We start from the raw sequence: 43,762 nt of genomic DNA on the forward strand, positions 1-43,762 counted from the left end.
TAACCCCCGCCCCCGCCCCCCCCACTCTCACTGGCACCGCTCGTGGTGGGCGCCCACTCTCATCCCCCATTCTTGCCCGCCGCTTTGGGCCGGGGGTGGGGAGGGGTGCTTTTGAGCTCTTACGCTCTTAGCCCAAGCACCAGCCTCTCACCCAACCGCCACAACCGCCAAGGTCAGCCGCGAAATACACACCGGCTTGCCCGCCTCATCCTCGATGCGGATCTCCCACACCTGGGTGGTGCGGCCCACATGCAGCGCGCGTGCGGTACCGGTAACCAGCCCGCTACGCGCCGCCCGCAGATGGTTGGCATTGATCTCCAGGCCGACACATACCTGCTGGCTCGGATCCACGCAGAGATTGCCGGCGCTGCTGCCCAAGGTCTCGGCCAGCACTACCGAGGCGCCGCCATGCAGCAGACCGTAAGGCTGCTTGGTACGCGCATCCACCGGCATCGTCGCCTGCAGCCAATCATCGCCGACAGCGGTGAAGACAATTCCGAGATGGTCGATCAGCGTGTTGCGGCTCAGTTCGTTGACCAACTGCAGGTCAACCGGCGCGCGGAATACTTGGCTCATTGCAGCTACCTGTTTGGGGAAACAAAAACAGTCAGAGGATGGGGACCAGCCCCGCACCGAACGCGGTCAACATGCGCACAAGCACCCACTTGGGGCCGACGTCGACTTCCGGGAAGTCACCAACCGCGGTGTAGCAGTTGTGGAAGTTCGGGTCCTGTCGACGCAGCGGCTGCGGGCAGTCCGGTCCCGGCTTGAAGGCGTAGTCGGTGGCGTAGCGCCAGGGCCAGAAATCCAGGATCGGCAGTGCCTCGGAGGCCTTGCCGAGACTGTAGTTCAGGCCGGACAGCACCGGCGGTTTTTCGCGCGGTGCCACCACCCAGGAGTTGTCCGGGTGCACGTCACGCAGGATGCTCTGCGCCAACTGCTCGGCAAAGGCCGGGTCATCGATGATCACCGCGCCTTCGGTGTTGTAGTTCTCGCTGCGCGGATCGAAATTGTGGGTACCGATCACGCCAATACGGCGATCCACCACCAGCGACTTGGCATGCAGGCCCATGCGCGCGCCGCGACGGGTAACCGGCAAGGGCCGGTTGACCGCACGCGTACCCAGGAACGAGGGCCGGGTTTCGGTACGCAGCACCTCGCGCTCGACCTCGCTGCCATCGACGCTGAGCCGGCGCCCGGAACCGCTGCCGCGCGCATTGCTGCCAGCCGCACTACCGCCAATCACCCGGTTGCGGGTGGGGGCCGCGGCCGGTTCACCGCCCAACGGCGCCGGCAACAACTGCGCATAGTCGATCGGTGCGTCCAGCGGGAACGGCTTGTATTCGTAGATATTGAAGCCCAGTTCGCGCAGATTGCGGCGTTTGTACTTGTACGACAGCGCATAGACGATGGGGTTGTCGGTGGCTGCCAGACTATTGGTCGATACGACTACCCGCGGCGGCGTTTCGCGCTTGCGCAGGTTCTTGAACAGCTCCTGCGCGGGCTTGGACAGCACCAGATAGGGCGTCTGCAGCAGCACCTCGGTCTTCGCCTGCGAGATCAGCGCATCCAACTTCGGCTCGGTCACATGCTGGCCGTTGAGCGGCTGCGCCTCGCGTTCACGGCGATGCTTGCGCGGCAGGTCGGCGACATAGCTGACCGCACTTACCGGCAAGGCGGTGTCGACAAATGCCTGCTCGATGAAGTCCGGGTCGGAGGCTTCAGCATCCACCCGCGCGATGCGGTCTGGACGCCGGAATGCCGCCTCTGGCAGAGCCGGCACGCCCTCGTTCAACAAGGTCTTGCCGACATCATTGAGCCGCTCGGCCGGCACGCTGCGGCGTGCTTCCCAGAAGGCCTGGAAGTTGGCCGCCATCTCGCGCGCCTCCGGCCCGGCCACCACCACGTCACGGTCGCGGAAGTTGTACTCGCTGTCCCAGTCGTAATAGTCGTCCTGGTAGTTGCGGCCACCGACCATGCCGATCACATCGTCGATCACCAGCAGTTTGTTGTGCATGCGCTGATTGAAACGGCGGAAGCAGCACAGCACGCTGCCGGCATAGTCGAAGTAGTTGAGTTTGGCCTTGCCGAACGCCGGGTTGTAGACACGCAGCTCGAAATTGGCATGCGCGCCGGACAAGGCACCCAGCATCTGCAGATCGGAGATCGCCGAGAGCTGATCGATCAGCACCCGTACCTTGACTCCGCGCCGGGCCGCGGCCAGCAGTTCGTCGATCACCATCCGCGCACTGTCGTCGGTGTCGAAGATATAGGTCTGCAGGTCCACGCTGCGGGTGGCGCTGCGGATCAGGTTCAGCCGCGCGATCAGCGACAGTTCACCCTCGTCGACGATGGTGGCGTAATGCCGCGGTGCCTGCGCGGTGGATTCGGCGATGGCCTTGCCACCGAGCGCGCGCAGCGGAGAATCCAGCGCACAGCGGTCGGGCTGGTCACAATCCACCACGGTGGAACGCGCAGCCACGGCAATGCCAACGGCACGCTCGCGCTGCTGATTGGACAGCGAGGCACAACCGCTGGCCAGCAGCAGCGCCAGCACCGGCAAAAGACGGATCACAGCTTTCACGTTTTGGGGGCGCCCACCAGGCGTGTACGCAGTACGAATATCACTCGATCACTCAGGGCCATCTGCCAGCTATCCATGCCATATCGGCCGCGCAGGATGGTGCCGCGGCTGACGAGGTCGCAATCATAGCCGGGCCGCGCGCATTCAGGTTTTGCCAGACGCATCACTTCGGGCCGGCTGATGCCACGGATCGACAAGCGCCCCTGCACATCGCCGCCGGTTTCGGTCAATCGCGGGTCATAGGGATCGGAGTCGAACTCCACCACCGGGTAGCGTGCCGCGTCAAAAAAGTCCTCGCCGCGGATCCAGCCGGTGTAGCGCGGCCGCTCCGGGATCTCCACATACTCGGTGAACATGCGCAGCCGCACCTGGTGACGGCCATCGGGCAGCACCGTGATCCAACCTTCGAAACGCGGAAAGACACCCTCCACCTTCTGCCCGAAGCGGGTACGTATTTCAAAACCAAACCGGGAGTGTGCCGTGTCGAAATGCAATGGCTCGGCCGCAAGGGCCGAGCCAGCGAGCATCAACAGAATCAGCAGCAGCCCATACCGCGCCACCGCCATGGGCTCAGGGCCACCAGAATTCAGTCAGCCGGGCAATGCCCGGTTCTATTGCCGCCTCCATCGGCAGTGACAGCACCGCCACCGAGGCCGGCGGCATGCCGCGGTAGTCGCCGGATTGGCCGCTGTGCATCAGCGCAACCAACTGCTCCAGTCCGGGGTTGTGGCCAACCACCAGCAGGCGCTCGACTTCCTTATGCTCGTCCAGCAGGGCCGCCAGGGTGCCGGGCACGGCATCGTAGATCCGCTCTTCCAGACGCTGTTCGACGTAGCCGGTGCGCTCCAGCACCGCTTCCAGGGTCTCGCGGGTACGTCGCGCGGGCGAGCACAGCACGCGGTCCGGTACCAATTTGTGTTCCTGTAACCAACGGCCGGCCGCCTCGGCCTCGGCCAAGCCATGCGGTGAGAGGGGCCGGTCGAGATCGGCTTGGCCATTGGCCGCCGGTTCGGCATGGGCATGTCGCAGCAGGATCAATTCACGCATGGTCGGTTAGTACTCCTGATCAGACCTTGTTCAACCACTTGAGCAGCGGCTCCCAGTCTTGCTGGTGCTCGCGTACCTGTGCAGAGTGATAATCGAACAGGCTGCGCCCAAGCCCGACCATCACCACATAACTCTGACTGTCGCGCAGTTGCGTGACAACCTCATACGGCCAATCGGCCAGCATCTGCCTGGCCTGTTGCGAGGTCTGCGTCCACGGCTTGGTACGGTTGAGCACCAGCCCTACAGGCACCGCCCGCGAATGGATGCGCTTGATCTTGGACAGGCTGTTGAGGAAGCCAACGATGGCCTCGATATCCAGCGCCGAGGGCAGCACCGGCACCACCACCGCATCGGCGATGTCGATGAAGCGTTCCAGGTCCTCGCCATAGGCACCGGCCGGGGCATCGATGATGACCTGCTCGGCGCCGTCGGGGATGAGCTTTTCCCAGTTCTTCTTGCGGTGCACATCCACCGGCAGCACCGCGCTGTCCAGGATGGAACGGCGTTGCGCCCAACGGGTGCTGGAGCCCTGCGGGTCGGCATCGGCAATCACCGTTGCCTGGCCGGACAAGGCCGAGTGTGCGGCCAGATGGGTAGCGATGGTGGTCTTGCCGACACCGCCTTTGGAGCCGGCTACCAGAATCGTCTTCATGCACGCCTCGTTTTCGCGGGACTTGCCAGCAGCGTACACCGGCCCGCGTTGGCAAAGGTAGTCATCCGGTGAGGACGCCCCCCGACAAGGCCTGCGGCTTTGCTATCGTGTCGCCCCCGGCATTGGAACCACCATGAGCGAGCTGCAGGACCTGACCGCACTGATCCGCGCCAATACGCCGCTGATCGTCATCGAAACGCAGGATGAGACCCGTATCGTGGGTCTGTTCCGCGAGGCCTTGATGCATGTGTGGCGCTCGCTGTACCGCTGGTCGATCACCGAGGGCCTGCGCCGCATCGACATGGACCGCGAGGACGAGGCGGTCGGCCCACCCGATGCCAGCGCCGCCCTGCGCATGATCCAGGAGGCCGACCAGCGCGGCATCTACCTGCTGCTCGATTTTCATCCCTACCTTGGCTATGCCAGCCACCAGCGTCTGCTGCGCGACATCATCCAGCGCCGCCACAGCCAGCCGCACGTGGTGGTGCTGGTCGGCGCCAAGGTCGAGCTGCCGGCCGAGCTGGAAGCGCTGGCGACACGCTTCAACCCGCGCCTGCCCGATGCCAATGCGCTGCTGAAGATGCTGCGCGAGGAAGCGGCCAGCTATGCCCAGGAGAATGGTGGGCGCCGGGTCGAGGTGGACCAGGAGGCAGTGCAGCAGATCCTGCGCAACCTGCGCGGGCTGAGCATGACCGACGCACGCCGCATCGCCCGCCAGCTTATTTTCGCCGATGGGGCGCTGCAGGCCGATGACCTGCCACAGCTGGCCAAGCTCAAGTTCGAACTGCTCAACCGCAGCGGCCACCTGCATTACGAATACGACTCGGCTCGTTTCAGCGACGTGGCCGGCGCGCGCCGGCTCAAGCGTTGGATCGAGCAGCGCCGCGCGGTGTTTGTCTCCGGCAATGCCCCGCCCGGGCTGGACCCGCCCAAGGGCATGCTGCTGCTCGGCGTGCAGGGCTGCGGCAAGTCGATGCTGGCCAAGGCCACCGCCGCCGGCTTCGGCGTGCCACTGCTGAGGCTGGACTTCGGCACCCTGTACAACAAGTACCACGGCGAGACCGAGAAGAACCTGCGCGACGCGCTGGCCTCGGCCGAGCAGCTGGCACCCTGCGTGCTGTGGATAGACGAGGTGGAGAAGGGCCTGGCCAGCGGTGGTGAGGACGGCGGCGTATCGCGCCGCGTGCTCGGCTACCTGCTGACCTGGATGGCCGAACGCAAGGCGCCGGTGTTCATCGTCGCCACCGCCAACCAGGTGCAGGAGCTGCCGGCCGAACTGTTGCGCAAGGGCCGCTTCGACGAAATCTTCTTCGTCGACCTGCCCTCACCCGACACCCGCGTCGAACTGCTGCATCTGCATCTGCAGCGCCGCCAGCTGCTGCCGGACCTGTTCGCCCTGCCCGCCTTGGCGGCAGCCAGCGATGGCTTCTCCGGCGCCGAGATCGAGCAGGCAGTGGTCGCCGGCCTGTACGCCGCCCATGCCGAGCAGAAACCGCTGGACACCGAGCTGTTGATGGCCGAAATCCGCAACACACGACCACTGTCAGTACTGATGGCCGAGCAGGTGCAGTCGCTGCGCGACTGGGCGCGCGAACGCACCGTGCCGGCGGATTGAAGTAGCTTGAAAGCTCAGCTGCTGATGTAGCTTGGGTAAGCGCCAGCGCACCCGGGGATCTATCGCCGGTACCCGATGGCGCGAAGCCCTGACCAGCGAACTACTTTCTGAGGTGCTGCAGTGAAGATTGGACATGCAACGCTGGTTTGTCTGGCTTTGGCCCAAGCCGCAGGATGTGGTGGGCCGCCAGATTTTGATGCATGCAAATATCGCGGAAACTCCCGGACTGAGCAGACATGTGCGATTTCTTACATTTACCTGGTGGCACATCCCGAAAAATTTGACGGGCGAGATGTCGAGTTCTTTGCGTGGGCTCGCACCACAAATGGCGCCACCCTTGTTTTCCCGACAAAGGAAGCGATGGAGGATGGTGAATCCGTCTCATCCATGGTCATCTACGGGGACGAGACAGCATCCAGCCTCCGGCAGAGGAATCTTGATGCAAGGGTTGTTATCAAAGGTAGATTTATTTTGAACAGGGGAAAGACAGACCCTCTGGATATCGAACGCATTGGAGTCATTCGAAATGCCAAAGTCATCCCTTAGGTTTGCAACACTAATCACTCCAATGTTTTCACTACTGGGCTGCGCAGGCCCTTGTTCCATCCCACCGCAAGATGCTTGCCAGAACAAGATCACTGCCATCAATGGGGCCTGCCGGATTTCCCCCTTGCAACTTTTTGCGCAGTCGGACCTTTTCCTAGGCAAAAACATTGATGTTGTTCTGTATTCCCCCGCAAAGGGTTCGACGTTTCTATATGCCAACAAAGAAGCTGCTGACGTAGCGGACCTGGTCTCAGCGATCATGGTCGGAAATTCTCCCGACATTGCACGCAGCTTTTCGATCCCGGGCTATTATCGGGTGGAAGGCTTTTTCGAGACCTCCGCTCCTGTCACATTCGGCGAAGGCGTGACTGTCCCGGAGCTGATAGGTGGAAAATTTTCTTCGATTGAATCTGTTCGAAGGATTACATCCAAGGACGAGATGACGGAAGAGTGCGTAGCGACTGGATGTGACGTCATCTACGCCGATGGTGCATTTTTGATGAGAGCACTTCCGGATAGATAGAAATTTCAGGTCGACACTGGAGGATTTGTTCATGCAGCTGTCGCCGACTCCTGCTGCGTCGCCAGCTGCAGCCGGATCTGTTCGCCCTGCCCGCCCTTGCTGCTGCCAGCGATGGCTTCTCCGGTGCCGAGATCGAACAGGCGGTGGTCGCCGGCCTATATGCCGCCCACGCCGAACAGAAGCCGCTGGACACCGAGCTGTTGATGGCCGAGATCCGCAACACACGACCACTGTCAGTACTGATGGCCGAGCAGGTGCAATCGCTGCGCGACTAGGCGCGCGAGCGCACCGTGCCAGCGGATTAAAATCGCCCGGAGGCTCTAACGCTGCTGTAGCACGGATAGCGCCAGCGCACCCTTTGGTTCAATGTTCCTTTCGGCAAGGTGAGCTTGTTGTTGATATCTGAAATCGAGAGGCGGGCACGTTCACATCTCATGAGGAAGGCACAGCCATCCAATGCCCATGACTGACGGCAATGTCCTTGAAAATTTGTTGACCTTAGCTGCGTCAGTTAGTCCATAGCTGATTGCTTACTTTTTTTGCGGCAATGGAGCACCTGCTATTGGGACGGGCGTTGGTGACCAGAATTCCTTGCCCATCCCTGATTTCCATGACCTCCAGTGAGCAAGGAGAACCGTCTATTTTGTAGGATGCGCGATATTCCTTTCCAGCCTCTGGCCGGAAGGTTACGAACGCTTCACAGTATCTGTTCTCAGAGGCAACCCGCTCACCCCCTTTAAAGAACATGCTGAGAAATGAATCATCGCGCGGCACGCTAGCCAATACCGAAACTGTGATGCTTGAATCAGCAGGGATATTTGTAGTTGTTGAAGTGCCGGTGCTGATGCCTATGCGTTTCGACTGAAGAATATCAATCAACTTCCCTGGGTAGCCGGCACAATCGGGCTGGCTATGTAGCCGGACCTGTTGATTCCATGTTTCCAGGGTATTTGTAGCAACCGTCAGCTTTGCGACGGAGCCAGAGGGTGCAGCGTAGTTTGGGGTAACGCATCCAGATAGCGATACCGCTAGCGCGGCACCCATGACATAGATCTTCATGACTCCCCTATGGTGGCCGCAAGACCAACCAGACAATAGCCGGAACCTTGATTCCGCATCTCCCTTTTCGCAGCGCACCGCATGGCGGGCTACCCCCTTGGTACGGGCTGATCTTAGATCCACCGCGCTCGCCCAACAAGCCGACAAATGACTTCGCGGGACAAGCCGGAGCGGAAGGCCTACAAACGGATATTGAACGCCCGCATAAGGTCGGATGGTGTGCTGCGGCAGTGAGCAGGGACCATCTATGCCGACGTCAGTTCCCGCCAACCCAACCCGACTCAACTTCGTTGATTGCCTTCTGCAACTGTTCCGCAAAGGCGCGCGCCTGCGTCAGGTCAAACTCGACCGGATATCCCTGAGGCATTCCAACGACTTTGATGAAGATGACGCCCTCCTCGACGGAGCCCACACAGCTCACCGTTTCGGTGTGACCTGATTCGGAGCCATGTGACATACATGCCCTGCCTGTGGTTGATACCAATGCCCGATCCGGGTCCCTATGGTCACGCCGCCGGAACAACTGGCTGCCAATCAGCAGGCGGCGTCACCGGCACACCACAGGCTGCAAGCAAGCGTCGCATGGCTGGCAGCTCGCCCTGCTCTGCAAGCCAGCGCGTGTATTCGGCAGGGCTTACCTTGGTGACCTTGCTGGTTTCGTCAGCCAAGATGGCTGTGGCTTCCGTGATGATCCATTGCAGCTCGCGCTTGCGTGCCAACCACGGTACCTGCGCAGGCCCTTGCTCCAGCTCCGCCATGCGCGAAGCCCCATAGCCGGCGAGCAAAAGCGAGCTGCTGTTCGCCACTACATTGAACAAATGTCGGCATTGTTCCCGCTTTGCCGCGTCAGGCACGGTCTTTGGGCAAGTCTCCATCATCTGCTTCAAATCAGCTGGAGAATGCACCGCAGCGATGCTGAACAAGGTGACGGTGCGCTCCTGTTCAAGATAGCTGCCGCTGTTGTGGCGCTGCCACTCAGCTGCCTGCGCGGCATCGGTCAGCGGCCAGGGATAGTCGCGCGTGGCCACATCCATGACGCCGATCAAAGTTGCTGCGGGGTCGCGGTAGCGCGATGCTTTTGCCACACGCCGCCAGGCGCGCTCCGCCTCGATCGGATCCTTGCGGTGCTCGGCCAAGCGCATCAACAGCAGCTGGCTTCCAGCATCTTCCGCATCTGCGGTCGCGAGCGTGACGCGGGCCTGTTCCACATCGCACTCGTCCACCCGGATGCAGCGGGTAACCGCAGCCGCCGCGATCACCGGATCCTCGCTGCCGGTACGTATCGCGCGCATCAACCAGGTATCGGCTTCCGGCGAGTAGCTGGTTTTCCCACGCGCCAGATCCAGGCTCATCGGCGCCAGCAGCCACGCCGCATACAGCTTGCGTGGCTGACCGCTTGCGGCGAGCTCTCGCCCAAGCTGCAACCGTGCGGTGTTGCTCGCTTCGATCTGCGCGAGCATCTGCTCCGGCGTGGTTTCAGCTTTCGCCGGTTGCGCAATCGCGCCAGCCGTTGCCGCCATCAAGGCCAAGCCAGTAAACATCAACCAGGGTTTACGCATCCTGCTTTCCTCGTTGTGGAGCATCCAAGCTTACATACTGACTCAAACCAGCCGCTCAAGCACCCAGACCCAGGCCGGCAAGGTGATCAACGACAGCACAATGCCATAACCCACCATCGCGGCTGCCAAGCGTGGCGCCAGCCGGTGGGAAATGGCCAGGGCGGCGGCAGTGATCATGGTCGGCATTGCGCTCTCCAGTACATTGACCCGCAGCATCTCGCCCAGCAAGCCAAACGCCCAGGACAGCGGCAAAGCTGCGGCCGGTAGCACCAACAGCTTGAGCAGCAGGCCCACGCCCAACGGCGCCAGTTCAGCGCGCGACAGCCGCAGTTGGATCGTAAGACCCACCGCCAGCATCACCAGTGGCAGCATCGCGTCGGCCACATTCTTCAGCGCCCCCGCAATCCACGTCGGTGGTGATGCCGGCATCACCAGCAGGGCGAAGATCAGCGCCCACAGCGGTGGGAACCGGGCAATGCGCAGCAGGATCTGGCCGGTGCTGGGCGGGGTATCGCCGCTGTAGCGCGCCAGCACGTACAGCCCGAAGGTGGACAGCATCACGAAGGTGCCGAACTGGTCGTAGACCACCGCATACGGCAGAGCATGGTCACCCAACAGCGCGCGCACCATCGGGTAGCCGATGAAGCTGGAGTTGCACAGCGCCACGCATAGCAGCAGCACCGCATGCACCTGCCGCTCGAAACCGAACAGGCGTGTGGCCAGGCTTACCAAGGCCAGGGTCAGCAGCATCAACAGCCACGGCGTGAGCATGATGCCAATCAACGAGGCATCCAGCTGCAGGCGCGGTACATAGGTAAGCACCGCTGCCGGCAGGCAGATGTACAGCACCACCTTGTTGAGCACGTCAGCGGCGTTGTCCGGGAATACCCGGAAGCGTGCGAAGACCATGCCCAACGCGAGCATGGTCAGGATCAGTGCGAAAGCGTCGAATGCCATGATGCGAGCATGCGCCGGGCTGCCCCGCAGGGGGAATCAGCGCCGACTCAAAACCTCCTGTTGCAGCATCAGCACGGATGCGGATGCCGCTTACGGGTGCCGCGTTACGACTTCAGCCTTATGGCCATGCCGGCGGATTGGCCACCCACGCCTGCTGTACCTGGGCCAGCTGCGTACGCTCGGCATCACTCCATGCCGGCAACAGCTGTGGATAGGCCGTGGTTTCGGTCCATTGCCCCGGCTCGGTGCGCACCGCTGCCGCGTACCAGGCCACGGCTTCGTCCTTACGGTCCAGGCTCCACAACACCAGCGCCAGCGTTTGCGGCAGCCACGACGGATTGCCGCGGGTACCCTCGGCCGCCTTGGTCCAGTAGTCCAGCGCTTCCTGCGCAGCGCCCCGACGGTACAGATCCCAGCCGTGGTTCCAACGCAGGCTGCGGGCCTGCACGGAGGTGTCCGCAACGGAGGCCATGGCCTCCTCGTACAGCTTGCCGCCCAGCTCGGTACGTCCATCGCGGTAGGCGATGCTGGCCAGCTGCGCGGTTGCTTCCACGCCCTTGCGGCCGCGCTCGCGCAGCTTCATCAGCTGATCCACTGCATCTGCCTGTTCAGGCGGCACGGCATGGATCGGCTTGGCCGCGACATCGTCGTCGAAATAGAACTCGTTGATCTTCGGCAGGCTCTGCGCCTGCACGTTTGCAACAAACAGGCCGGCCAGCAGCAGTGCGCCAGCGACCATGCGCTTTGTAACCCCCATGACTGCAATCCCCATCAAACAGTTATCCCCCACCCGGCTCCGATCCTAACCGCTCCGGGCGCTACGCGCGACATGGTTACAGGGTGATGAAAGCCCCGCTGCTACAATCCGCGGCTGCCGCCGGTCCGCCGGTCGACACCTGCCAGCCGTTTCCGCAATGGGCCAGCCATGACCAGTACCGCCGAACTTACCTCGCCTGCCTCCGCCAACGATCCGCTGATCGGCGTGCGTGATTCCGATTACACCCTGGAACACAAATACACACGCACCGATGGCCGCATCTACCTGAGTGGCGTGCAAGCCTTGGTACGCCTGCCCTTGATGCAGCAGCAGCGCGACGCCGCGGCCGGGTTGAATACCGGCGGCTTCGTCAGCGGCTACCGCGGCTCGCCGTTGGGCGGCTTCGACCTGGAGCTGTGGCGCGCGCGCAAGCACCTGGAAGCGGCCAAGGTGAAGTTCGTGCCCGGCCTCAACGAGGACCTGGGCGCGACCATGGTCTGGGGCACGCAGCAGACCAACCTGTTCCCCGGCGCCAATGTCGATGGTGTGTATGGCATGTGGTACGGCAAGGGCCCGGGCGTGGACCGCTGCGGTGACGTGTTCAAGCACGCCAATGCCGCCGGTGCCTCCAAGCATGGCGGCGTGCTGGCGCTGGCCGCCGACGACCATGCCTGCCGCAGCTCCACCCTTCCCCACGGCAGCGAGGAAGAATTCGTCAGCGCGATGATGCCGGTGCTGAACCCGGCCGGCGTGCAGGACATCCTCGACATGGGCCTGGTCGGCTGGGCGATGAGCCGCTACACCGGCCGCTGGATCGGCTTCAAGACGATTGCAGAAACGGTGGAGTCCTCGGCCTCGGTGGACGTCAACCCGTTCGCCCGCCAGATCATCCTGCCAGAAGATTTCGAGATGCCGGCCGCCGGCCTCAACATCCGTTGGCCGGACCCGCCGATGGAGCAGGAAATGCGCCTGCACCGTTATGCGGTGAAGGCGGCGCAGGCCTTTGCCCGCGCCAACGGCATCGACAAGGTGGTGATGGATTCGCCGCAGGCGCGGCTGGGCATCGTCACCACCGGCAAGAGCTACCTGGACGTGCTACAGGCGCTGGAATACCTGGGCCTGGACGAAAAGGCCTGCGCCGACATCGGCATCCGTGTGTACAAGGTCGGCATGACCTGGCCGCTGGAGCCGCAGGGCATCGGTGAATTTTCCCGCGGCCTGCAAGACATCGTCGTGGTGGAGGAGAAAAAGGCCTTCATCGAGCGGCAGATGAAGGAATACTTCTACAACTGGCCGGCCAACTGGGGCGCGCGTCCCTCCATCGTCGGCAAGTACGACGAGCAGGGCGAGTGGATCCTGCCGTCCACCGGCGAACTGACCCCGGCGACGATTGCCGGCGTGATCGGCCGCCGCATCCAGCGCTTCTTCAACACCGAGTCGATTGAAGAACGCCTGCGCTGGATGGACGTCAAGGAAGCTGAGATGGCCTTGCCACGCGCGCAGTTCCCGCGCGTGCCGCATTACTGCTCCGGCTGCCCGCACAACACTTCCACCAAGGTGCCGGAAGGCTCGCGTGCGCTGGCCGGCATCGGCTGCCACTACATGGTAACGTGGATGGACCGCGACACCGACACCTTCACCCACATGGGTGGCGAAGGTGTCACCTGGGCCGGCCAAGCCGCGTTCACCGACACCGAGCACGTGTTCCAGAACCTCGGCGACGGCACCTATTTCCACAGCGGCTCGCTGGCGATCCGCCAGGCCATCGCCGCTGGCGTCAACATAACCTACAAGATCCTCTACAACGATGCGGTGGCGATGACCGGCGGCCAGCCGGTGGACGGCACCCTGACCGTGCCGCAGATCGCCCACCAGATGCGTTCGGAAGGCGTGCACACCATCGTGCTGCTGTCCGACGACATCCAGAAGTGGAAGTCGCGCCGTCACGAGTTCCCCAGCGATGTGGAGTTCCACGACCGCGCCGAGCTCGACGCCGTGCAGCAGCAGCTGCGCACGGTGAAGGGCACCAGCATCCTGATCTACGAACAGACCTGCGCCACCGAGAAGCGCCGTCGCCGCAAGCGCGGCAAGATTGTCGACCCGGCCAAGCGCACCATGATCAACTCGCTGGTCTGCGAAGGCTGCGGTGACTGCGGCGAGAAGAGCTTCTGCGTGTCGGTGCTGCCGAAGGAAACCGAGTTCGGGCGCAAGCGCGACATCGACCAGTCCAACTGCAACAAGGATTTCACCTGCACCACCGGCTTCTGCCCGAGCTTCGTCACCGTGCACGGCGGCCAGCTGCGCAAGGGCAGCAAGAGTGGTTCGGCCAGCCTGCTCGACAACCTGCCGGCACCAACCTTCCGCACCAATTTCTCGCAGCCCTGGAACATCCTGATCACCGGCGTCGGCGGCACCGGCGTGGTGACCATCGGCGCACTGCTCGGCATGGCCGGTCATCTCGAAGGCAAGGGTGCCAGCGTGCTCGACCAGACCGGTCTGGCGCAGAAGGGCGGCGCAGTCACCACCCATATCCGCATCGCCAATACACCGGCCGACATCCACGCCGTGCGCATCGCCGCCGGTGAAGCCGACCTGGTGCTGGGCTGCGACATGGTGGTGGTCAACGACTACTGGGCGCTGTCCAAGGTGCGCGGCGAGCGCTCGCAGGTGGTGTTGAACACCTACGAAGCGATGCCCGGCACCTTCACCACCCACCCGGACATGCAGTTCCCGGCCGCCGACATCATTGCCGGGGTGAAGCTGGCACTGGGCGGTCGCGACCCGATCCTGCTCGACGCCACCCAGCTGGCCACCGCCCTGCTCGGCGATGCGATTGCCTCCAACCTGTTCATCCTCGGCTTCGCCTGGCAGCAGGGCCTGGTGCCGCTGTCGCTGGAATCGCTGATGCGCGCGGTGGAGCTCAACGGCGCCGCCGTGACCATGAATCAGACCGCCTTCGCCTGGGGCCGTCTGGCCGCAATCGATCCGCAGGCCGTGCAGCAGGCCGCCGGTCTGGTGCGCAACGCGCCGACCGATGCCGAGCGCAAGCCGGCCGCCCTGCGCGAACTGCCGCCGGGCGAATGGGAAGGCAACGAGGCCGGCGCACCGTCGGCACCGCGCAACCCGGGCAACGAGCCGGATATCCGCGGCCTGCCCGCCGCCAGCCAGACCAGTGGCGAAGCCGCGTTCGCATCGCTGGACGACGTACACCTGTCGCGCTCGCTGGACGAGTTGATCGCCCGCCGCAGCAGCTTCCTCACCGATTACCAGGACGCCGCTTACGCCAACCGCTACCGCACGCTGATCGATGCCGTGCGCAAGGCCGAGCAACAAGCGATCCCGGGCAGCACCGCATTGAGCGAAGCCGCCGCACGCTACTTCTTCAAGCTGATGGCCTACAAGGACGAATACGAAGTCGCCCGCCTCTACACCAGCGGTGACTTCGCCAAGCGTGTCGCAGAGAAGTTCGAAGGCGACTACCAGGTACGTTTCCACCTGGCACCGCCGCTGTTCGCCAAGCGCGACGAACAGGGCCAGCTGCAGAAGAAGGAATACGGCCCGTGGATGTTCAAGGCCTTCGGCCTGCTGGCCAAGTTCAAGGGCCTGCGCGGCGGCCGCTTCGACGTGTTCGGTTACACCGAGGAACGCCGTGGCGAGCGTCAGTTGATCAGTGACTACGAGAAGACCTTGCAGGAACTGATCAGCGGCCTGGATGCGCGTCGACTGGCATTGGCGGTGGACATCGCCAGCATCCCCGAGCACATCCGCGGCTATGGCCACGTCAAGGAAGCGCACCTGCACGAAGCCAAGGCCCGCGAAGCCGCGCTGCTTGCGACGTGGCGCAACCCGAAAGCGCTGCATATCGTGCAGGCGGCCTGAGAAGGCAACTGATAGGTTGCTTATGCGCAATGCAACCTATGGGTTGCATTGCGCGGTCAGAGCTTCAACGTCCACGTTGAAGCTGCAGGTCGCTGTCGACTGAGCTCGCGTCAGCGGACCTCGAAGTCCATGGACAACTGCGAGGGCCGCGCTTGCCCGCCAAGCTGTGCCGGCGTCCATTGAACGGCAAGAATCATCTCCTTCTCCTGGTCGGTCAGGGCCAATCAGGACGGATAGGAAACGATGGCGTCCTGCGGCTTGCCGGTTTCGTCCAGGACAACCACGACGCAGGTCAGGCTGCTGCCGGAGCGCATCCAGATACCGCGCGGAAACTGGGGGAGCTTCTCCACCGGTTGCGGCTCCACATCCGCGGTTTCACCGATCACGTGGTCGGGAAGCAGCTTCTGGATTTCTGCCAGAAGGGGCGCTTTTTTTGCATAAGCAGACTGGGTGGTCTCGCGCCAGAACATTGTTTGCCGTCAACAGTAGTACTGCAACAGCCATATGATTGAGCAATTTAACTCTAACCATCCGATGGTTTGGATCCGAAGGATCCGCTATACGACTAATGTGCCATGCACCGCTTGTTGGGCTGCCCCTTGGTACCACCAAATCCTAGGATCGCTTGATCACACTAACAAACTGAAATATGACAGACACCAGCGGGCGTACTGAGCTGATCCAACTGGACTTCGGATGCACGTTTTGCGGGAGGCAACCTGCCGACCAGAGCGGCTAGTGCGCAGAACAGCTCTTGCCGATCCACATACAATTTACTGCTGGAGGAAAACGGGATGCAGAGTCATATTAAAGGCAGTCAGATAGAAACTGAGCGAAGTTGGCCCCGGTCACCCGAGCCAATTTCCCCTATTGAGCACCCCGCTTTTCCCCGACTTCCCAATTGAGCAGCCCATCCGCTCCGGCAATACGACCAAGCCGGTTGTGGCTGGCATGAACAGAAATCAATTTAAGCTTGGGCGGAGATCAGCTCAAAAATTGAGCTTCTCTCGACGTGAAATCCCCCCCTAACTACAGTTAGCCCATTGCGTGCAGTTCAAAAGGCCTCAGCGAACAGATGACTACACAGACCTTCAAAGAAACCACGCACCGCCTCTATCACATTCCAAATGAGGACGACGAATTTGATCCTCATTTGATCCTAGTCGTAATGGAGTCGGAGACTTGGCGCGATGGTAGCCTCGGTGGCGGCAAGCTCCGTGCCCCTGTATACGCGATTTCGGGACCGCTGCGGCGCTATCGTTCTTCGGGTGCTTTTCTTGGATCATTTGGTGGCAACTACGACATCACCGGAAACTCCGAATACAACCGTTTCAAGGTAACAGGAGGATCGATGATCCTCGACGAACCCGCACGTGGTTTAAGGATCGGCGGCATCGTTCAGAACCTCGTTATCGAATGGTGTAAAGCGGCCGGACAGGATGGTCGAGTTGAACCAATCCGCGTCGCCCAAAGCGACGCCCTTACAGTGAAGGAGCGTGACCGGAGGAATCATTTTTATCGCCGGTTTGGGATCTTGTTCCGCTGGCATGCTCCCTCTGCAGGAGCTCTACCACGGGCTGTCGGGCGATCTTTCGAGGCACTGAGATTGAACCAGCTCAAACTTGTTCCGCTTTCTTCCACAATCTATCAACACGACATGGCAGGGAGCTTCAGCCATCTGGCAGATCTTCTTTCCGCTGCCAGACATCAGTGCAACGAAGCCAAAAAGGCCAAGGTACACATGGAGAAAATGAAAGATCGGGAGATTGCCGGCGCCATGGCGATATCTACTGTCGCGTGGAAGATTGCTGCCATCCTTGGTTCTTTGACCCTAGTTCTGGCTTTTTTCTTGGGGCATGAATTGCGCCAATAAATTCTTGGCTGATCCTGTCGATGCCTTCCCTACCCTCACTTTTGATACAACCATAGTTTGGAAATGTTTGCGAAAGCGGGAGAAGCAGAGACTGACTGAGATAGAGCGGTGCGGGATGACTGCGCAACGAAGTTCGTCCCAGTTGGTCGAGACCAAGCCTTCCTGTCTCAACCCCTGATTCCGAAGGTCAGTTCGGGAATCTGCTCTCGGCCGCACCAGCGTGCCCATGATTCTCACAACTCTTTCTCAAGGTCGATCCGAATAGAAGGTCTTCAATGATCATAGCCTCGACAGTCAACTACAGGCCGTCATAGCTTAAGCGTCTATCGAATCGTTGCGCCACACCGCCAATCTTGTCCTCGATCTTCGACACGAAATCGTTCGTTCTTCCACCGGGAGCGCAACTTGGCAAACGGCACGTCGGCGCGTACCTTTGATGAATCCAGCTAATCCTACCGTTGAGGTCGTCCGCTCTCAGGTAGCGTTAGATGCAGCAACGGATTTACCATGCCTCCATCCCGGCAGATCCCGGGCGCCAGACGTACTTTCCGTGAAAGCTCTTATCACCGGTAGTTCAGGCCGGATTGGCCGCGCAATCTACAACGCGATTGCCGCAAACCATGAGGCCGTTGGCCTCGACCGCTCCCCTTTCTCCTGCTCCTCGCTTATTGGCGACTTCACCGATAGCCGATTGCTGCACTCGGCATTGCAGGGCGTGGATGTGGTATTCCACACCGCCTCGTACCATGCGCCGCACGTCGGCCTGGTATCTGATCGTGAGTTCGAGCGGGTCAATGTGGCGGGTGTGCAGCAGTTGCTGGAAGCTGCGCAGCAGGCAGGTGTGAGGCAGGTGGTCTACACCAGTACCACCGCACTGTATGGCGATGCTGTCGCCGAGCAGGGTTGTACCTGGATCGATGAATCCGTGACGCCGCAGCCCAAGACTGTGTATCACCGCACCAAGCTGGAAGCCGAGCAGATTCTGGCCGAGTGGTCCGGCGCTGGGCTGACACGTAGCGTCATCCGCATGTCGCGTTGCTTCCCGCAGCCTGCAGATCAGATGTCGGTGCTGCGCCTGCATCGCGGCATTGATGTCCGCGATGTTGCTGATGCGCATGTGGCGGCGTTGGCTCTGCCGGCTGGTTCGTTCAGCAGGTTTGTCGTCAGCGGATCTACGCCATTTCAGCGCGAAGACCTTGAGCAGTTGGGGCGCGATGCTGTTGACGTGCTGCGTCTGCGTTGCCCGGAGTTGGTTGCCGAGCATGAGCGGCGTGGTTGGCCGCTGCCTTCGGTCATTGACCGGGTTTACGACAATTCCGCTATCCGGCAGGCATTGGGTTGGGAGCCTGCGTTTGGTTACGGTGAAGTGTTGGCGCAGGTGGATCGGCGTAGTTTGGAGGTGTTGCCATATACGCGCGGTTTTGTTGATAGGACTGTGGATTGATTCGGTTGCATTGGTAGGTCGGTTGGTGTCGCTTGCTTCGCGGCTTACGCAGCTCCTACAAAAGAAGGAGCCTCTCGCTGCTGATGCGGATGCGCAGGCAGGGCACCTTCTTCAGCGCCCGGCGTGTTTGCCTTCGCTGCCTTTGTCGGCGGCGCGACTCTTCGCGAACTCCGGGAAGGTCGCTTCCAGGCTGTCCTTGTCCGGCAGGATGTAGAACAGGCCACCGCGCTCAAATGTCGGGCTGACGATCTGCTCGTAGAAGTCCGGTGCGATGTTGATGCAGCCATGGGTGACGCGGTTGTCGTCCGGCGTTGGTGATGCGAGGCGCTCTGCGCGTCGCTCGGCTGGCACGCCGGTAGCGGTGGGATGGATCGAGACTGCGGAATCGTAGTCCACCCACAGCACACGGCCCGCATCGAGCGAGGGGCCGAAGCCGCCGATGAAACGACCAGCAGGTGTGGTGCGGTCGCGGCCCGGAATCTCGCGCAGCGCGAGGCCGGCAACGCCTGGAGCGACGTGATCGCCGGTTGCCGAGCCAAACAGTCCCGGTGTGGCGCCGCGCAGTCGGCCGTCGCCACTGAACACAAGGATCTGTGCAGCGGCCTTGTCCATGATCGCGAATGGATAGCCTTGGTTGTCCTTGCTTGCGACAACCCAGCCGGCAAGTTCAATCACCGTGTCCGACACCTTTTGATCTGGCGGGAGCTGATCGACGGCACTTGCCGTTTGTTGCACGGCGGCGTCTTGGGCGCTGGCTACGCCGACGCTTGCGAACGCCAGCATGCCAAAGGCGGCGAGGATTGCAGGGTAGGTGTGCGTACGGATGGGACGGTTCCTTGCAATGAAGACTGACTGAGGGAGAGGAAGCCAGTGGCCGGTAAAGGCCACCGGATCCTGAATTCAGATATTCATCGTGAATCGAACGGAGCGATCAGCCGCGTGGTGTGCGACGTGGTGCCCTTTCGAGTTGCTGGACGCGACCTTCAATTTGATCCAGCCGTTGGTTGGCCTGCTGTGCGGACTGATTGGCGGACTCGGCGCTCTGTGCTGCGCCCTGCACCCTCGTGTCGAGTTGGTCGAGGCGTGAGTTGATCCCTGCGAACTCTTCTTTATAGGTTGCACAGGACGCCAGGCTCATGACGACGACTGCCACGCCGAGCGTACGCGCCATCACCATTTTCTGCTTGGTCATGAACATTCCACTTCCTCCTACGTTTGGGGGATCTCGAATATAGCTACGTTTTTGCAGAGCAGCGTGATGCGCTTTCAGCTGACGTTTGCACAGATAAATGAACTGTGAAGGTGCTTGAATGAGCAGCGTTGTTGCTTGAATTCAGCAAGCTCAAGGAATGCCGTTGAATTTGATGGACCAATGCGTGGTGTTCGCAGTCATCTATGCAAATACGAGGTGAAAATTTTCGGGTGAACAGGCGTGCGTTTCCGCGCTGATGGTCATGCAATGAGGTCTTCGACTATCCAATTCATCGGTATGAATTGGCATCGTGGTCGGCTACAAGACGTGCACGAAGTCGGTGTGATCTCTGCATGCAGCATGCAACTGCTGCGTCGCGCGGTGTGGCGGCTTTATGCCACGAGCTGTCTATCGGAACGTTCGGTGCGATGATCAAGCTCTGCGCGTTTGCTGATGAATTCATTCGGTGCCAGCAGGCATCGTTGGATGCACGCACCGTGCAGGCGTTTGGGCTTGGTGGCTTCGCGGCTTACGCCGCTCCCACAACCTCCACAACCTCCACAACCGCCGCAACCGCTGCAGCGTCTACAGCACTGTGTTGGCTACTTCAGCTGCGAGGGTGATGTGCCGTACTGGCGCTTGAACGCGGCGCTGAAGCTGCTGGTGTGTGCGTAGCCGGCGATGGTGGCGGCTACATCCACGGGAACGCGCTGGCGCAGCAGTGCCTGGCGGGCGCGCTCCAGCCGCAGCTCGCGCTGATAGTTGGCGATGCTTTGGCCATGGCAATGCTGGAAGCCACGCTGCAGGTCCACCGCATTGGTGCCGAGCTGGCGTGCCATCTGCGCGATGCTCAGTGTGTCGACCTCTCCACTTTGCAGCCACTGGTGCAGGCGGGTGACGCAGCGCTGCAGGTGTGAGCCCAAAGGCTTTTCGCTGCCTTCGCTGGCCAGTGTCTGCAGCACGTCCGCAGCCAGTTCCAGGGCAAAGCTTTCCTGCTGCAGGCGGCGCAGCAATGGCAGCGAACCGGTCTTGTTCTCCAGCAGTTGCGTCGCCCGCTGCAACAACAGCGCCGGCGGCCGCCATGCATGGTTGTCGGCATGGCCATTACAAACGCGTGCCAATCGGGCACTGCCACGGGAATCGGCCTGCAACTGCCGCTGCAACCAGTCATCGCTGAGGTGCAGGCTGACCTTGCCTTCCTGTCGCCCAGCCTGCCAATGACGCTGGAAGCTGTCTTCCTCACGCAGGTGGACCAACATCGTCGGCATACGCCGATGGTTGCCTTCCAGCCGCAAGCGATGCCTGCCGATGGCAACGTCGGCCTCGCCATCCACCAGGAAACCGGCGGTGATGCCCGGCGCCAGACGGTTGTGGCTGCAGCCCCCCACCATGTCGCGGCTGCGGCTCAGGTAGAGCGACACGCCATCGTCCAGCGCATGCACCTGCTGCCAGCCGGCCAGCACCGGCGTGGCGTCGGCCATGCCGGCATTGAAATCAACCTGCCCGCCCAGCGCGTTTGCTGCGGTCATCAGTTCGGCGCAGGTGAAAACCTGCATGCAGGGCATCCCGGAATGTGGTCCTGCCTAAATTTTCCTTCGCTGCGCCTAAACTTTCAATGGTATTGATAACTATTCTTATTTGAGAGGCGGCGTATGGATGCCTCTCCCCCGTATTCAGTGAAGGTCAGCGGCAATGGGTTTGACGATCAAGCAGGCGGCTGTGGTCCGCGCCGTCTTCCACGATGAAGTCAGCGCAGACGAGATCCGCCACTGGCTGCAGCGCGTGGAAGCACTGATCGTGGCCGCAACGCCGTTCTATTTCATCGCCAGCACCGTGCCCGGCGCCAGCTTCAGTGACGATTACCGCGCAATCCAGGCGCTCTGGTACAAGCAGCACAAGCCCGCTTTCCGCGTTTACTGCAAGGGGCTGGTGCGCATTGCCAGCAGCACCGCCGAGCTGCAGCGGCTGGACACGCCGGCCCTGCATGCAGCCTGGGGCGTGCCCTATTACGTCACCAGCGACGATGCCGACGGCATGCGCTGGATTGGGCAGCAACTGGAGCAGGCCGATGCGTACTGAGCGCGACGCCGCCTCCCGTTTCGGCCTGGGCGTGATCGTGGCGCTGTACATGGCGCATGCGCTGCCGCTGTATTTCTACAACGTGGCGGTGCCGGCCATCCTGCGCAGCCAGGGCGTGGACCTGCGCTGGATCGGCATGTTGTCGCTGCTGTACCTGCCGTGGGCATTCAAATTTCTGTGGGCGCCGCTGGTGGACCGCTGGCACCTGCCTGCCCTGGGCCGTCGCCGCAGCTGGTTGTGGCTGACCCAGTTGTTGTTGCTGGTCGGCATTCTGGTATTGGCCTTCACCGGACTGGACCATGGCCTGACCGTGTTCGTGCTGGTCGGCATGTGGATCTCCACCATCGCCGCCACCCAGGACATCGCCATCGATGGCTATACGGTGGAAGCGCTGGCACCGGCCGAGCACCGCCTGGGCAGCATGGCGCAGAGCGTGGGCGTGGCGCTAGGCAGCATGGTCGGCGGCGCAGGCGTGCTGTGGCTGTACGAAACCCGCGGCTGGACCGTGGCCCTGCTCAGCTTGGCGGCGATGAGTGCGCTCACCCTGCTGGCCGTGCAGCAGATCAACGAAGGCGCACGTCCGGCAACCGCGCAACGGCCAAGCGTGCTGCGGGCACTGCGTCGGCCCGAGCTGCGCTGGGCGCTGCTGTTGATCGTGTTGTACCGGCTGGTGGAAGCGCCGGCGATGGCGATGATCAATCCGCTGCTGGTCGACCAGAAGTGGAGCCTGACCGAGATCGGCCTGCTGATCTCGGTGGGCGGTGCCGGCGTTGGCATGCTGGCCGCCATCGGCGCGGCCTGGCTGCTCAAACGGCGCAGTGCCGAACAACTGTTGCTGCATTCCGGCTGGTGGCGCACGGCGCTGTACCTGTTGTTGGCGGCGCTGCTCTACAGCGGTGCGTTGGTCAGCTCGCAGCTTGGCTTGGGCGTGCTTGTCGTTGCGCTGCTGGCCCTGCGCTACGTGGCGATGACCAGCTTGTATGCCTTGTTCATGCGGCTCAGCTCGCGCGAGCAGGCCGGCACCGATTTCACCTTGTTGGTGTGCTTCGAGCTGCTGGTGTTTTTCATCGGTGGCGCCCTGTCCGGCTTCCTCGCCAAGGGCCTGGGTTACCCCGCTTATTACGTGGCGCTGGCGATTGTCTCCGCGCTTGGGCTGCTGTTGTGCCGACCGCTGCTGCGCCGCTTCGCGCCCTCCCCTTCTTCTCCCTGATACGTTCCGAGGACACCATGCGGCATACCGCAGCAACGCTTCCGCTCGCCCTGCTGAGCCTGGCCATCAGTGGCCAGCTGGCAGCACAAACCAACACCACCAGCGGCACCCGCCAGCTGGATGCAGTCAGCGTAACCGCCGTGCGCGGCGCGCGCAGCGTGGCCGAGATCGCCGGCACCGTGTACGCCATCGAGCGCGAGCAGATCGCCCAGCAGACCGCAGCCGGCCGTAGCACTGCCGACATCCTCGGCCAGCTGGTGCCGTCGCTGGCGCCGGCCAGTGGCACCACCAGCAACTACGGCATGACCATGCGTGGCCGCAGCGTGCAGGTAATGATCGATGGCGTGCCACTGACCGGTGCACGCGATGGCTCGCGCCAGCTCAACAGCATCTCGCCGACGATGATCGAACGCATCGAGGTGATCTCCGGCGCCACCGCGCTGTATGGCGCCGGTGCCAGCGGCGGCATCATCAACATCATCACCCTGCAGCCGGGCGATGCGCCGGTGCAGCTGGCCAGCCAGCTCGGCCTGCGCACGCCCTCGGATGTGTCCGGTGACAACCTGGCCTGGAACGCCGCGCAGACCATGACCGTGCGCGGTGACAGCTTCAGCGGTGCCTTTGGTATCGCCTATGGCCGCCAGGGTGCATCACTGGACGCGCATGGCCGCCGCATCGGCCCGGAGATCGCCCAGACCGATCGTCAGGACACCGAGACCAAGGAACTCAACGCGCGCCTCGAGTGGGCGCTTGCGCCGGCCCAGCAGCTCAACGTGGGTGTGCGTTGGTATGACGACCAGCAGGACAGCGATTACGGCCCGGACTACGGCCCCCGTCTGGCGGTGCTGTTCAACCCCGCCTACCAGCCCAGCCACAACGCCGTCGATGGCCTGCAGTTGAACGCTCAGCCACGCACCCGCCACCAGGGCGTCAATGCGCAGTACCGCAACCGCGATGTACTCGGCGGCCACGAGCTGAGCGTTGAAGCCTATTACCGCAATGAGCAGGGCCGCTGGTTCCCGTCGGTATCGACGCTGGTGCATCCGGCGCTGCCCGGTGGCTATGCCTATGTGGCCATGCAATCCAACACCGACATCGACGTCTGGGGCCTGCGCAGCGCCCTGCACAAGGGCTTCGATATCGGAGGGCGCAGCCTGCAGCTGTCCTACGGCGTGGACCACGAGCGCGAAGAAGACAGCCAGCGCGGGCAGATGTACGACATCAACCGCTTTATCGCCAGCAACGGCCTGAACTATGTGCCGACCGCGCAATACGCGATGGGCCCGGATGTGCGCGTGGACACCACTGGTCTGTTCCTGCAGGCCGACCATGCGCTGAGCGAACGCTTCAGTGTGCAGGCCGGCGTGCGCCACCAGATCCTGCGCAACAACGTGGACGACTCACTGCCCTACACCGAGGCGATCACTGCCGATGCGGTGGCTGGTTATCAGCCGAAGCAGCTGGCCGGTGGCCGCGTGCGCCATTCGCAGACGCTGTTCAATGCCGGCGTGGTCTACAAGTTCAGTGAAGCGCAGCAGCTGTTCGCCAACTTCTCGCAGGGTTTCAGCCTGCCCGATACGCAGCGCATGCTGCGTGACGTGCCGGCCAACTTCGTCATCGACAGCCGCAACATCGGCCCGATCAAGGTCGACAACTACGAGCTGGGCTGGCGCTTGAACAATGCGCAGCTGCAGAGTGCAGTGACCGCGTTCTACAACCGCTCGGACAAGACCGTGCAGTTCAACCGCAACTACAGCGTGTCGGTGGCCGATACCGACGAACGCGTGTACGGCGTGGAAGCCAACCTGCGCTACACGCCTACCGCGCAGCTGGAGCTGGGTGCGAGCGTTGCCAGCACCCGCGGTCAGTACCGTGATGCGGCCGGCCAGTGGCGCGAGCTCAATGCGTTTCGTGTATCGCCGTTGAAGGCAGGTGTGCATGGTCAGTGGCGCTTTGCCAACGATAGTCTGCTGCGCTTGCAGGGCCAAGCGGTCGGTGGCACTGATGATGCGTGGCGTGATGCGCAGGTGGCTGCAGTCAGCCCGAGCATCCGCGCGACGCCGGCGGCGAAGATCCGTGGCTATGCGGTGTTCGATCTGATTGGTGAATTGCCGCTGGCTGGTGGGCGCTTCAGTGTTGGGGTCTACAACCTTGCGGACCGCGACTACAAGACGGTGTATGGGCAGCAGGCGGAAGCGACCTACGGCAAGCTGTCGAGCGTGCCGGCGCAGGGAAGGACGTTTGGGGTTGGGTATCGGATTGAATACTGAGGCTGTTGCTTTCGCTTGAAGCCCCTCTCCTACGGGAGAGGGGTTGGGGTGAGGGTTGGGGCGAAGCCCGCGCGATACTTTTTCACAAGGCTTCGCTCTTACCCTCATCCGCCCCGTTGGGGCACCTTCTCCCAGCGGGAGAAGGAGGCGGCCCGTTACCGCTTGGCCGCCAAAATCCGCGTCAACAGATCCGCCGTCCCTGCAATCCTCCGCAGGTGCGGATACCGCAAACCTTCGCGGTAATCGATACGCACGGTGCGGAAGCTGTCCGCCTGCCGCACGATCAACTCGATCGGCGTGCCGTTCTGCTTGCCATCCATCAGCGCCTGCTTGATCCGCCCACCGCTGTAAGCCAAGCCGTTCACCGCAACAACCGTCACGTCCTTGGCCAAGCCGGCCTTGAACGCAGGGCTATCCCAACCCACGGCCTGCAACACACCATCACTGCCGATCTTGATGCCCAAGGAATACTGCAGATCGGTAGCACCATCGGCCTCGCCATCGGCAACCACCAGATTCGGCTGGTCATCGAAGTACAGCTCCCAGCCCGCCGCCGCCAGACCATCCGGCGCCTTGCCATCGCGTGCATCCAGACGGCTACCGATGAAGGCATCCCAGTTGCCAGGCTGCACCGCTTCCAGCCCCTGCATCACATCAGCACGGTCATACAGGCGGATCTCGCCTTGCTTGCCGCCTTGATGGAAGCGCTTGGCAAAGTCATCCAGCGTGACCTTGCCCTTCGACAGGCTGCGCAGGCGTGCATCCACGCCCAGCCACAGCAAGGTGCTCTCGTTGTAGAACTCGAACGCACGCTGCCAGTCGGCCCAGGCCTGCGGCTTGGAATTGAAGTCGAGGATGCCCTGGTGCACGGTGTCGTGCAGATCGCGCCACTGGCGACCGGGTTGGGTGGCGTAGTTGGCCTGCAACTGGGCCAGCATCGCCATCGCGTAGTCCGGCTTCCACAGCCCCGAGCGCGCTGCCAATACCACCGCCCAGTACTGGGTCTGGCCTTCGTACATCCACAACTCGTCGTTGTGCATCGGCGCGTTGTAATGCGGCACCCAGGTCGGGCGCGGGCGCCAGGCCTTGCCTACCCAAGCGTGTGCGTACTCGTGCGGCAGCAGATCATTGTCGAGGAAGGGTCGCTCGCCACGCAGATAACCGTCGTGCATGCCGTTTTCGCTGCTCTGCGCGTGCTCAAGGCCGATGCCGCTGAAAACGTCCGATACCGCCAGCAGGAAGTTGTAGCGCGTGTAAGGGCGCGAACCGAACACCGCGTCGGCCTCGCGCACCAGCGCGCGGTGCGCGTCCAGCACCTTGGCATCGGCCTGCAGGCCCTGCGGGTTCTCGCCGACCACGTCCAGCCACACCGGTTGCTTCGACGCATCATCCAGTGCGAAACGCTTGAAGTACTGGCCGGCGAATACCGGTGAGTCGATCAAGGTCATCAGCGACACCGGTGCGTACTGCTCATTGCCGCCGCTGCGCTGTGCAACATCCAATGCCGTGCCGCTCTGCCAGCCTTCGGGCAGGCGCAGGCTGGGTTTTACCTGGATGCCGCGTGCGTCATAACCAGCTGGGTACAACAGCACCCGGTGCCATTGCAGGTCGAGCATGCTCGGCGTCATCGCTACCCGGCCCTGATCGCTGGCAGTCGGCGACAGGTACTGGAACTCGATATCGAGCGTGCTGACACCCTCGGGCACCTGCAGCTTGAACGCGTACATATCGCCAGAGTCGCGCGTCCACTGCAGCACCTGACCATTACCACGGATGACCAGCCCGGCCATCTGGTTGATCGGGCCGGTAGGCGCATGGTTGCCGGGGATCCACTGCGGATACCAAAGCGTCAGCTGGCCGGTCGATACCGGAATGCGCTGGTGCACGCGCTGGATACGGCGCTGGATGTCGCTGGCATCCACCTCCAGCTCGATCATGCCCGGATAGCTCGCCTGCACCTGCATCGCCGCTGCCCGTGCATCCAACGGCTGCGCTTGCGCACACGCCAGCGGTGCAAGCCCCAGCACCATCGCCACCAACCACTTACGTCCCTGCATCACGCCCCGCCCCTTGCCTGAAGTCTTCGCATCCTAGCCCGCCCAGCTTCAAACGCGCATCCGCCGCCATACCAGGCAACGGTTGTTGGCCGGCATCGCCACGTCCTCACACAGCACCAGCTGCTGCGCGCGGGCCAAGCCGTCGACCGCCTCGAAATCGCGGATACCCGAGCGCTGATCACGCGCCTTCAGCCAGCCATCGAAGTTACGGTTGCTGTCGCTGGTGAAGGCGCCGTCGTAGTTGAATGGCCCGTAGGCGATGAACAGCGCATCGGGCGCCATCAACGCTGGCAGCCCGGCGAACAGCGCCTGTACTTCTTCCCAGCCCATGATGTGCAGGGTGTTGGCGCTGAATACCGCATCGAAGCCGGCCACGCCGTCATCCACCGGCATGGCCGGCACAGGCTGCAGGCCTTCGCCGATCACCGCCTGTAGTTCCAGCGGCGCGGGGGCGTTCGGCAATGCGGCCTCGTCCAGCCACTGGCGTATTCCGGGCAGGTTGTCGCGATGATCGCTGGCCTGCCAACGCAGCCATGGCATCGCCGCGGCGAAGTGCACGGCATGCTGGCCGGTGCCGCTGCCGATCTCCAGCACATTGCGCGCCTCGCCCAGGTGCTGCTGCAGCACCTGCAGGATGGGCGCGCTGTTGCGCTCGCAGGATTCGGAGTACGGCTTGCTGGTCATCGTTCTGGGGCCTGTGGGATGCGTTGCAGATTGTGCCGCACTGGCTGTTTATGGCCATGCATGACCATGGTCACTTGTGCATTTACCCTCCCGCCGACCAGATTCGAGGGTCTTGTGCGATGCACTGCATCGCTGGCTCTGGAGTTCCGCCCGTCATGCAACGCCGTCAGTTTCTTTCGCTCTCCGGCCTCGGCCTCGCCGGCTTCATGCTGCCCAATGCCCAGCTGATCGCTGCCGAAGAGTTGTTGGCCCCGGCCGATGTGGCCAAGAAGAAGCTGCTGGCCGACACCGTGCTGGCGCTGGCTAAGCAGGGCGGCGCCAGTTACTGCGATGTGCGCATCGGCCGCTACCTCAACCAGGCGATCGTCACCCGCGAAGACAAGGTGCAGAACGTCACCAACAGCGAGTCGGCTGGCGTTGGCATCCGCGTGATCGTCAATGGCGCCTGGGGCTTTGCTGCCAGCAACCAGTCCACCGCGCAAGGAGTTGCCAGCGCCGTGGCGCAGGCGCTGGCCATTGCCCGTGCCAACGCCAAGGTGCAGACCAAGCCGGTACAGCTGGCACCCACGCCGGGCGTGGGCGAGGTGCAGTGGAAGACCCCGATCCGCCAGAACGCGATGGCGGTACCGGTCAAGGAAAAGGTTGATCTGCTGCTGTCGATCAATGCGGCGGCGATCAATGCCGGTGCCAACTTCATCAACTCGCAGCTGTTCCTGGTCAACGAGCAGAAGTACTTCGCCTCCAGCGATGGTTCGTGGATCGACCAGGACGTGCACCGTATCTGGCTGCCGTTCACCGCCACCGCCATCGACAAGGCCAGCGGCAAGTTCCGCACCCGCGCCGGGCTGTCGGCACCGGCCGGCATGGGCTGGGAGTTCCTCGACGGCAATGCCGCCGACAAGCATCAGCTGCCGGGTGGCGTGGTGGCCTACGGTCATTCCTATGACCCGGTGGAAGATGCCATCGCCGCCGCCAAGCAGGCGCGCGCCAAGCTCACCGCGCCGTCGGTGAAGCCGGGCAAATACGACCTGGTGCTGGACCCGTCCAACCTGTTCCTGACCATCCACGAGAACGTCGGCCATCCGCTGGAGCTGGACCGTGTGCTCGGCTACGAAGCCAACTACGCCGGCACCAGCTTCGCCACGCTGGACAAGCGCGAGGCCGGCTTCCGTTGGGGCAGCGACATCGTCAACTTCACTGCCGACAAGACCGTGCCTTACAGCCTGGGCGCGGTGGGTTACGACGATGAAGGGGTGAAGACCAAGCAGTGGGATCTGGTCAAGGACGGCATCCTGGTCAATTACCAGGCGACCCGCGATGAGGTGCATATCCTCGGTGAGAACGCCTCGCACGGTTGCAGCTATGCCGATTCGTGGAAGAGCGTGCAGTTCCAGCGCATGGCCAATGTGTCGCTGGCACCGGGCAAGACGCCGCTGACCCCGGCGCAGATGGTCAAGAACGTGGAAAACGGCATCTACATCCATGGCCGTGGTTCGTATTCAATCGACCAGCAGCGATACAACGCGCAGTTTGGTGGGCAGCTCTGCTACCAGATCAAGAACGGCGAGATTGCCGGGATGGTCGAGGATGCCGCTTATCAGATCCGTACGCCGGAATTCTGGAATGCCTGCAGCGCGATCTGCGATGAGCGCGATTTCCGTATGGGCGGTTCGTTCTTTGACGGCAAGGGTCAGCCTGGCCAGGTGTCGGCGGTGTCGCATGGCTCGGCTACTACGCGCTTTGATGGGGTGAACATCATCAATACGGCGCGGTCGTTGGGGTAAGGCGTAGAGCTGCCCTCACCCCAACCCCTCTCCCGCAGGCGGGAGAGGGGCTTTCAACAGCAACAGCAGCATCAAGAGCCTGAGCCAAAGCCAAAGCCAAAGCCGAAGCAACAGCCAAAGCCGAAGCAACTACCACAGCCAAGGCAACTGCAAGAGCAAAAGCCAGAGCCGGAGCCGGAGCAGAGCAGAGCAGAGCAGAGCAGCAGCCTACCCCTCCCCAGCCCTCCCCTTCGCTGCGCGAAAGGGAGGGGGCGCAAGCGAAGGCCGTCAACAGTTCTGCAATTGCACGGACTGCTCCCTCCCTTTCGCATAGCGAAGAGGAAGGCTGGGGAGGGGGCGCCGTTCGCAGAAAACCCAAATAAATCGCTCTCCCATGCCTAAAGTCACTACCGCTGCAAACACCTGACCGCAAAAATCGAACAGTTCGCAGATCACCGCGAAGCCACCGTCGTTTGTTGCCGTAGCGCCCGCCTCGCGGGCCTTGCCCCGTGGAGAGCAGCCTTGCAGAGACGTGACTTCCTAGCCCTTACCGGGCTTACCGCTGGCGGCCTGATGGTGCCGTCCTTCTTCGGCAAGGCCATCGCCGCCGAACAACTGTTGACCGCGCTCGATCCGGCCATCAAGAAGCGCCTCGCCGATGACGCGCTCAATGCCGCACGTGCCGCAGGCGCCACGTACTGCGATGTGCGCATCGGCCGTTACCTGCGCCAGTTTGTCATTACCCGTGAGGACAAGGTCCAGAACGTGGTGAATACCGAGTCCACCGGCACCGGCATCCGCGTGATCGTCAACGGTGCCTGGGGCTTTGCCGCCACCAATGACCTGAGCCCGGCCGGTGTGGTCAAGGCCGCGCAGCAGGCCGCCGCCATCGCCAAGGCCAATGCCAAGGTGCAGACCGCACCGGTGCAGTTCGCCAAGGCGCCGGGCTACGGCGAGGTCAGCTGGCGTACGCCGATCAAGAAGAACGCGATGGAAGTGCCGATCAAGGACAAGGCCGATCTGCTGCTGGGCGTGAACGCCGCAGCCCTCGGTGCCGGTGCCAGCTTCGTCAATTCGATGCTGTTCCTGGTCAACGAGCAGAAGTACTTCGCTTCCACCGATGGCTCCTACATCGACCAGGACGTGCACCGCATCTGGGCACCGATGACGGTCACCGCCATCGACAAGGCCAGCGGCAAGTTCCGCACCCGCGCCGGCCTGTCCTCGCCGATGGGCCTGGGCTACGAATACCTGGATGGCGATGCCTCCGGCAAGACCGTGCTGCCCAATGGCGTCACTGTTTACGGCCAGTCGTATGACATGCGCGAAGACGCCATCGCCGCCGCCAAGCAAACCCAGGAAAAGCTGAAGGCACCGTCGGTGAAGCCGGGCAAGTACGATCTGATCCTCGATCCGTCGCACACCTGGCTGACCATCCACGAAGCCGTCGGTCACCCGCTGGAGCTGGACCGCGTGCTCGGCTACGAAGCCAACTACGCCGGCACCAGCTTTGCCACCCTGGACAAGCGCGAGCAGCGCTTCCAGTACGGCAGCGACAAGGTCAACATCTTCGCCGACAAGACCCAGCCGGGTTCGCTCGGTGCCGTTGCCTACGACGACGAAGGCGTGAAGACCAAGCGCTGGCCGCTGATCAGCGACGGCAAGCTGGTCGACTACCAGACCATCCGCGATCAGGCGCATATCCTCGGCAAGACCGAGTCCGATGGTTGCTGCTATGCCGATTCCTGGTCCAGCGTGCAGTTCCAGCGCATGGCCAACGTGTCGCTGGCACCGGGCAAGACCCCGTTGTCGGTGGCCGACATGATCAAGAACGTCGAGAACGGCATCTACATCATCGGCGACGGTTCGTTCTCCATCGACCAGCAGCGTTACAACGCGCAGTTCGGCGGCCAGCTGTTCTATGAAATCAAGAACGGCCAGATCACCCGCATGCTCGAGGACGTGGCCTACCAGATCCGCACGCCGGAATTCTGGAACGCCTGCAGCGCCATCGCCGACGACCGCGACTACCGCCTGGGCGGTTCGTTCTTCGACGGCAAGGGCCAGCCGGGCCAGGTCTCGGCCGTGTCGCACGGCTCGTCCACCGCCCGTTTCGACGGCATCAACGTCATCAATACCGCGCGCAGCCTCGGCTGATCGTCAAGGAGCTTTTGAACCATGATCATCTTCACCGAACAGGAAGCCAAGGCCATCCTGGACAAGGTCATCGCGCTGTCCAAGGCCGATGAATGCACTGCCACGCTGGCCGGCTCGGTCGACGGCAACATCCGTTTCGCGCTGAACAACGTCTCCACCAGCGGCATCGTCAGCAATGCCGAGTTGGCCGTGCAGGTCGCTTTCGGCAAGCGTGTTGGCACCGCTTCGATCAACGAGTTCGACGACGCTTCACTGGAGCGCGTGGTTCGCCGCGCGGAGGATCTTGCCAAGCTGGCGCCGGAGAATCCGGAGTTCATGCCGGCCATCGGCAAGCAGCAGTACCGCTCGAGCCCGACCTTCAGCGAATCGACTGCGGCAATCACCCCGGAATTCCGCGCCCAGGTGGCTGCTGACTCCATCACCCCCTGCCGCGGCAACGGCCTGATCGCTGCCGGCTTCCTGGAAGACGGCAACGGCTTCGTCGCCATCGCCAACAGCAATGGCAACTTCGGCTACCAGAAGACCACCAACTTCAATTACACCTGCACCGTGCGTACCGAAGACGGTCGCGGCTCGGGCTGGGTGGGCCGCAATCTCGCCAACGCTGCCGACTTCAAGGCCGACCAGGACATCGAGATCGCCAAGCGCAAGGCCACCGAATCGGCTGAAGCCAAGGCGCTGGAGCCGGGCAAGTACACGGTGATCCTGGAGCCAGCAGCAGCGGCCGGTCTGATCAGCTTCATGATGAATTTCTTCAGTGCACGTTCGGCCGATGAAGGCCGCAGCTTCCTGTCCAAAAAGGGTGGCGGCAACAAGCTGGGTGAACAGGTCTACGACAGCAAGGTCAATCTGTTCGCCGACCCTTGGCACCCGGACGCGGCGGTGCTGCCGTGGGATGGCGAGGGCCTGCCGCGCGAGCGCATCGCCATCATCGAAGACGGCAAGATCGCCAACCTGGATTACTCGCGCTATTGGGCGCAGAAGCAGGGCAAGACCGCCAAGGCCAGTGCCGGCAACCTGTTGATGGGTGGTGGCACCAAATCGATCGCCGAGCTGGTGCGTGGCACCGAGAAGGGCATCCTGGTCACCCGCACCTGGTACATCCGCATGGTCGACCCGCAGACCGTGTTGCTGACCGGCCTGACCCGTGACGGCACCTTCTACATCGAGAACGGGCAGATCAAGCACCCGGTGAAGAATTTCCGCTTCAACGAATCGCCGGTGATCATGCTCAACAACATCGACGAGCTGGGCAAACCGGTGCGCGTGGCCGGTGATGAATCCAGCTTCGTGATGATGATCCCGCCGATGAAGCTGCGTGACTTTACGTTTACGTCGTTGTCGGATGCGGTGTAACTACTTTTAGCTTTGGCTTTTAGCTTTGGCTTTTAGCTTTGGCTTTTAGCTTTGGCTTTTAGCTTTGGCTTTTAGCTCTGGCTTTTAGCTCTGGCTTTTGGCTTTGGCTTTGGCTTTTAGCAGTTGCAGTTGCTTTATCCCTTCTCCCGCTTGCGGGAGAAGGTGCCCGAAGGGCGGATGAGGGGAGCTTTTACAGCCTTTTGCTCTACGTGCTTTAAGAGCGCCCTCACCCCAACCCCTCTCCCGCGTGCGGGAGAGGGGCTTTCAGCATCTTGAGATTTTCGCCCTTGTCCTCACCCCGTCTGACGCGAGCGCAATTCCTTCACCTGCTGCTGGGCGGCGCGGTGGCGGCTGCCTTGCCGGGCATGGCGCGGGCACAGGCAAGCCGCTACGACTTCTGGTTCACCCGCCTGCGCTACGACTCCGGTGATTGGGACGTGGATGCGCGCATGCCGTCCAACCTGATCACCTCGCTGGTCGACTACACGACACTGCGCGTGGACCCCAAGGAACACGTCATCGCCCTGTCCGACCCGAAGATGCTGGCCGCGCCGTTCTGCTACCTGGCCGGCCACAAGCTGGTCGAGTTCAATCCGGAAGAGCGCCGCAACTTCGAGCGCTACGTGCGCAACGGTGGCTTCGTCTTCGTCGACGACTGCAACCACGACATCGACGGCCTGTTCGCCACCTCCTTCGAGGCACAGATGCGAAGCATCTTCGGCGCCACCGCAATGAAGAAGCTGCCCAACAACCACGCCGTCTACAACAGCTTCTTCAAATTCCCCGAAGGTCCGCCTGCCACCGGTTTCGAACTCAACGGCTGGGGAGATGACCTGGTCCACGACTACCTCAAGGGCATCGAGATCGATGGCCGCCTGGGCGTGCTCTACAGCAACAAGGACTACGGTTGCGAATGGGACTACGACTGGCGCAACAAACGCTTCCTGGCCGAAGACAACACCAAATTCGGCGTGAACATCGTGATGTACGCACTGACGCATTGACCCCACAGGTGACCGCATGACCACCCCCGATCTGGACCCATTGCTGCCGCGCTTGAACGAGCTGCGCAGCGCGCTCGCACAGGCCGTGGTCGGCCAGCACGAGGTTGTCGAACAACTGCTGATCGGCCTGTTGGCCGGCGGCCACTGCCTGCTCGAAGGCGCACCCGGCCTCGGCAAGACCCTGCTGGTGCGCTCGCTCGGCCAAGCGCTGGAGCTGCAGTTCCGGCGCGTGCAGTTCACCCCCGACCTGATGCCCAGCGACATCCTCGGCACCGAACTGCTGGAAGAAGACCACGGCACCGGCAAGCGCGCGTTCCGCTTCCAGCAAGGGCCGATTTTCACCAACCTGCTACTGGCCGACGAACTCAACCGCACCCCGCCCAAGACCCAGGCCGCGCTGCTGGAAGCGATGCAGGAGCGCACCGTCAGCTACGCCGGTACCACCTACGCCCTACCCTCGCCGTTCTTCGTGCTGGCCACGCAGAACCCGATCGAGCAGGCCGGCACCTATCCGCTGCCGGAAGCCCAGCTCGACCGCTTCCTGCTGCATGTCCGCGTCGATTACCCGAGCGAAACCGAAGAGCGCGACATCCTCGCCCAGACCACCGGCAGCCATAGCGGCGTCGTGCCCAAGGTGATGGATGCCGAAGCAGTAAAGGCCTTGCAGGCTGCGGTACGCGAAGTGCATATCAGCCCTGACCTGCTCAGCTGGATCACCCGCCTGGTCCGCGCCAGCCGCCCTGGCGACGGCGCACCTGCCGAAGTGAACAACTGGATCAAATGGGGCGCCGGTCCGCGTGCCGGCCAGTCGCTGGTACTGGCGGCAAAGGCGCGCGCATTGCTGCAGGGCCGCTTTGCCGCCACCCGCGAGGATGTGCAGGCATTGGCGGCACCGGTGATGCGTCATCGTCTGCTGCTGTCGTTCGCCGCAGAGGCCGAGCACAAGAGTGCCGATCACGTGATCGCCGCGCTGCTGCGTGCGGTGCCGTTCCCAGCTTGATTCGCAACGTTCGAAGATCATGAGCGCGCCAACGCCACCGCTGATACCCGCCGACGTGCGCAGTCGCCTGCGCAACCTGCGGTTGTGGCCGCAACGGGCCAGTGGCAGCCGTGGCATCGGCGCGCACGCCAGCCGTAGCCGTGGTGCCGGGCTCGAGTTCGCGCAGTACCGCGCCTACGAACCGGGCGATGAACTGCGCCAGATCGATTGGAAGCTGTACGCCCGCTCGGACCGCTTCTTCGTGCGCGAGTCCGAACGCGAAAGCCCGATCACGGTATGGCTGCTGCTCGACGCCAGCGCCTCGATGGCTCAAGCAGATCAGGCGCGTCCTGACTGGCAGCGCCTGGATGCCGCCAAAGCACTGGTCGCCTGCCTCGCCGAACTGGCAATGCAGCAGGGCGATGCTTTCGGCCTGATCGCACTAGGCGGCGATGGCGTGCAGCTGTTGCCTGCTGGCAATGGACTACGTCAGCGCGACCGTCTGCATCTGCAATTGCATGCGCTGCAGGCCAAGGGGCAATGGCCACCGCAGCAGCGGCTATCGCCGCTGTGGGAACGCATCGCCAGCAATGATCTGGTGGTGATGATCGGCGACGGCTTCGATGCGGCGGGCGTCGAACTGGCCGAGCGCCTGGCCAAGGCCGGACGTGATGTGGTGCACCTGCAGCTGCTGACCGTTGAAGAGCGCGACTTTCCGTTTCGCGATGGACACCGCTTCCGCGACCCGGAAACCGGCGATGAGCTGCTCAGCGATGGCGCAACGGTGCGCGGCGAATACCTCGCCCGCTTCAAGGACGCACAGCGCACGCTGGATGCACGGCTGCAGGCTGCCGGCATCCGCCATGACACCGCCTATCTCGATGAAGCCATCGACGCGCCACTGCAGCGCCTGTTCGGGCGCCGTGCCGGGAGCGGTGCATGAGCCTTCTGTGGCTGTTCCCAGCCGGTTTCCTTGCATTGGCAGCACTATTGCTTCCGCTGCTGATCCACCTCGCCCGCCGCAGCGAGCAACGCATCATCGATTTCGCCGCGCTGCGCTGGCTCTCGGCCCAGCCGCGCCCGCGCCGACGCATCCGCTTCGACGAATGGCCGTTGCTACTGCTGCGCCTGCTGCTGCTTGCCCTGCTGGCGGTGCTGTTGGCACGGCCGGCACTGATGGGTGTGCCTGATACGCAGCAGCGCGTCGCGGTGCTGCCCGGTGTTGATCTGGCCACTGCCCAACGCGCTGTGGGCAATGCCGATGCGCAATGGCTATGGCTGGCACCGGGCTTGCCGCGCATCGACAAAAGCGCAGCGCCGCAAGGCCCGCAGCCGGTATCCAGCCTGCTGCGTGAGCTGGATGCCGCGCTGCCAACCGATGCCGCGCTCACCGTGGTTGTCCCGTCGGTACTGGATGGACTGGACGCACAGCGTCCGCAGCTGTCGCGCGCGGTGCGCTGGCAGGTGTTGGATCAAACCGCTGCTGCGGACGAGCCAACCGCCCTCGCGCCGCCGGAGCTGCAGATCCGTCACGACGAAGCCGGCAAGCCAGGCTTGCGCTATCTCAATGCGGTTGCCAGTGCATGGCGTGGAACCAAACCACAGACGGCAGACGACAGCGCCGCCTTCAGCAATGACGGAAAGCTGCACGTCTGGCTGTCGGCCAAACCGCTACCGGCCGATACAAGCGCATGGCTGCAAGGTGGCGGCCGCCTGCTGGTAGATGCGCGCACACCAGTGCCCGCCAATGCGCAACGCACGCCGCTATGGCGCGATGCCAACGGTGTGCTGGTCATCGAGCAGATCGGCACACCACAAGGCCAATGGCTGCGCTGGGCAGCACCGCTGCAGCCGGCAAGCCTACCGGTGTTGCTTGACGCGGATTTCCCGAACGACCTGCGCGCCGTGCTGCAGGCTGCGCCCACGCCACGGCGCGCGCCTGCAGCGACGATGCAGCCGGGAATCGGCGCTACGCCGTATCCACAGCCTGCAACCGAGCTGAGCCATTGGTTGCTGTTGGCAATCGCTCTGCTGTTCCTGCTTGAGCGCTGGCTGGCCAGTGCACCGCGCCGACGGGGCCTGGCATGAACGCACGTACCCTGCTGCGCGCCGCGCGTCGCCGCACCCTGCTGATTGCGCTGTTCGGCGGCCTGCCCTTGGCTCTGGCTATCGGCTTGCTGGCAGCGCGTGTGCTCGACTTCGATGCCGGCTATATCGCCGGAACGCTTGCCTTGCTGGCGGTTTCCGGCATCGCGATGTGGCGAGCGCGACGCTTGGATGCGCGCTGGCTGGTCGCACGCCTGAACGACCATCCGCGCTTCGAAGACAGCGCCGATCTGCTGTTCGCCGCATCACCTACGCTCAATCCGCTGCAGCAGCGCCAGCGCCGTCATATCGAACAGCGTCTGCAAAGCAATCCGCCTGACCTGCGTCCTCGCTGGCCTTGGCAGCGACTGCTGTTGTGCCTGTTGGCTGCCGCGCTGATAGCGGGTACAGCACTGCTGTGGCCGAGCGCTACAGCCAACGCTCCGGTTGCCGCGGATGGAGGCGCCAGCGAAACCGCTGCGACGGATAGCACACCCGCACTGCGCGGCAGCTGGCTGCAGATCACGCCCCCGCCCTACAGCGGCCAGGCGGCAGTAGCCGGCGACAAGCTCGATGCACGCGCCCTGCAAGGCAGCCGCCTGCAGTGGCGTCTGCAGTTCGCGCCACAGCCGCAGCAGGCGTGGCTGCAGTTCCATGATGGCCGCCGGGTGGCACTGCAGCGCGATGGCGACTACTGGCGCGGCAGCGAGGTGTTGCAGCGTGCCGGCCTGTATCGCATCCATACCGCACCGGCGATGGCAACTGCCGGCCGCGCCTATCGTCTCGACGTGACGGTTGATCGCCCGCCACAAGTCAAAGTGATAGAGCCCGCGCAGACACTCAATCAAGCCGCACCGCGCCAGCGCTCGTGGCAGCTGCGTTTTGAAGCCAGCGATGATTTCGGTGTGAACAACGCGGCGACGCTGGATATCACCACCGCAAAAGGCAGCGGCGAGAACATCAGCTTCCAGCAACGCCAACTGACACTCAGCGGCAGCGGTCCGGCGACGGCGCGCCGCTTTGCCTACAGCGCCGACCTGGCCGCATTGGGCCTGGAAGCTGGCGACGAAGTAGTCGCGCGTCTGACCGTGCGCGACAACCGCAACCCACAGCCACAGGACGCGCGCAGCGCCAGCCTGATTCTGCGCCTGCCCAGCGAACAGCAGGTACAAGCAAGCGATCTGGAAGCCACGATCAAGAAAGTGATGCCGGCCTACTTCCGCAGCCAGCGGCAGATCATCATCGACGCCGAAGCACTGCTCAAGCAGCGTCGCAGCCTGGATGCCGACACCTTCATCAAGCGCTCCGATGCCATCGGCGTTGACCAGCGCATCCTGCGCCTGCGCTACGGCCAGTTCCTCGGCGAGGAAGCCGAAGGTGGCGCGAAGGCACCGCCGACCGGTGATATGCCAACCAGCGATGCGGCCAGCGCCGACGCGCATGCCGATCACGCCGATGATGATGGCCATGACCACGGTGGCGGTGGCGGCGCCGGCGCCGGCAGCGATGCCACAAGTGCACCGGTGTTCGGCAGCGCCACCGACGTGCTGTCCGAGTACGGCCACACCCACGACCACGCCGAAGCAGCGACTCTGCTCGACCCGCAGACCCGCGCCATCCTCAAGTCCGCGCTCGACCAGATGTGGCAGTCCGAAGGCCACCTGCGCCAGGGCCACCCGGATCAAGCCCTGCCCTACGCCTACAAGGCGCTTGCTTTCATCAAACAGGTGCAACAGGCCGAGCGCATCTACCTGGCACGCGTGGGCAGCGAATTGCCGCCCATCGACATGGCCCGACGCATGACCGGCAAGCGCGAGGGTCTTGGCAATCGCGCTGTACAGCTGAGCGCACGCCCTGCGGATGATGCTGTCGTCGCCAGCGCATGGCATGCATTGGCATCCAGCGACGACAGCGTGGACCTTGATGCCTTGTCGCGTTGGCTGGATGCACATCCCAATGCCGTACCCGATCCACTGGATGTGGTTGCTGCGATCGATGCACTACGACAGCAACCCGATTGCCGGGTTTGCCGGAGCGAACTGCGTGCACAGCTGTGGCCAGCACTGCGGCGCGCGGCAGGCCCACCCGCACGCCGCAATGCAGCCGATGCCAGTGGTCGCCGTTACCTTGAAGCACTCTCGGCGCCGCAGGAGCCAGCACGATGATGGCTTGGCTTCCTCTTGGATTGATCGCGCTGGCGGTGGGGCTTGGCAGCCTGCGCTTCGCGCTGTCTCCTCGCCCGCGCGCGACGCGCCTTGCCGCATTGCTGATGCTGCAGCTTGCGGCTGGCGTGTTGCTGTACTTCACCCTGCAACCGCCATCGCGTCCGGGACACGCCGGCACCTTGGTCATCGCGACAGCGGGGGCGAGCGCAGCCGAGTTGTCGGCATTGCCCGCGGCCAACTACGTGCGCCTGCCTGAGGCACCTGTATTGGCGGCAGCTGAAGCTGTTCCGGATCTGGCCACCGCCCTGCGCCAGCACCCGGGTACCCGCGAACTGGTGATCATCGGCCAGGGCCTGCCCGCGCGTGATCGCGATATCGCACTACCGCCGTTGCGCTTCCTCCCCAGCACGGCACCGCGTGGTCTGGTGGAACTACAGGCTCCGCCGCTACTCGCGCCCGGCGCGGCTTTCACTGTTTACGGCCGCGTACAAGGCATGCCTGGTGTACGTGTGGAACTGCTGGACCCTGCTGGCCATCGCGTGGATATCGTCAACGCAGATGCGACAGGCCGCGTAGCGCTGAACGCCAGCGCACGTGAGCCCGGCGATGTCAGTTTCGCGCTGCGCGTGCTCGACGGCAGCGGCAAGGTGCTGGATCAGCTGCCGGTACCAGTCCGCGTACGTGCTAGCACTGCACCGACGATACGATTGCTGGCCGGCGCTCCCGGCCCCGAACTGAAGTACCTGCAGCGTTGGGCCACTGATATCGGTGCCAAGCTGCAGACCAGCATGTTGATCGGTGGCGGCCTGCAGTTGGGCGACGCGCCGGCCGCGTTGGATGCCGGCAGCCTCGCCCGCCTGGACCTACTGCTGCTCGATGAGCGCCGCCTTGCGGCACTGTCGTCCGCGCAACGTGCGGCGATCACAGAGGCGGTGCGCGGTGGACTGGGCGTACTGGTCCGGACCAGCGGCAGCTTGGACAGCAACGCCCGCCGCGTACTGCGCGAGTGGGGGCTGGAAACACGCGGAGATGATCAGACCAAGCCGGTCACACTGCGCACCATGACCGATGCCGAACAGAACAAAACCGCGCTCGCAGTCGAACGCTTCAATCTGGAATTCGGCGGCGCCGATGTCGTGCCTTTGCTACGCGCCGCTGACGCCAGCGCGATAGGTGGCTGGCGCGCACTTGGCTTGGGCCGGGTTGGCGTGCTGCCGATCACTGACAGCTATGCGCTGGTGCTCTCGGGCCACGCCGACGTGCACGCCGAGCTGTGGAACGCGGCATTGGCGAGCGTTGCCCGATCACTTCCAGATCCGCCAGCGCTGCAATTGCCCGCCTGGGCATGGAGTGATGAGCGCATCAGTCTTTGCGGCTTGCCGGCTCCTGTGCAGATGATTACCGAGGACGGCAGCCGAACCGAATTGCTGGCCGACCCTTCGGCTGGCAACTGCGTTGCTGCGTGGCCACAGCAGGCCGGTTGGAACCGTGTTGAATCGGGCGAGCAGCAGCAGAGCATGTTGCTGCTGGATCCGGAAAAGGCAGTTGCATTGCATACGCAGCAGATGCGCGATGCGACGTTTGCATTGAGCGGTACTTCGGTACGTTCAACTCCACTACCGATCCCGGGCCCGCGCTGGCCTTGGCTGTTGGGGTTTGTGCTGGTTACCTCACTGCTTTGGTGGTTGGAGCGCAGGCGAACGGGTGGATCGGCAGCGCAAGACTGAAGTTGTTGATGGCATTGAAGGAGCAACATCAACGGCGCCCCCTTCGGCCCTTTGGGCACCCCCGCCTTCGCGGGGGCAGGCCCTTTGATCCCCCGCATACGGGGGAAGGCAAATCAGCAGCAGAGCCCACGATAAGCCCCCTCCCTTTGCCGTAGGCAAGGGGGTGAAGAAGGACTGCTTGCGCGCCATTGGCGCGCGGCCTGATGAACGACCGAAGGCTGCGCCTTCGGGCCGGACGGGTTGGGGAGGGGTGCCTTTCTTCGCATTGGATTGCGGTCACACCCACGTGCAACCCATCCAACAACTCCTTGAGCCCCATCACTGATTGACCCACGCCTTCACCCGCGCGCAGAACAGCTGCGGTAGAACCACACACGCAGGGGGTTCCAAGCTTGGGGGTCCTACCGATGATGCACCGTCATACCGCCGTGCTGCTGTCTGCCGTCATCACCAGTGCTGTAGTTGTTCCCGCACTTGCCCAAACCACGATCAAGGCACCTGTCGCCGACAACGAACAGGTGCTGGACATGCAGTTGAAGATGGAAGAAGCGCGCATGCTGCCCTTGCGGGCGATGTATGTGCGCTACTTCCAGCAAGCCTACCGCCGCTACCCCGGCATCCCGCGTGGAACGCTGGAATCCCTGGCCTACGTACAAAGCCGCTGGTCACCGTTGCAGCCGGACGCGCACGACCAGAATGACGCACATCTGCGCATGCCGCCGTCCTGGGGAGTGATGGGCCTGTACGCCGGTGGTGGCTTCGAGGATCAGGTCGGCCAAGCGGCCAAACTGCTTGGCGTATCCACCACTGCTGTGCGCACCGACGCAGCAACCAATATTCTTGCTGCCGCCGCATTGCTGGATGCGCAGATCCGTCAGGATCATCCCAACATCGGTGCATCAGGCGCGCCCGAACCCGAGGCGATACGCCCTGCCTTGATGCGCTATGCGGGCTACTCACCACGCACCGCGAATGTAGTCGCGCGCAGCGTCGTCGATGACTACGCACGCACCAGCTTTGCTTACGACGTGTTGCTGGCGCAGGACCGCGGTGTCATTGACCGCGGCATTGTCGTACCCGAACGCGCAATCGCCTGGGAGCAGGCATTCGATGCGCCGCAGCTGGTCATGCTGCGCGCGCCAATGGTGCGCCTTGATGTGAGCAGAGATCGGGTTGAAACCGACGCGTTCCAGGTCGATCCGGTCAGCGAGACCTTGCAGGCACGTAGCAATGCCACGGGGAAAGCCGCGGTCAGCCCATTGCTGGATGCCAGCATCCAGAGCACCGACTATGGCCCGGCGATCTGGAGTGCCGCATCATCCTCCAACTATTCCGCGTCGCGCTCCGCAGCGGTCAGTGCGGTGACGATCCATACCACGCAGGGCAGCTATGCCGGCACCATCTCCTGGTTCAAGAACGCCTCGGCGCAAGTCAGCGCGCACTATGTTATCCGCTCTTCCGACGGCCAGGTAACGCAGATGGTGCGCAACGCCGATACCGCTTGGCACGTGGGCAGCCAGAACAGCTACACCTTGGGCATCGAACACGAGGGCTTTGTCGACAACAGCTCCTGGTACACCAATGCGATGTATGACGCCTCAGCGGCGTTGGTGCGCAGCTTCTGCGCCACATACAGCACGATCAGCTGTGCCAGCGCCTACAGCGGTGCATCCAGCAGCGGCATCAACGTGCTGCCCGCCAGCGTCAAGATCAAAGGCCACCAGCACTACAGTGGCCAGACACACACCGATCCGGGCATCAACTGGAACTGGTCGAAGTACTATGGTTTGCTGAATCCTGGCACGGGTGGCGGTACCGGCACGATCACCTATCTGGATCGCTTCGAGAGCAGCGTTGGTCATTTCGATACCAGCCCCAGTTACTCGGGCAGCACCACCGGCATCAGCACCGCCTCGACGGCTACACGTGATTGCAGCACGCAGAAGAACGGTAGCTGCTCGTTGCGGGTACTGCTGAAGGACAATACCGCCAGCACGGCAGACTGGGCTGTGCGGCTGCTGTCGGGCAGCGGGGTTCCGGCCAGCAATACCGCATTGACGCGCGCCAATGGTGTTGTCGGGTTCTGGGTATGGAGCGGTGGTACTGGAACCACGGTTGGCATTGGCATCGATGACAGTGACGGCACCGAGCGTTCAACCAGCAAGGCCATCGCGGCCAATACCTGGACTTATGTGTCCTGGGCCTTGAGTGATGCGACGCAATGGAATGCGTGGGTGGATGGCAACGGCACGATCACCGGCAGCAGCGTCAAGCTGGACGCGATCTGGCTGTATCACGCAAATACCGCGTACGACCTGAATGTGTATATCGATGATGTGCAGATAAAGAACTGATCTGCGCAGGTGGTTTTTGGTTTTTGGCTTTTGGCTTTTGGCTTTTGGCTTTTGGTTTTTGGTTTTTGGTTTTTGGTTTTTCGCCCTTGCTACTGCTTTAGCCCTTCTCCCGCTTGCGGGAGAAGGTGCCCCGCAGGGGCGGATGAGGGGACGCTTTTGATCTTGCTGGTAAGGCCCCTGCCGAG

35 protein-coding genes and 1 pseudogene are annotated in these 43,762 nt (G+C 62.9%); 20 read left to right on the forward strand and 16 right to left on the reverse strand.

The window, feature by feature from the left end:
• Window positions 1-147 precede the first annotated feature (147 nt).
• Genes ACVOLZ_RS15855 through ACVOLZ_RS15875 form a run of 5 tightly spaced genes read right to left on the reverse strand, consistent with a single transcriptional unit; the run spans window position 148 to window position 4,283 of the window.
• Complete coding sequence (locus ACVOLZ_RS15855; protein ID WP_481516974.1) at window positions 148-576, reverse strand: hotdog fold thioesterase; 429 nt, start codon at window positions 574-576, stop codon at window positions 148-150.
• Between the two features lie 31 nt (window positions 577-607).
• Entirely contained in the window at window positions 608-2,584 is a 1,977-nt protein-coding gene (locus ACVOLZ_RS15860) for a phospholipase D family protein (RefSeq protein WP_481516975.1), read from the reverse strand.
• A complete protein-coding gene (locus ACVOLZ_RS15865) occupies window positions 2,581-3,150 on the reverse strand; it encodes a YceI family protein (RefSeq protein WP_481516976.1) in 570 nt (189 codons plus the stop codon). Before ACVOLZ_RS15865 ends, ACVOLZ_RS15860 begins: the two co-directional genes overlap by 4 nt.
• A gap of 4 nt (window positions 3,151-3,154) precedes the next feature.
• Window positions 3,155-3,631: a SixA phosphatase family protein gene (locus tag ACVOLZ_RS15870; RefSeq protein WP_282269588.1), complete on the reverse strand. Its 477-nt coding sequence runs from the start codon at window positions 3,629-3,631 to the stop codon at window positions 3,155-3,157.
• 19 nt (window positions 3,632-3,650) lie between these two features.
• Entirely contained in the window at window positions 3,651-4,283 is a 633-nt protein-coding gene (locus ACVOLZ_RS15875; protein ID WP_481516977.1) for a nucleotide-binding protein, read from the reverse strand.
• A 133-nt stretch (window positions 4,284-4,416) separates the two neighbouring features.
• On the opposite strand from ACVOLZ_RS15875, the gene ACVOLZ_RS15880 reads away from it, so the two are divergent.
• From ACVOLZ_RS15880 to ACVOLZ_RS15895, 4 genes and pseudogenes are all read left to right on the forward strand, one after another.
• Window positions 4,417-5,898: an AAA family ATPase gene (locus tag ACVOLZ_RS15880; protein WP_481516978.1), complete on the forward strand. Its 1,482-nt coding sequence runs from the start codon at window positions 4,417-4,419 to the stop codon at window positions 5,896-5,898.
• A 120-nt stretch (window positions 5,899-6,018) separates the two neighbouring features.
• Window positions 6,019-6,444, forward strand: coding sequence for a hypothetical protein (locus ACVOLZ_RS15885; RefSeq protein ID WP_481516979.1), 426 nt, complete (start codon window positions 6,019-6,021; stop codon window positions 6,442-6,444).
• Window positions 6,445-6,466: 22 nt separating this feature from the next.
• Window positions 6,467-6,967, forward strand: coding sequence for a hypothetical protein (locus ACVOLZ_RS15890; RefSeq protein ID WP_481516980.1), 501 nt, complete (start codon window positions 6,467-6,469; stop codon window positions 6,965-6,967).
• A gap of 56 nt (window positions 6,968-7,023) precedes the next feature.
• Window positions 7,024-7,242, forward strand: a pseudogene (locus ACVOLZ_RS15895) (AAA family ATPase); the annotation flags it as partial.
• 232 nt (window positions 7,243-7,474) lie between these two features.
• On the opposite strand, the gene ACVOLZ_RS15900 reads toward ACVOLZ_RS15895, so the two are convergent.
• The 5 genes from ACVOLZ_RS15900 to ACVOLZ_RS15920 all read right to left on the reverse strand — a co-directional run bounded on the left by ACVOLZ_RS15900 (window position 7,475) and on the right by ACVOLZ_RS15920 (window position 11,299).
• Entirely contained in the window at window positions 7,475-8,026 is a 552-nt protein-coding gene (locus ACVOLZ_RS15900) for a hypothetical protein (RefSeq protein ID WP_481511850.1), read from the reverse strand.
• Between the two features lie 256 nt (window positions 8,027-8,282).
• Entirely contained in the window at window positions 8,283-8,483 is a 201-nt protein-coding gene (locus tag ACVOLZ_RS15905; RefSeq protein ID WP_481516981.1) for a hypothetical protein, read from the reverse strand.
• 49 nt (window positions 8,484-8,532) lie between these two features.
• Window positions 8,533-9,585 carry a hypothetical protein gene (locus tag ACVOLZ_RS15910; RefSeq protein ID WP_481516982.1) on the reverse strand — a complete coding sequence of 351 codons (1,053 nt, stop codon included), beginning with the start codon at window positions 9,583-9,585 and terminating at the stop codon, window positions 8,533-8,535.
• A 42-nt stretch (window positions 9,586-9,627) separates the two neighbouring features.
• A complete protein-coding gene (locus ACVOLZ_RS15915; protein ID WP_481516983.1) occupies window positions 9,628-10,542 on the reverse strand; it encodes an AEC family transporter in 915 nt (304 codons plus the stop codon).
• 118 nt (window positions 10,543-10,660) lie between these two features.
• Entirely contained in the window at window positions 10,661-11,299 is a 639-nt protein-coding gene (locus ACVOLZ_RS15920) for a tetratricopeptide repeat protein (RefSeq protein ID WP_481516984.1), read from the reverse strand.
• A gap of 168 nt (window positions 11,300-11,467) precedes the next feature.
• Between ACVOLZ_RS15920 and ACVOLZ_RS15925 the strand changes: the two genes are divergently transcribed.
• Entirely contained in the window at window positions 11,468-15,178 is a 3,711-nt protein-coding gene (locus ACVOLZ_RS15925) for an indolepyruvate ferredoxin oxidoreductase family protein (protein ID WP_481516985.1), read from the forward strand.
• A gap of 224 nt (window positions 15,179-15,402) precedes the next feature.
• Here ACVOLZ_RS15925 and ACVOLZ_RS15930 read toward each other — a convergent pair whose 3' ends face one another.
• Window positions 15,403-15,648 carry a hypothetical protein gene (locus ACVOLZ_RS15930; protein ID WP_481516986.1) on the reverse strand — a complete coding sequence of 82 codons (246 nt, stop codon included), beginning with the start codon at window positions 15,646-15,648 and terminating at the stop codon, window positions 15,403-15,405.
• 605 nt (window positions 15,649-16,253) lie between these two features.
• On the opposite strand from ACVOLZ_RS15930, the gene ACVOLZ_RS15935 reads away from it, so the two are divergent.
• Window positions 16,254-17,051 carry a hypothetical protein gene (locus ACVOLZ_RS15935; protein WP_481516987.1) on the forward strand — a complete coding sequence of 266 codons (798 nt, stop codon included), beginning with the start codon at window positions 16,254-16,256 and terminating at the stop codon, window positions 17,049-17,051.
• 550 nt (window positions 17,052-17,601) lie between these two features.
• Window positions 17,602-18,495: an NAD-dependent epimerase/dehydratase family protein gene (locus tag ACVOLZ_RS15940; RefSeq protein WP_481516988.1), complete on the forward strand. Its 894-nt coding sequence runs from the start codon at window positions 17,602-17,604 to the stop codon at window positions 18,493-18,495.
• Window positions 18,496-18,606: 111 nt separating this feature from the next.
• On the opposite strand, the gene ACVOLZ_RS15945 is transcribed toward ACVOLZ_RS15940, so the two are convergent.
• The 3 genes from ACVOLZ_RS15945 to ACVOLZ_RS15955 all read right to left on the reverse strand — a co-directional run bounded on the left by ACVOLZ_RS15945 (window position 18,607) and on the right by ACVOLZ_RS15955 (window position 21,243).
• The gene (locus ACVOLZ_RS15945; protein ID WP_481516989.1) at window positions 18,607-19,278 is read right to left on the reverse strand and encodes a hypothetical protein; all 672 of its coding nucleotides are present in this window, start codon (window positions 19,276-19,278) and stop codon (window positions 18,607-18,609) included.
• Between the two features lie 148 nt (window positions 19,279-19,426).
• The gene (locus ACVOLZ_RS15950) at window positions 19,427-19,693 is read right to left on the reverse strand and encodes a hypothetical protein (RefSeq protein WP_296249044.1); all 267 of its coding nucleotides are present in this window, start codon (window positions 19,691-19,693) and stop codon (window positions 19,427-19,429) included.
• A gap of 596 nt (window positions 19,694-20,289) precedes the next feature.
• Window positions 20,290-21,243 carry a helix-turn-helix domain-containing protein gene (locus ACVOLZ_RS15955; RefSeq protein ID WP_481516990.1) on the reverse strand — a complete coding sequence of 318 codons (954 nt, stop codon included), beginning with the start codon at window positions 21,241-21,243 and terminating at the stop codon, window positions 20,290-20,292.
• A 136-nt stretch (window positions 21,244-21,379) separates the two neighbouring features.
• Between ACVOLZ_RS15955 and ACVOLZ_RS15960 the strand changes: the two genes are divergently transcribed.
• Genes ACVOLZ_RS15960 through ACVOLZ_RS15970 form a run of 3 tightly spaced genes read left to right on the forward strand, consistent with a single transcriptional unit; the run spans window position 21,380 to window position 25,246 of the window.
• Window positions 21,380-21,766 carry a hypothetical protein gene (locus ACVOLZ_RS15960; protein ID WP_481516991.1) on the forward strand — a complete coding sequence of 129 codons (387 nt, stop codon included), beginning with the start codon at window positions 21,380-21,382 and terminating at the stop codon, window positions 21,764-21,766.
• Window positions 21,756-22,976 (forward strand): MFS transporter, encoded by a 1,221-nt coding sequence (locus ACVOLZ_RS15965; protein ID WP_481516992.1) that lies wholly within the window; start codon window positions 21,756-21,758, stop codon window positions 22,974-22,976. The genes ACVOLZ_RS15960 and ACVOLZ_RS15965 overlap by 11 nt, the downstream gene beginning before the upstream one ends.
• Window positions 22,977-22,993: 17 nt before the next feature.
• Window positions 22,994-25,246, forward strand: a complete 2,253-nt coding sequence (locus tag ACVOLZ_RS15970; RefSeq protein ID WP_481516993.1) for a TonB-dependent receptor — start codon at window positions 22,994-22,996, stop codon at window positions 25,244-25,246.
• Window positions 25,247-25,401: 155 nt separating this feature from the next.
• Here ACVOLZ_RS15970 and ACVOLZ_RS15975 read toward each other — a convergent pair whose 3' ends face one another.
• Entirely contained in the window at window positions 25,402-27,303 is a 1,902-nt protein-coding gene (locus tag ACVOLZ_RS15975) for a M61 family metallopeptidase (protein ID WP_481516994.1), read from the reverse strand.
• Between the two features lie 48 nt (window positions 27,304-27,351).
• Entirely contained in the window at window positions 27,352-27,987 is a 636-nt protein-coding gene (locus tag ACVOLZ_RS15980) for a DUF938 domain-containing protein (protein ID WP_481516995.1), read from the reverse strand.
• Between the two features lie 155 nt (window positions 27,988-28,142).
• On the opposite strand from ACVOLZ_RS15980, the gene ACVOLZ_RS15985 reads away from it, so the two are divergent.
• From ACVOLZ_RS15985 to ACVOLZ_RS16030, 10 genes are all read left to right on the forward strand, one after another.
• Window positions 28,143-29,771, forward strand: a complete 1,629-nt coding sequence (locus ACVOLZ_RS15985; RefSeq protein ID WP_481516996.1) for a TldD/PmbA family protein — start codon at window positions 28,143-28,145, stop codon at window positions 29,769-29,771.
• 501 nt (window positions 29,772-30,272) lie between these two features.
• Window positions 30,273-31,907, forward strand: coding sequence for a TldD/PmbA family protein (locus ACVOLZ_RS15990; RefSeq protein WP_481516997.1), 1,635 nt, complete (start codon window positions 30,273-30,275; stop codon window positions 31,905-31,907).
• A gap of 21 nt (window positions 31,908-31,928) precedes the next feature.
• Window positions 31,929-33,263, forward strand: coding sequence for a TldD/PmbA family protein (locus ACVOLZ_RS15995; protein ID WP_481516998.1), 1,335 nt, complete (start codon window positions 31,929-31,931; stop codon window positions 33,261-33,263).
• A 365-nt stretch (window positions 33,264-33,628) separates the two neighbouring features.
• The gene (locus tag ACVOLZ_RS16000) at window positions 33,629-34,267 is read left to right on the forward strand and encodes a DUF4159 domain-containing protein (RefSeq protein ID WP_481517005.1); all 639 of its coding nucleotides are present in this window, start codon (window positions 33,629-33,631) and stop codon (window positions 34,265-34,267) included.
• Between the two features lie 16 nt (window positions 34,268-34,283).
• A complete protein-coding gene (locus ACVOLZ_RS16005) occupies window positions 34,284-35,267 on the forward strand; it encodes an AAA family ATPase (RefSeq protein WP_481516999.1) in 984 nt (327 codons plus the stop codon).
• 19 nt (window positions 35,268-35,286) lie between these two features.
• Window positions 35,287-36,189: a DUF58 domain-containing protein gene (locus ACVOLZ_RS16010; RefSeq protein ID WP_481517000.1), complete on the forward strand. Its 903-nt coding sequence runs from the start codon at window positions 35,287-35,289 to the stop codon at window positions 36,187-36,189.
• Window positions 36,186-37,334, forward strand: a complete 1,149-nt coding sequence (locus ACVOLZ_RS16015; protein ID WP_481517001.1) for a BatA domain-containing protein — start codon at window positions 36,186-36,188, stop codon at window positions 37,332-37,334. The genes ACVOLZ_RS16010 and ACVOLZ_RS16015 overlap by 4 nt, the downstream gene beginning before the upstream one ends.
• On the forward strand, window positions 37,331-39,496 hold the full coding sequence (locus tag ACVOLZ_RS16020) for a hypothetical protein (RefSeq protein WP_481517002.1): 2,166 nt from the start codon (window positions 37,331-37,333) through the stop codon (window positions 39,494-39,496). Before ACVOLZ_RS16015 ends, ACVOLZ_RS16020 begins: the two co-directional genes overlap by 4 nt.
• Window positions 39,496-41,223 (forward strand): carboxypeptidase regulatory-like domain-containing protein, encoded by a 1,728-nt coding sequence (locus ACVOLZ_RS16025; protein WP_481517003.1) that lies wholly within the window; start codon window positions 39,496-39,498, stop codon window positions 41,221-41,223. The genes ACVOLZ_RS16020 and ACVOLZ_RS16025 overlap by 1 nt, the downstream gene beginning before the upstream one ends.
• 407 nt (window positions 41,224-41,630) lie before the next feature.
• A complete protein-coding gene (locus ACVOLZ_RS16030) occupies window positions 41,631-43,577 on the forward strand; it encodes an N-acetylmuramoyl-L-alanine amidase (RefSeq protein ID WP_481517004.1) in 1,947 nt (648 codons plus the stop codon).
• The last annotated feature ends 185 nt before the right edge of the window (window positions 43,578-43,762 follow it).

It is taken from the genome of Stenotrophomonas sp. STEN020, from assembly GCF_056760195.1.

Coding starts and splice junctions, on each gene's coding strand:
- ACVOLZ_RS15960 (WP_481516991.1), top strand. CDS start 21,380: ATGGGTTTGACGATCAAGCAGGCGGCTGTGGTCCGCGCCGTCTTCCAC.
- ACVOLZ_RS15855 (WP_481516974.1), bottom strand. CDS start 576: ATGAGCCAAGTATTCCGCGCGCCGGTTGACCTGCAGTTGGTCAACGAA.
- ACVOLZ_RS15865 (WP_481516976.1), bottom strand. CDS start 3,150: ATGGCGGTGGCGCGGTATGGGCTGCTGCTGATTCTGTTGATGCTCGCT.
- ACVOLZ_RS16025 (WP_481517003.1), top strand. CDS start 39,496: ATGGCTTGGCTTCCTCTTGGATTGATCGCGCTGGCGGTGGGGCTTGGC.
- ACVOLZ_RS15870 (WP_282269588.1), bottom strand. CDS start 3,631: ATGCGTGAATTGATCCTGCTGCGACATGCCCATGCCGAACCGGCGGCC.
- ACVOLZ_RS15910 (WP_481516982.1), bottom strand. CDS start 9,585: ATGCGTAAACCCTGGTTGATGTTTACTGGCTTGGCCTTGATGGCGGCA.
- ACVOLZ_RS16015 (WP_481517001.1), top strand. CDS start 36,186: ATGAGCCTTCTGTGGCTGTTCCCAGCCGGTTTCCTTGCATTGGCAGCA.
- ACVOLZ_RS15905 (WP_481516981.1), bottom strand. CDS start 8,483: ATGTCACATGGCTCCGAATCAGGTCACACCGAAACGGTGAGCTGTGTG.
- ACVOLZ_RS16010 (WP_481517000.1), top strand. CDS start 35,287: ATGAGCGCGCCAACGCCACCGCTGATACCCGCCGACGTGCGCAGTCGC.
- ACVOLZ_RS15970 (WP_481516993.1), top strand. CDS start 22,994: ATGCGGCATACCGCAGCAACGCTTCCGCTCGCCCTGCTGAGCCTGGCC.
- ACVOLZ_RS16005 (WP_481516999.1), top strand. CDS start 34,284: ATGACCACCCCCGATCTGGACCCATTGCTGCCGCGCTTGAACGAGCTG.
- ACVOLZ_RS15995 (WP_481516998.1), top strand. CDS start 31,929: ATGATCATCTTCACCGAACAGGAAGCCAAGGCCATCCTGGACAAGGTC.
- ACVOLZ_RS15950 (WP_296249044.1), bottom strand. CDS start 19,693: ATGTTCATGACCAAGCAGAAAATGGTGATGGCGCGTACGCTCGGCGTG.
- ACVOLZ_RS15975 (WP_481516994.1), bottom strand. CDS start 27,303: ATGCAGGGACGTAAGTGGTTGGTGGCGATGGTGCTGGGGCTTGCACCG.
- ACVOLZ_RS15935 (WP_481516987.1), top strand. CDS start 16,254: ATGACTACACAGACCTTCAAAGAAACCACGCACCGCCTCTATCACATT.
- ACVOLZ_RS15965 (WP_481516992.1), top strand. CDS start 21,756: ATGCGTACTGAGCGCGACGCCGCCTCCCGTTTCGGCCTGGGCGTGATC.
- ACVOLZ_RS15880 (WP_481516978.1), top strand. CDS start 4,417: ATGAGCGAGCTGCAGGACCTGACCGCACTGATCCGCGCCAATACGCCG.
- ACVOLZ_RS15900 (WP_481511850.1), bottom strand. CDS start 8,026: ATGAAGATCTATGTCATGGGTGCCGCGCTAGCGGTATCGCTATCTGGA.
- ACVOLZ_RS15915 (WP_481516983.1), bottom strand. CDS start 10,542: ATGGCATTCGACGCTTTCGCACTGATCCTGACCATGCTCGCGTTGGGC.
- ACVOLZ_RS15945 (WP_481516989.1), bottom strand. CDS start 19,278: ATGCTGGCGTTCGCAAGCGTCGGCGTAGCCAGCGCCCAAGACGCCGCC.
- ACVOLZ_RS15985 (WP_481516996.1), top strand. CDS start 28,143: ATGCAACGCCGTCAGTTTCTTTCGCTCTCCGGCCTCGGCCTCGCCGGC.
- ACVOLZ_RS15955 (WP_481516990.1), bottom strand. CDS start 21,243: ATGCAGGTTTTCACCTGCGCCGAACTGATGACCGCAGCAAACGCGCTG.
- ACVOLZ_RS16000 (WP_481517005.1), top strand. CDS start 33,629: ATGGCGCGGGCACAGGCAAGCCGCTACGACTTCTGGTTCACCCGCCTG.
- ACVOLZ_RS15920 (WP_481516984.1), bottom strand. CDS start 11,299: ATGGGGGTTACAAAGCGCATGGTCGCTGGCGCACTGCTGCTGGCCGGC.
- ACVOLZ_RS16030 (WP_481517004.1), top strand. CDS start 41,631: ATGATGCACCGTCATACCGCCGTGCTGCTGTCTGCCGTCATCACCAGT.
- ACVOLZ_RS16020 (WP_481517002.1), top strand. CDS start 37,331: ATGAACGCACGTACCCTGCTGCGCGCCGCGCGTCGCCGCACCCTGCTG.
- ACVOLZ_RS15925 (WP_481516985.1), top strand. CDS start 11,468: ATGACCAGTACCGCCGAACTTACCTCGCCTGCCTCCGCCAACGATCCG.
- ACVOLZ_RS15930 (WP_481516986.1), bottom strand. CDS start 15,648: ATGTTCTGGCGCGAGACCACCCAGTCTGCTTATGCAAAAAAAGCGCCC.
- ACVOLZ_RS15875 (WP_481516977.1), bottom strand. CDS start 4,283: ATGAAGACGATTCTGGTAGCCGGCTCCAAAGGCGGTGTCGGCAAGACC.
- ACVOLZ_RS15890 (WP_481516980.1), top strand. CDS start 6,467: ATGTTTTCACTACTGGGCTGCGCAGGCCCTTGTTCCATCCCACCGCAA.
- ACVOLZ_RS15980 (WP_481516995.1), bottom strand. CDS start 27,987: ATGACCAGCAAGCCGTACTCCGAATCCTGCGAGCGCAACAGCGCGCCC.